The organism is Streptomyces sp. 3-6, assembly GCF_056323165.1.
The window spans coordinates 1-56,010 of sequence record NZ_JBWHZP010000007.1; the positions used below are offsets into that span (position 1 = coordinate 1).

At 73.0% G+C, this 56,010-nt stretch carries 51 protein-coding genes (1 of these 51 only partly in view); 29 read left to right on the forward strand and 22 right to left on the reverse strand.

What is annotated here, in order from left to right; all coding sequences use genetic code 11:
* Positions 1–1,438: 1,438 nt before the first annotated feature.
* A complete protein-coding gene (locus tag AC02VZ_RS11585; protein WP_476475302.1) occupies positions 1,439–2,434 on the forward strand; it encodes a hypothetical protein in 996 nt (331 codons plus the stop codon).
* Between the two features lie 153 nt (positions 2,435–2,587).
* Here the strand turns inward: AC02VZ_RS11585 and AC02VZ_RS11590 are convergent, their stop codons facing one another.
* The 3 genes from AC02VZ_RS11590 to AC02VZ_RS11600 all read right to left on the reverse strand — a co-directional run bounded on the left by AC02VZ_RS11590 (position 2,588) and on the right by AC02VZ_RS11600 (position 4,832).
* Complete coding sequence (locus AC02VZ_RS11590; RefSeq protein ID WP_432054231.1) at positions 2,588–3,058, reverse strand: hypothetical protein; 471 nt, start codon at positions 3,056–3,058, stop codon at positions 2,588–2,590.
* Positions 3,059–3,387: 329 nt separating this feature from the next.
* Positions 3,388–4,044 (reverse strand): response regulator, encoded by a 657-nt coding sequence (locus tag AC02VZ_RS11595; RefSeq protein WP_476475303.1) that lies wholly within the window; start codon positions 4,042–4,044, stop codon positions 3,388–3,390.
* Positions 4,041–4,832: a hypothetical protein gene (locus AC02VZ_RS11600; RefSeq protein ID WP_476475304.1), complete on the reverse strand. Its 792-nt coding sequence runs from the start codon at positions 4,830–4,832 to the stop codon at positions 4,041–4,043. The genes AC02VZ_RS11595 and AC02VZ_RS11600 overlap by 4 nt, the downstream gene beginning before the upstream one ends.
* A 161-nt stretch (positions 4,833–4,993) precedes the next feature.
* Between AC02VZ_RS11600 and AC02VZ_RS11605 the strand changes: the two genes are divergently transcribed.
* Entirely contained in the window at positions 4,994–5,563 is a 570-nt protein-coding gene (locus AC02VZ_RS11605) for an RICIN domain-containing protein (protein WP_432054228.1), read from the forward strand.
* A 344-nt stretch (positions 5,564–5,907) separates the two neighbouring features.
* Here AC02VZ_RS11605 and AC02VZ_RS11610 read toward each other — a convergent pair whose 3' ends face one another.
* From AC02VZ_RS11610 to ku, 3 genes are all read right to left on the reverse strand, one after another.
* The gene (locus AC02VZ_RS11610) at positions 5,908–6,585 is read right to left on the reverse strand and encodes a hypothetical protein (protein ID WP_476475305.1); all 678 of its coding nucleotides are present in this window, start codon (positions 6,583–6,585) and stop codon (positions 5,908–5,910) included.
* Positions 6,575–7,090 (reverse strand): SigE family RNA polymerase sigma factor, encoded by a 516-nt coding sequence (locus AC02VZ_RS11615; RefSeq protein ID WP_362091721.1) that lies wholly within the window; start codon positions 7,088–7,090, stop codon positions 6,575–6,577. The genes AC02VZ_RS11610 and AC02VZ_RS11615 overlap by 11 nt, the downstream gene beginning before the upstream one ends.
* A 514-nt stretch (positions 7,091–7,604) precedes the next feature.
* Complete coding sequence (ku, locus tag AC02VZ_RS11620; RefSeq protein WP_476475306.1) at positions 7,605–8,678, reverse strand: non-homologous end joining protein Ku; 1,074 nt, start codon at positions 8,676–8,678, stop codon at positions 7,605–7,607.
* Between the two features lie 71 nt (positions 8,679–8,749).
* Here ku and ligD point away from each other — a divergent pair, with 71 nt between their 5' ends.
* From ligD to AC02VZ_RS11665, 9 genes are all read left to right on the forward strand, one after another.
* Positions 8,750–9,637 (forward strand): non-homologous end-joining DNA ligase, encoded by an 888-nt coding sequence (ligD, locus tag AC02VZ_RS11625; RefSeq protein WP_476475307.1) that lies wholly within the window; start codon positions 8,750–8,752, stop codon positions 9,635–9,637.
* A 531-nt stretch (positions 9,638–10,168) separates the two neighbouring features.
* Positions 10,169–10,675, forward strand: coding sequence for a protein-tyrosine phosphatase family protein (locus tag AC02VZ_RS11630; protein WP_476475308.1), 507 nt, complete (start codon positions 10,169–10,171; stop codon positions 10,673–10,675).
* A 248-nt stretch (positions 10,676–10,923) separates the two neighbouring features.
* Entirely contained in the window at positions 10,924–11,811 is an 888-nt protein-coding gene (locus tag AC02VZ_RS11635) for a hypothetical protein (protein WP_476475406.1), read from the forward strand.
* Entirely contained in the window at positions 11,808–13,076 is a 1,269-nt protein-coding gene (locus AC02VZ_RS11640; RefSeq protein WP_432054223.1) for an ATP-binding protein, read from the forward strand. The genes AC02VZ_RS11635 and AC02VZ_RS11640 overlap by 4 nt, the downstream gene beginning before the upstream one ends.
* Positions 13,077–13,181: 105 nt before the next feature.
* Positions 13,182–13,745 carry an SH3 domain-containing protein gene (locus AC02VZ_RS11645; RefSeq protein ID WP_476475309.1) on the forward strand — a complete coding sequence of 188 codons (564 nt, stop codon included), beginning with the start codon at positions 13,182–13,184 and terminating at the stop codon, positions 13,743–13,745.
* Positions 13,746–13,785: 40 nt separating this feature from the next.
* The gene (locus tag AC02VZ_RS11650) at positions 13,786–15,147 is read left to right on the forward strand and encodes an FtsW/RodA/SpoVE family cell cycle protein (RefSeq protein WP_476475310.1); all 1,362 of its coding nucleotides are present in this window, start codon (positions 13,786–13,788) and stop codon (positions 15,145–15,147) included.
* Positions 15,144–16,610: a penicillin-binding transpeptidase domain-containing protein gene (locus AC02VZ_RS11655; protein ID WP_476475311.1), complete on the forward strand. Its 1,467-nt coding sequence runs from the start codon at positions 15,144–15,146 to the stop codon at positions 16,608–16,610. The genes AC02VZ_RS11650 and AC02VZ_RS11655 overlap by 4 nt, the downstream gene beginning before the upstream one ends.
* A 70-nt stretch (positions 16,611–16,680) precedes the next feature.
* Positions 16,681–17,190, forward strand: a complete 510-nt coding sequence (locus AC02VZ_RS11660; RefSeq protein WP_476475312.1) for a DUF3291 domain-containing protein — start codon at positions 16,681–16,683, stop codon at positions 17,188–17,190.
* Positions 17,191–17,471: 281 nt separating this feature from the next.
* Positions 17,472–18,410 (forward strand): AurF N-oxygenase family protein, encoded by a 939-nt coding sequence (locus tag AC02VZ_RS11665; RefSeq protein ID WP_476475313.1) that lies wholly within the window; start codon positions 17,472–17,474, stop codon positions 18,408–18,410.
* 3 nt (positions 18,411–18,413) lie between these two features.
* On the opposite strand, the gene AC02VZ_RS11670 is transcribed toward AC02VZ_RS11665, so the two are convergent.
* A complete protein-coding gene (locus tag AC02VZ_RS11670) occupies positions 18,414–20,150 on the reverse strand; it encodes an Imm49 family immunity protein (protein ID WP_476475314.1) in 1,737 nt (578 codons plus the stop codon).
* A 499-nt stretch (positions 20,151–20,649) separates the two neighbouring features.
* On the opposite strand from AC02VZ_RS11670, the gene AC02VZ_RS11675 reads away from it, so the two are divergent.
* The 3 genes from AC02VZ_RS11675 to AC02VZ_RS11685 all read left to right on the forward strand — a co-directional run bounded on the left by AC02VZ_RS11675 (position 20,650) and on the right by AC02VZ_RS11685 (position 23,179).
* Positions 20,650–21,303, forward strand: coding sequence for a TetR/AcrR family transcriptional regulator (locus AC02VZ_RS11675; RefSeq protein ID WP_476475315.1), 654 nt, complete (start codon positions 20,650–20,652; stop codon positions 21,301–21,303).
* Between the two features lie 192 nt (positions 21,304–21,495).
* The gene (locus AC02VZ_RS11680; RefSeq protein WP_432054216.1) at positions 21,496–21,813 is read left to right on the forward strand and encodes a hypothetical protein; all 318 of its coding nucleotides are present in this window, start codon (positions 21,496–21,498) and stop codon (positions 21,811–21,813) included.
* A 103-nt stretch (positions 21,814–21,916) separates the two neighbouring features.
* A complete protein-coding gene (locus tag AC02VZ_RS11685; RefSeq protein ID WP_476475316.1) occupies positions 21,917–23,179 on the forward strand; it encodes a C40 family peptidase in 1,263 nt (420 codons plus the stop codon).
* Here the strand turns inward: AC02VZ_RS11685 and AC02VZ_RS11690 are convergent.
* From AC02VZ_RS11690 to AC02VZ_RS11710, 5 genes are read right to left on the reverse strand one after another with little or no spacing between them, the layout of a single operon-like run.
* Positions 23,119–24,405, reverse strand: coding sequence for a styrene monooxygenase/indole monooxygenase family protein (locus AC02VZ_RS11690; RefSeq protein ID WP_432054214.1), 1,287 nt, complete (start codon positions 24,403–24,405; stop codon positions 23,119–23,121). The genes AC02VZ_RS11685 and AC02VZ_RS11690 overlap by 61 nt on opposite strands.
* Positions 24,406–24,418: 13 nt before the next feature.
* Positions 24,419–25,057: a GTP-binding protein gene (locus AC02VZ_RS11695; protein WP_432054213.1), complete on the reverse strand. Its 639-nt coding sequence runs from the start codon at positions 25,055–25,057 to the stop codon at positions 24,419–24,421.
* Positions 25,038–25,457, reverse strand: a complete 420-nt coding sequence (locus AC02VZ_RS11700) for a DUF742 domain-containing protein (RefSeq protein WP_432054212.1) — start codon at positions 25,455–25,457, stop codon at positions 25,038–25,040. Before AC02VZ_RS11700 ends, AC02VZ_RS11695 begins: the two co-directional genes overlap by 20 nt.
* Positions 25,454–25,957 (reverse strand): roadblock/LC7 domain-containing protein, encoded by a 504-nt coding sequence (locus AC02VZ_RS11705; RefSeq protein WP_432054211.1) that lies wholly within the window; start codon positions 25,955–25,957, stop codon positions 25,454–25,456. The genes AC02VZ_RS11700 and AC02VZ_RS11705 overlap by 4 nt, the downstream gene beginning before the upstream one ends.
* Positions 25,954–29,340, reverse strand: coding sequence for a sensor histidine kinase (locus AC02VZ_RS11710; protein WP_476475317.1), 3,387 nt, complete (start codon positions 29,338–29,340; stop codon positions 25,954–25,956). The genes AC02VZ_RS11705 and AC02VZ_RS11710 overlap by 4 nt, the downstream gene beginning before the upstream one ends.
* Before the next feature lie 403 nt (positions 29,341–29,743).
* Between AC02VZ_RS11710 and AC02VZ_RS11715 the strand changes: the two genes are divergently transcribed.
* A complete protein-coding gene (locus AC02VZ_RS11715) occupies positions 29,744–30,529 on the forward strand; it encodes a protein phosphatase 2C domain-containing protein (RefSeq protein WP_476475318.1) in 786 nt (261 codons plus the stop codon).
* A gap of 233 nt (positions 30,530–30,762) precedes the next feature.
* On the opposite strand, the gene AC02VZ_RS11720 is transcribed toward AC02VZ_RS11715, so the two are convergent.
* The gene (locus tag AC02VZ_RS11720; protein ID WP_476475319.1) at positions 30,763–31,257 is read right to left on the reverse strand and encodes a MarR family winged helix-turn-helix transcriptional regulator; all 495 of its coding nucleotides are present in this window, start codon (positions 31,255–31,257) and stop codon (positions 30,763–30,765) included.
* Positions 31,258–31,499: 242 nt separating this feature from the next.
* Between AC02VZ_RS11720 and AC02VZ_RS11725 the strand changes: the two genes are divergently transcribed.
* Positions 31,500–32,354, forward strand: a complete 855-nt coding sequence (locus AC02VZ_RS11725; protein WP_476475320.1) for a lysozyme — start codon at positions 31,500–31,502, stop codon at positions 32,352–32,354.
* Between the two features lie 121 nt (positions 32,355–32,475).
* Here AC02VZ_RS11725 and lon read toward each other — a convergent pair whose 3' ends face one another.
* Complete coding sequence (lon, locus tag AC02VZ_RS11730; protein WP_476475321.1) at positions 32,476–34,890, reverse strand: endopeptidase La; 2,415 nt, start codon at positions 34,888–34,890, stop codon at positions 32,476–32,478.
* A gap of 123 nt (positions 34,891–35,013) precedes the next feature.
* Between lon and AC02VZ_RS11735 the strand changes: the two genes are divergently transcribed.
* From AC02VZ_RS11735 to AC02VZ_RS11765, 7 genes are all read left to right on the forward strand, one after another.
* Complete coding sequence (locus AC02VZ_RS11735) at positions 35,014–35,718, forward strand: spermine/spermidine synthase domain-containing protein (RefSeq protein ID WP_476475322.1); 705 nt, start codon at positions 35,014–35,016, stop codon at positions 35,716–35,718.
* A 123-nt stretch (positions 35,719–35,841) separates the two neighbouring features.
* Complete coding sequence (locus AC02VZ_RS11740) at positions 35,842–36,576, forward strand: response regulator transcription factor (protein ID WP_432054204.1); 735 nt, start codon at positions 35,842–35,844, stop codon at positions 36,574–36,576.
* Positions 36,573–37,685 (forward strand): HAMP domain-containing sensor histidine kinase, encoded by a 1,113-nt coding sequence (locus AC02VZ_RS11745; protein ID WP_432054203.1) that lies wholly within the window; start codon positions 36,573–36,575, stop codon positions 37,683–37,685. Before AC02VZ_RS11740 ends, AC02VZ_RS11745 begins: the two co-directional genes overlap by 4 nt.
* A gap of 291 nt (positions 37,686–37,976) precedes the next feature.
* Positions 37,977–41,819 (forward strand): multifunctional oxoglutarate decarboxylase/oxoglutarate dehydrogenase thiamine pyrophosphate-binding subunit/dihydrolipoyllysine-residue succinyltransferase subunit, encoded by a 3,843-nt coding sequence (locus tag AC02VZ_RS11750; protein WP_476475323.1) that lies wholly within the window; start codon positions 37,977–37,979, stop codon positions 41,817–41,819.
* Positions 41,820–41,920: 101 nt separating this feature from the next.
* Positions 41,921–42,100 carry a DUF6104 family protein gene (locus AC02VZ_RS11755; RefSeq protein ID WP_018544467.1) on the forward strand — a complete coding sequence of 60 codons (180 nt, stop codon included), beginning with the start codon at positions 41,921–41,923 and terminating at the stop codon, positions 42,098–42,100.
* Between the two features lie 659 nt (positions 42,101–42,759).
* Entirely contained in the window at positions 42,760–43,689 is a 930-nt protein-coding gene (locus AC02VZ_RS11760; RefSeq protein ID WP_476475324.1) for a DUF4097 family beta strand repeat-containing protein, read from the forward strand.
* Position 43,690: 1 nt separating this feature from the next.
* Positions 43,691–44,776, forward strand: a complete 1,086-nt coding sequence (locus AC02VZ_RS11765; protein WP_476475325.1) for a helix-turn-helix transcriptional regulator — start codon at positions 43,691–43,693, stop codon at positions 44,774–44,776.
* Positions 44,777–44,882: 106 nt separating this feature from the next.
* Here AC02VZ_RS11765 and AC02VZ_RS11770 read toward each other — a convergent pair whose 3' ends face one another.
* The 4 genes from AC02VZ_RS11770 to AC02VZ_RS11785 all read right to left on the reverse strand — a co-directional run bounded on the left by AC02VZ_RS11770 (position 44,883) and on the right by AC02VZ_RS11785 (position 48,388).
* A complete protein-coding gene (locus AC02VZ_RS11770) occupies positions 44,883–45,446 on the reverse strand; it encodes a Clp protease N-terminal domain-containing protein (protein WP_476475326.1) in 564 nt (187 codons plus the stop codon).
* Positions 45,446–45,655: a helix-turn-helix domain-containing protein gene (locus AC02VZ_RS11775; protein WP_164336527.1), complete on the reverse strand. Its 210-nt coding sequence runs from the start codon at positions 45,653–45,655 to the stop codon at positions 45,446–45,448. Before AC02VZ_RS11775 ends, AC02VZ_RS11770 begins: the two co-directional genes overlap by 1 nt.
* Before the next feature lie 159 nt (positions 45,656–45,814).
* A complete protein-coding gene (locus tag AC02VZ_RS11780) occupies positions 45,815–46,780 on the reverse strand; it encodes a zinc-binding dehydrogenase (RefSeq protein ID WP_476475327.1) in 966 nt (321 codons plus the stop codon).
* Between the two features lie 369 nt (positions 46,781–47,149).
* Positions 47,150–48,388, reverse strand: coding sequence for an NAD(P)-dependent malic enzyme (locus AC02VZ_RS11785; RefSeq protein ID WP_432054197.1), 1,239 nt, complete (start codon positions 48,386–48,388; stop codon positions 47,150–47,152).
* A 586-nt stretch (positions 48,389–48,974) separates the two neighbouring features.
* Between AC02VZ_RS11785 and AC02VZ_RS11790 the strand changes: the two genes are divergently transcribed.
* The 3 genes from AC02VZ_RS11790 to AC02VZ_RS11800 are packed head-to-tail and all read left to right on the forward strand — an operon-like array spanning position 48,975 to position 51,711.
* Positions 48,975–49,934, forward strand: coding sequence for an ABC transporter substrate-binding protein (locus AC02VZ_RS11790; protein ID WP_432054196.1), 960 nt, complete (start codon positions 48,975–48,977; stop codon positions 49,932–49,934).
* A gap of 32 nt (positions 49,935–49,966) precedes the next feature.
* Positions 49,967–50,905, forward strand: a complete 939-nt coding sequence (locus AC02VZ_RS11795; RefSeq protein WP_362091623.1) for an amino acid ABC transporter permease — start codon at positions 49,967–49,969, stop codon at positions 50,903–50,905.
* A gap of 53 nt (positions 50,906–50,958) precedes the next feature.
* Positions 50,959–51,711, forward strand: a complete 753-nt coding sequence (locus AC02VZ_RS11800; RefSeq protein WP_432054279.1) for an amino acid ABC transporter ATP-binding protein — start codon at positions 50,959–50,961, stop codon at positions 51,709–51,711.
* 126 nt (positions 51,712–51,837) lie between these two features.
* Here the strand turns inward: AC02VZ_RS11800 and AC02VZ_RS11805 are convergent, their stop codons facing one another.
* A complete protein-coding gene (locus tag AC02VZ_RS11805) occupies positions 51,838–52,602 on the reverse strand; it encodes a class I SAM-dependent methyltransferase (RefSeq protein ID WP_432054194.1) in 765 nt (254 codons plus the stop codon).
* A gap of 99 nt (positions 52,603–52,701) precedes the next feature.
* Here AC02VZ_RS11805 and AC02VZ_RS11810 point away from each other — a divergent pair, with 99 nt between their 5' ends.
* On the forward strand, positions 52,702–53,331 hold the full coding sequence (locus AC02VZ_RS11810; RefSeq protein ID WP_432054193.1) for a CGNR zinc finger domain-containing protein: 630 nt from the start codon (positions 52,702–52,704) through the stop codon (positions 53,329–53,331).
* Here AC02VZ_RS11810 and sodX read toward each other — a convergent pair.
* Positions 53,235–53,669, reverse strand: coding sequence for a nickel-type superoxide dismutase maturation protease (gene sodX, locus AC02VZ_RS11815; RefSeq protein WP_432054192.1), 435 nt, complete (start codon positions 53,667–53,669; stop codon positions 53,235–53,237). The genes AC02VZ_RS11810 and sodX overlap by 97 nt on opposite strands.
* Before the next feature lie 146 nt (positions 53,670–53,815).
* Between sodX and sodN the strand changes: the two genes are divergently transcribed.
* Both sodN and AC02VZ_RS11825 read left to right on the forward strand, forming a co-directional pair.
* Positions 53,816–54,211, forward strand: coding sequence for a superoxide dismutase, Ni (gene sodN, locus AC02VZ_RS11820; protein WP_359310205.1), 396 nt, complete (start codon positions 53,816–53,818; stop codon positions 54,209–54,211).
* 285 nt (positions 54,212–54,496) lie between these two features.
* Complete coding sequence (locus AC02VZ_RS11825) at positions 54,497–55,024, forward strand: hypothetical protein (RefSeq protein WP_476475328.1); 528 nt, start codon at positions 54,497–54,499, stop codon at positions 55,022–55,024.
* 379 nt (positions 55,025–55,403) lie between these two features.
* On the opposite strand, the gene AC02VZ_RS11830 is transcribed toward AC02VZ_RS11825, so the two are convergent.
* Together AC02VZ_RS11830 and ctaD are read right to left on the reverse strand one after the other, a co-directional pair.
* A complete protein-coding gene (locus AC02VZ_RS11830) occupies positions 55,404–55,976 on the reverse strand; it encodes a hypothetical protein (protein WP_476475329.1) in 573 nt (190 codons plus the stop codon).
* Between the two features lie 3 nt (positions 55,977–55,979).
* A protein-coding gene (gene ctaD / locus AC02VZ_RS11835) for an aa3-type cytochrome oxidase subunit I (RefSeq protein ID WP_432054189.1) crosses the window boundary here: on the reverse strand, positions 55,980–56,010 show its final stretch. Its footprint extends 1,679 nt past the window's final position; the window shows 31 of its 1,710 coding nt (coding positions 1,680–1,710); its start codon lies beyond the right edge, outside the window — the gene reads right to left on this strand; the stop codon is at positions 55,980–55,982.

The following is a 56,010-nucleotide window of genomic DNA, read 5'->3' on the forward strand; positions in this document are numbered from 1 at the left end:
ACCCGATCGAGTCAGAAACCGACGACACCACCCTGCCCACCGAACTCACCGCATAGCCTCAAAACGAGATCACCGAGTGGCCGTCGATACACCACTCCCGCGGACGTGACCCCCGCGATTCCCGAAGTTCCCGCGGTCGGCCCCGTCCTGGCGCCCGTCGACGGTCCGTGCACCGGCCCCGGCTCAGCTGCACCCCTACCTGCGTGAAATGGCCAAGATCCGTCACCAGCGGAGGCGCTGGGGCCGGGGCTTCGCGTAAGTGCGGGTGTGCCGTTCGGAGCGGGCGCGGGCAGGGCCGCGGCGAGGACGGGATGGTGGCGGAAGGGCTGCCGCCCGTGGGGCGCGGGCGGAGAGCATGTGGACTGTGCCGCCCCGTACAAACGGTCGACGCCTCGGGGCTGGGCGCTTCCTGCCGGATCACCACGCCGGCTTCCGCGCTCGCCGGTGGTGTGATGACCGCATGCGGCCTGAGCACTGTGCGACGAGACATCACATGACGTGTGGCAGGGAGCCGTACTGCCTCCGGCGCCGGCACGGATTACGTTCCGGCTGGTGTCGCGCGGCTCCCTGCTGCCAGTCCTGATCTGGACCGGCATCGCGTGCTTCGTGTATGTCGTGTACAGCCCAGTCCTGGCGGCTGTGCTCGGTGGCTGCTTCCTGCTGTCGTGTGCCGAGGGGTTCGGCCTCCGCCGCAGGGCGGGGCATACCGTCCGGTGCAGCTTTCACGGTGCACTGAGCGGGGTGCTCGACAAGTCCATGGCCGGGTGGTGAAAGGGCCCGCTCGGCGATCGGCGTTGGTGAAGGTTGTGGTGCTCGCTCCCGAAGGCTCCGTCGCCCGTGCGCATCTCGATCAGGTCGCGGCCGCTGTGGCTTGACGGGCCGGGGCTCCGCTCAGGTGGGGGGCGCGGCGGCGCTTCGGCGTCGTCTCGCGGGCGCGGACGGCCCTGGTCCGGCACTACTGTGGCGCGCCGTCGGTCCGACGAGGACCATCCCGCGCGGGTGCTTCCCGAAAGCGCGTGGGCCGGGGCGGCGGAGCTGCCGGGTGGGAGGGCTGCTCCCCCGGGCGCGAGGGTGGCTGTCCGCTCGGGGAGCTGTGACAGTCCGTTTCCGCCGGGTGGTTGTCACTGGGCGGCGACGCCTCGTACCGACGGGGGAGGTGGACGGGGCCTGGAGGAAAACGCGGGCCCCGTTCCCCCGCCTCGGCCATACTCCAAGCGTGATCGAGAGTCCTGTGCCGATACCGTCGGCTTCGGTTCCCGCGGGTGTGGTCGGTTGGTCGTCCGGGGACGCGTGGGCGTGGGAGCGTGCTCGGCCCGCTGCGTGGGCGCGGCCGGTGTGGGCGGTGTCGGCGTTGCTGGCCTCCCTGGTGTGGGCCTTCGCTGTGGAGCCGGGGCCGGTCTGCAGTGAGGCGGTGCCGTGCGGGCCGGACTGGGGTGGCATGGCGCAACTGGGGCTGGCCGTGGGGCTCGTGTACTGGGCGGCCCGGGGGTCGGATCTGGTTCTGGTCGCCGCGCCCCTGCTGGCCGTCTCGGTGGGGCTGACGGAAGTGCCGGGCGCGGATGCCGCGTCGGCGGTGGCGAACCTCGGGGTGATCGCGGCCGTCGGGCTGTGCTGGGCCGGTGCCCGGGAGCGGGTGGCGGCCCGGCACCGGCAGCGGGAGCTCGCCCTGCGGGCGGCAGGGGAGGCACGGCATCGCCTGCCGGGATCCGTGATGCCGTTGCAGCGGGGCACGGTCCTGATCGCGGTCGGGGCCACGCTGTGCGGTCTGGCCGCCTGGGCGGTGGGGATGGGGCTCGGCGGTATCCGGGCGGACGAGCGGCGCGCCGACGCGGCCGTCGCCGTGGAGGCCGAGGTGGTCGCGCGGCACGACCTGTCGCTGCGGGTGCGTCTCGACGGTACGAGGACGGTGACCGTCGACGCGCTCTTCCCGGAGCACTACCCCGTCGGGGGCACGGTGACGGTGCTGGAGGACGGGACGTGGCGGCGGCTGGTGGCCGAGCCCTACGACGCCTTCGACTGGCAGTTGCTGGTCCTGGTCGCCGGGCTGCCCGGGCTCTCGCTGCTGGGCTCGGGACTGCTGGCGCGTCGGCGGGCGGTGGCCCTGCGGCGGGCGCCGGTACCGGCGTTGCGGGTGCTCGAACGGCTCGGGGAGGACGGCCTCGTCCGGGTGTACGCCGCGGACGACGTGGCGGGCAGTGACCCGGTGCTGGTCTGCGACCGGGTGTTCGCCGTGCGGGTGGCCGGTCCCGGGGAGCCGGTGGTCGCCGACCCGCGTGCCGTCGAGCCCCGGCTGCGTGAGGCCGTGCTGTTCGGGGCGCCCCACGACGGGGGCGAACTGGTACTGGTCACCACGGGGGCGCCGCCGCACCCGGTGCGGGTGCGCGGCCACGCGCGGGCGAGGGCCGGGGCACCGGCACCGTGGGGTGCCCGGTAGGGGAACACCTACCGCGAGTGGACTGGTGAGTCGGTGGGACGGGGAGTCACGGCGGGGCCCCGCCGACCCCTGTCTCGTGCGGCCCGTCCCGGCCCGTCCGAGCCCGTCCCGACCCAGCGCGGGCCAGGACGGGCCCGGAGCCGGCGGTGCGGGTCAGGCCTTGGCGGAGTACCAGCTGGTGCAGCCGTGGCTCGTGGTGCCCTTCTTGATGCAGGCCCGCAACTGGATCTTGGTGCCTTCCTTGAGGTTCTTGGTCTTCTTGACCTTGGAAGGGGCGGGCTTGCCCTGGGTGCTGATGTTGATGATCATCTTTCCGTCCGAGACCCGCTTGACCTGCCCGACGACGTAATAGCCGTCGCTCTCCTTGTCGTTGACGTAGAGGGTGTCACCGGTCCAGGACCCCAGGAGCGGGTCGGCCGCCCACGTGATGGCACCGATGTTGTTCGGGTGGTGGAACAGCTGGAAGCCGCGGGTGCCGTCCTTCTTCAGCTCCTTCTTGTAACCGATCTCCTCCCAGGTGAGCTTGGGAGCTGCCTGCGCGGCGGGCGAGGTCAGGACGGAGCCGAATACGGCCAGACCGAGGGCAGCGGCGACGGTGGCCGTGCGACGGGCGTACGAACGCAATGTGCTTCTCCTTGGACGGTGCTTCTACCGGGTGGGCCTTCCCACTGCGCCGGTGGTGCGATGGAGGACGCTAATGGCCGATCTGCGTCCCAGCGCCCGGCTGGGGACATCTTGGGACGGGGAAACGTCTGACCTGCGGGAACGCGCCGACGGATGGGACGAGCCGGGACGGGGGGACGACGCCCCCGCCGGGTCCGCCCGGCGGGGGGTGCGGACGGCCGTGGACGGCTGTGGACGGCTGTGGACGGCTGCCTGCGGACACGGTCACGCGGTCGGCTCCGGCCGGCGGTTCGCGTCCCGTGACGGGGCCGTCCCGTGAAGGAACGGGCTCAGTCGACGCCCCAGCCGTCCTCGCGCACCCGGACGGCCAGGTCTGTCTTGGTGTACGTGGGGCGGCCGGCCTGCTGGTACTTGTCCTTCACCCGGTCCAGGTAGTACTTGGCGGTGTGCGGGCTGATGCCGAGGCGGCGGGCCGTGGCCTTGAGGGTGAGTCCGGAGGCGTACTCCACCAGGACCTGGCGTTCCTTGGGGGACAGGGCGGGGCGGGCGGGTGTGTCGTCGTGGGCCCAGGCGAAGGCGAGTTCGGGGCAGTGGGCGGTGCCGCCGGCGGCGATGTCGGTGAGGGCGCCGACGAGCGTGGGCAGGTCGTGGTCCTTGGTCAGGTAGCCGTCCGCCCCGGCGGCGATCGCCGCGACGATCCTGCCTCGGTCGGCCACGGTGCTGATGACCAGGACGCGCGGCCCGGCGGCCCGCAGACGGCGGATGTTGTCGGCGGGGCTGGAGCCGTCGCGCAGGAGCAGGTCCAGGAGGACGACGTCCATGGGCGGTGGCTCCGGGGCGGCGGGTGCGGCGGGGGTGAGGAGGTCGTCGACGGTGGGGGCCGTGGCCGCCAGGTGGACGCCGGGCACGTCGGCCAGCCAGAGCCGCAGGCCGTCGAGCAGCATCCGGTCGTCGTCCACGGCGCCCACGCTGATGGTGCCCGTCATGCCGGCCACCGCAGTGCGACGCGGGTGTCCTCGCCGGGGGCGCTGTCGACGGACGCGGCACCGCCCGCCTCGTTCATCCGGGCGGTGACCGAGTGGCGCAGGCCCAGGCCCAGGCCCAGGCTCTGGGGGACCTTCTCGGGGCCGAAGCCCACGCCGCAGTCGACCGCCGTCACGGTGACACCGCCACCACCGTCCTCAGTGCCGGTGGCGGTACCGATGGCAGTACCGATGGCAGTGCCGGTGGCAGTGGCCGCGTCCGGCCTGTTGCCCTGGCGGCGCAGGTACCACCAGAAGACGCGGGCCATGACGGCGGAGGCCACGACGGCGTGGAGAGGCGCGACGGCCACCGCCACGTCCGCGTCGGTCAGCCGGTTGCCGGCCGCGTGCGTCGCGAGGAGCGCGGCGACCGCTCCGGCCACGGCGGGCAGCCGGGGCAGGGGCAGGGCGACCGCCGACGCGGCGCTCGCCGAGCCGCCGAGGAGCATCGCCCGAGCGACCTCCGCCGGACGCCGCGCGCCGCCGGCGCACACGACGAACGAGAGGAAGCAGCCGACGAGGAGCAGGTCCGCGAGGACCCGCCCGACGGTGACCGAGCCGTGGGAGCGGGCGGTGGCGAAGAGCAGGACGCTCACCGCCAGGGCGACGGTGACGCCCGCCCGGGACAGCAGGCTGTGCCGCTGGTGCTGGGCGGGCGCCAGGACGCCGAGCACCAGGTGGCCGGCCCGGTGGAGGCCGGTCGCCGGGATCATGAACGACTGGGACCGCTGGAGCCCGGAACCCTCGCTCACCGCACTCTCTCCCCGCCCACACAACCCCCCTGAACAGGCGGTACAGCCGGACGACCGGACGCACTAGCTTTCAGGGCGTTCCGGTGCTGAACACGACAAGCCATCAGATCACGGCACCGGCGCACCTCACCGCTCGGAATTCAGGCAAAGGAGGAAGCGCAGTGGCTCGATGTGTGCGCCGTGGGGGGATCCTCGCGGTTCTGGCGTCCTTGCTGGTCATGCTGTTCCCGGGCATGGCCACGGCAGCCGATCCGCCGATCCGCTACACGGGCTGGATCGACAACGCCGCCATCTACGAGATGCGGGCCTCGTACTCCTGGCAGTGCATGGACGTGCGCGGCGCGTCGCAGAACCCGGGGGCGGTCGTCCAGCGCTTCGACTGCAAGGGCAAGCTCCACCAGCGGTTCTACTTCATGCAGTCGCCCACGCCCGGCCTGTTCTTCATCGGTGTGTACGGCAAGTACTGTCTGGGCGCCCAGAACGCCTCGCAGGCGGACGGCACCCCGATCGTGATCGGTCACTGCCAGGGGCCGGGGCAGTACTTCCGCTGGGTGGACCAGGGCAACGACCACTGGGAGATCGTCGAGGCGTCCAGCGGCAAGTGCCTGATGGACACCGGGCGGCGCGGCGCGATCCAGCTGGGCAGGTGCGGGAACATCAGCGAGCCGTACCCGAGCCTGTGGACCCCGCGGTACCACCGTCAGTACAACTACACGAGCGTCTGGGGCTGACCGGACCGGCTCCGGGAGGGGTTCGGGGCGGCACCGCCGGGCGACCGGCGGCCCGCCGTCCCGAGTACGGGGGAAGGGGCGGCCCGTCGGGAGAGACGGGCCGCCTCGTCGTGTCCCCGGGCAGCCTGTCGTGTGTCCCCGGTCCCCCGCACGGCCCGACGCCAGCAAGGAACGTTGCCCGCACGGAACGTGGCCCGCGCGGGGGACCGCTCCACTCCCGCCGCGAGCCACCGGCCGCGAGCTGCGGGCTGCGGGCTGTGCGGGCTGCGGGCTGTGCGGGCTGCGAGAACCGCGAGCAACGGGTGACGAGCAACGAGCCGTTCGCCGTCGCGCCGCTCCGTCGGTCAGCTGGACGCGGATGCCGTCGCCGCTCCGTCGGTCACCTCGATGCGGTCGCCGACTCTGATGTGGGCGTAGAACCACTTCGCGTCGGTGGGGTTCAGGGCCGTCCAGCCGAGCTTCCCGCGGAGGGTGTCGCCGGTGCGGGCGCCGACGTAGACGACGGCCGTCCGGTCGGCGGCCCGGAGTTCGACCACGTACAGCACCTTGATGCCGAGGCCCTCCTTGATGACGGCCTCGGCCGGGAGTTCCTTGACGGCGTGCTTGGCGGCCACGGTGAGTTCGCTGCCGGCGGGGAGGGTGGCGGCGTCCTCCGACGGGGCGTCGAGGCGCATGGTGCGGTGGTCGACGGTGAGGGTGTGCCGGCGCAGGTCGAGGACGTCGTCGTCGGTGGTGGTCGGGGCGGGGGTCGCCGGGCTCGCGGGGGCGGTGGCGACGGGGGCGGGAGCCGGGGAGCCCGCGGCGGGGGTGCGGTGGGCGGCAGCGGTGTCGCCGGGGTGGAGGGTGAAGGCGAGCGCGGTGACGGCGCAGGCCGCCGCGGCGGTCATGCCGACGGCGGCGGTGGTACGGCGGCGGCGGGCGCGGCGCACCGCGCGGAGGCGGATGCGGGCCGGGGGGACGGGGGGCGGGAGTTCGTGGTCGGCTGCCAGCCTCCGCAGGGCCGAGGCGAGTTCATCCGACACGGCCGCCCTCCCTCCAGGCCGGTTCCTCGGCCTCGTCCACCGTCAGGTGCCTCGCCAGCGCTGCCCTCCCGCGGGACAGCCTGACCTTGATCGTCCCCACCGGAGCGCCGGTTTCGGAGGCTACCTGCTCGACACTGAAGTCGCACAGATGATGGAGGACGATGGCCCGGCGCTGCGGTTCGGGGAGTAGGCGGAGGGCGGCGACCAGGGCGGTGCGCTCGGGACCGGGGCCCGGGGCGGGTTCGGGGGGCGGGGTTCCGCGCATCAGCTCCAGCCAGCGCCTGGCCCGCCGCCATCGGCTGACCGCCAGGCGCATGGCGACCGTGCGCACCCACGCCTCGGGGGCTTCGTCGGCCACCAGTTTCCGGCGCCGGTCCCACGCCCGTACGAACGCCTCCTGGACCACGTCCTGGGCCTCGCCCAGGTCCCCGGTGAAGGCGTAGAGCTGCCCGGTCAGACGGGGGAACGCGGCCGCGTAGAAAGCGTCGAACTCGTCCTCGGTCATGCCCTCCACCGGACCTCGTCCTCCCGTGCGATCCGGGTGTCCCCGTCCCGCGGACGAGTCCCACGGATCGCGTTCATCGAAGCACACCCGCCTGAGAGGACGCCGAACTCGCGTTCCAGGATCCCTTGTTCCGACGGGCGGACAGCGACGGCCGGGACCGGTGCGCCAAGCCCGTTGCGACGCAGGTGAGTTCGCGCGGAACGGCAGGCCACGCGGGTGGCGCCGACCCGTCGGTCCGAGGGGCACCACCCCACGGACCGACGGTCCGGGCGTCCGGCCGGGCGTGACCCGTTCCACACGAGAGGGGCGGCCGGAGGACACGGAGGGCGAGTGGAGCCCGGGCGTGGGCGGCTGCCCCGTGGATCACCACGCCCGCCCGGCGCCCCGGTCATACGTCCTCAGCCGCCCAGCACCCCGTTCGGCCCACCCGGCGCCCCGACCACCCGATCCTCAGCCCACCCGGCACCCCGCTCGGCCGGCGCCCGGCCCGCCCGGCACCGGCCCGCCCCGTGCCTCAGGCCGAGCGCTTGCGGGACGCCGTCTTCTTGGCCGGAGTCTTCTTCGCGGCCGTCTTCTTCGCCGACGACGTCTTCTTGGTCGTGGACCTGCGCGTCTGCGAGCCCGACTTCCCGCCACTGCCACTGCCGCTCCCGCTCCCGCTTCCGGCGGACCTCGACGAGGACGACGACGAGGCCGTCTTCTTCGCGGGGGCCTTCTTCGCCGTGGACGCGGACTTCTTCCCGCCGGTCTCCTTGGGCGACGAGCGGGACGTCTTGCGCTGCGGGAGCTGCTTGACCTCGGCGTCCTCCTCCCCGCGGGACTCGCGGGCGGCGCGGACGCTGCTCTCCAGCGCCGCCATCAGGTCGAGCACCTTGCCGCCGCCTTCCGGCTGGGGCAGTTCCGGCGGGGCCTCGCCGGCCACCTTCGCGGCGATGACCTCCTCCACGGCCTCGCGGTACTCGTCGTGCAGGTCCTCCAGGTCCACCTCGCCGAGGGTGTCCATCAGGGCGTCCGCCAGGTCCAGCTCCTTGTCGCGGACGGTGACGTCGCTGTCGGGGGCCACGCCCTCGGGCGCACGCACCTCGTCGGGCCAGAGCAGGCCGTGCATGGCGATGGCGTCCTCGACCACCCGGAGCATGCCCAGCCGCTCCCGCCCCCGCAGCGCGAACTTGGCGATGGCGACCTTGTTGCTGCGTTTCAGCGCCTCGCGCAGCAGGGTGTACGGCTTGGCCGCCGGGGCGCCGCTCGCCTGCAGGTAGTACGCGGAACTCATCTGCAGCGGGTCGATCCGGTCGGCGGGGACGAAGGCGACGATCTCGATCGTGCGGGCGGTGGGGAGCGGCAGCTGGGCCAGGTCCTCGTCGGTGATCGGGATGATCGAGCCGTCCGCGTCCTCGTACCCCTTGCCGATCTCCTGCGAGCTGACCTCGCGGTCCTCCAGCTCGCAGAACTTGCGGTAGCGGATCCGCCCGCCGTCCTCGGTGTGGATCTGGCGGAAGGAGATCGCGTGGCTCTCGGTGGCGTTCACCAGCTTGATCGGGATGCTGACCAGGCCGAACGAGATCGCGCCGTTCCATATGGATCTCACGTGAGCACCCTTCCGGTCGTTGCCGATCACACCTGGGGTTCTTGCCCCGGTTTGCGTGGGATTCTCATCGTATGGCGCCCATCACCGAGGTGGAGGGGCGACGGCTCGCGCTCAGCAATCTGGAGAAGGTGCTGTATCCCGCCACGGGCTTCACCAAGGCGGAGGTCCTGCACTACTACGCGACCGTCGCCGACGTACTGCTGCCCCATCTGCGGGACCGGCCGGTGTCGTTCCTGCGGTACCCGGACGGCCCCGACGGCCAGGTGTTCTTCACCAAGAACGTGCCGCCCGGTACGCCCGAGTGGGTCACCACCGCCGAAGTGCCCCGGTCGGAGGGCCCGGCCCGGATGGTGCTGCTCCAGGATCTGCCGAGCCTGATGTGGGCGGCGAACCTGGTCGCCGAGCTGCACACGCACCAGTGGCTCATCGGTGACCCGGCCGAGGCGGACCGGATCGTGTTCGACCTGGACCCGGGTGCTCCGGCGACGATCGTGGACTGCTGCGAGGTCGCGCTCTGGCTCCGGGAGCGGCTCGCGGCCGACGGGATCGAGACGTACGCGAAGACGTCGGGCTCGAAGGGCCTGCACCTGCTCGCGGCGGTCCGGGACGCCTCGTCCGAGCGGGTGTCGGAGTACGCGAAGCAGCTCGCCGTGGAGGCGGAGGAGGCCATGCCCCGACTGGCGCTGCACCGGATGACGCGGAGCCTGCGGCCGGGGAAGGTCTTCGTCGACTGGAGCCAGAACGCCGCCCGCAAGACCACGGCCACCCCGTACACGCTGCGCGCGCGGGCCGAGCCGCTGGTGTCGGCGCCGGTGACCTGGGAGGAGGTCGAGGAGTGCCGGTCACCCGAGTTGCTGGCGTTCCGCGCCCCGGACCTGCCGCCCCGCCTCCAGGACCACGGCGACCTGCTGGCCCCCCTGCTGGACCCGGCCGAGGCGGCGCCGCTGCCGGGGCCGTGACGGCGGGGCGGCGCCGCTGGCCGGCCGTGACGGCGGGGCGGGAGGCCGTCGCCGGGCCGTGATGCCGGGGTGGGAGGCCGTCGCTGGTGGGCCACAGCGGTCGGCCGGCCGCCGGCGTCTGCTACCTGAACCGGCCTCGGGGAGCCTCCGGCGCGGCGAGGCCACCGCACGGCGGGCGTCCCCGCGTGACGCGGAGGCGCCCGGACACCCGGACGCCCGTTCGCGCCTCCTCCTGGTCGGCGCCCCCAGGTCGACCCGGCCCGCCCGCCTCCGGGTCGTACGAGGCGAGGTGGCCGCCGTCCGGGCTGCGGACGTGCAGCCGCTGCCGGCCGTGCTGCCGGATCGGCGGGACACGCAGCCGCTCCGTGCACCATCACCCCCGACCCGTGGGACCAGGCGGGGTGCTCCATGCGCCATCACCCCATCACCGTGGGACCCGGGCGGGGTGCTCCGGGGGCGAGAACCCGGCTACCGTGGGGACCGGTTGGCCCGCCGGGCGGTCCGCTCGCGGGCGGGTGACGGGAGGTGCCGTTGCGTACCCGCGGGAAGCAGACCGACGTACCGGCACCGGGCCGTCCGTGGGACGAGATCGTGCCGGGCCTGTGGATGGGCGGGCACCAGTTCCGGGGCGGTTCCGGGCGGCTGGAGTTCGCCGTGGTGCGGCAGGAGTTCGATCTGGTGCAGTCGCTGCTGCGGCTCCCCGGGCACGGCCCCGACGCGGGGGTCGAGCACCAGGTGTGGCCGATCCCGGACGGGCCGCTCGACGGCGGGCAGCTCGCCGGCGTCGTCCGCCTGGCCGAGGCGGCGGGCGAGGCGCTGGACGCGGGACGACGGGTCCTGGTCCGCTGCTTCCACGGGTACAACCGCTCGGGACTGGTCGTCGCGCACGCACTGGTGCGCCGGGGCAGGACCGCGGAGGAGGCGATCCGGCTGATCCGGGACCGGCGCTCGTCCTGGGCGCTGCACAACGACGTCTTCGTGGACTACCTCCGCACGGGACTCGCCACGGCCCGGCCGCCGGAGGAGCCGGCCGGCTGACCGGGCGCGGGTGGCCTGCCGGGCGGGGGGCGGTGTCCTACCCGGTGCCGGGCGCCCCCGGCACAGGGCGCGGGTGCCTCCCGGGCCGGGCCGCCCCGGCACGCGGCGCACCCGCCCCCGCACGGGCCTCCCCCGGCTCCCCCGGGCGTCGCGCGGGCCACCCGGTGCCCAAATAGGGACGTCCGCGCGAATAAGGTGTGTGCGCACCGGCCCACGAACCCAGGAGTGCAGTGCCCGCCAGCCGCCGTATGCGCGCCGTCCGCCGTGCCGCCTGTCTCCTGCTGGTGACGGCGGCCCTCGCGGGCTGCGGGGACGACGGGAGGCTGCGCGGGGCGGGGGCGACGCCCACCGCGATCAGTCCGGCCCGGCTCTGGCCGGAGCTGACGCCCGCGTCGAGCCCGGCGTTCGACCTCGGCGAAGTGGACACCGAGGTGATCGAGGGCGTCACCGTGCCCGGCGGCGACATCCGCGCGGTGGACCCGGTCGCGGTGGTGCGCGCCGAGATCGCCGCTCACCCGGAGGACTACGCGGGCGACGCGGCGCCCTTCCGGGAGACGGCCCGCCGGATGAGTGACTGCGCCGACGGACCGGGGTCCGCGAAGCCCGGTGGGCGGCAGGGCGAGGACGGCTGTCCGGTGCTGGAGCCGTACTACCGCGACCTCACCGGTGACGGCCGCGCCGAGCTGACGCTGGGGTTCCGGCTGCTCCCGGAGAAGCTGACCGCCGTGCGCGTCTACACCGCCGGGCGGAACCGGCTCACGCGGATCATGTCCTACGACGACGCCCTGAGCGGGGTCGAGCTGGCCCGGCGGTCGGTGATCATCCGTTCCCCCTCCGAGGTCGCCGGGTACGAGTACCGGCTCCAGTGGACCTGGGACCCGGAGCAGCGGGCGATGCTGCTGACACACGACGAGATGCTGCGCACGGGCGCGTCGGCCCGCCCGAGGCCCTCGCGGTCCGGCCGGCCCTCGGACCCGGCGTCGGCGTCGGCGTCTCCCACGTCCCCGGCGCCCCGGCAGTCCCCGGACGCCCGAGAGCCCCGGGAACCCCGGCAGTCCCCCGAGCCCTCGCACCCCCCGGCGGCCGGGGGCGTCCCGTCGGCCCGTTCCCCGCAGTCCCCGGCGGGCGCGCGGTGAGACGCGCGCTCCCCCGCTGGGCCGGGCCCCTGGCCCTGAAGACGGCCGTCTTCATCACCGTGATGTGCTGCGCGCTGGCGGCGCTGCTCGGTGTCCTGGTGCACGTGCAGGTGACCGACCAGACCGTCGGGCAGGCGCGTGAGCTGGCGCTGCGGCGGCTGGCGGAGGCGACCGAGGCGTACGAGGCCGGGGAGTCGCCGCGCCGCGACGCCGGGGTGGACCCGGCTCAGCTGCCGGACGAGCTGCGCCGGCTGGCGGTGTCCGGGGAGCGCGGCACCATGGTCGCCGAGCACGACGGGCTGCCCGCGATGTGGGCGGCCGGGCCGCTGGACGGCGGACGGGCGCTGGCGGTGTGGGTCGACTACTCGCAGGGCGAGCGCACGATCGACGGGCTGGACAGCGCCATCGTGTGGTCCTCGGGCCTGGCGATCGGCACCACGCTGCTCCTGGGCGCCTTCGCGGTGACCCGGGTGACGCGGCGGCTGCACACCACCGCGCGGGTGGCGCGGCGGATCAGCGCCGGCGATCTCGACGCACGCGTGGAGGATCCGCGGGCCAGGGACCGCACCCGGCCGCAGGACGAGGTGGCGGCGGTGGCCGCCGCGCTGGACACCATGGCGGCGTCGCTGCAGGGCAAGCTGCTCGCCGAGCAGCGGTTCACGGCGGACGTGGCGCACGAGCTGCGCACCCCGCTGACCGGCCTGCACGCGGCGGCCGAGCTGCTGCCGCCGGGCCGGCCGACGGAGCTGGTGCGGGACAGGGTGGCGGCGTTGCGCACGCTCACCGAGGACCTGCTGGAGATCTCCCGGCTGGACGCCGGGCGGGAGCGGCTGGAGCTGGACACCGAGTGGCTCGGGGAGCTGGCCCGGCGGGTGGTGCGGGGGTCGGGGACGGACACGGAGGTCGCCGTGGTGCGGGACACCGCCGTGGAGACGGACCGGCGGCGGCTGGAACGGGTGCTGGGCAATCTGGTCGCCAACGCGCACCGGCACGGGCGGGCGCCGGTGACGCTGACCGTCGACGGGCCGGTGGTGACGGTGCGCGACCACGGCGACGGCTTCCCTGACTACCTGGTCGCGCACGGGCCGCAGCGGTTCCGTACGGAGAGCGGGTCGAAGGGGCACGGGCTGGGCCTGACCATCGCGCTGGGGCAGGCCGAGGTGCTCGGTGCCCGGCTGGAGCTGTCGAACGCTCCGGAGGGCGGTGCCGTGGCCAGGCTGACCCTGCCTCAGGAGGCGTCCGCGACCGCCGGTGGAGTGACCTGACGGCTTCTCCGATGGCGCAGCAGGGCGGGCGGGGCCCCGTGGGTGGCTCCTACTGTGGCGACAAGTCAGCTTTCCCTGCTTTCGACCTCGTATGGAGGTATCGCCATGTCCCTGCGCTCCCCCTCGATCCGCCGGCTGCCCATAGCGCTCGCGGCCGGTGCGCTCGCACTGGCGACCGCCGTCACGCCGGCCGTCGCGAGCACCGGCACCGCCCCCGCCGACGAGACGCCGTGGAGCCAGCAGAACGGCACCGGCGGCACCGGCGACGGCGGCTCCGGCCAGCAGAGCGGCGGCACCCACCAGCAGGGCGGGAACAGCGCCTGGGGCCAGCAGAACGGCACCGGAACCAGCGGGCAGGGCCACCAGCAGGGCGGCAACGGCACCGGCGGCCAGGCCGACTGGGGCCAGATGAGCGGCGGCCACCACGGCGACCAGGGCGAGTACCGGGGTGTCGTGACGGCGGACCGGCTGGCCCTGCGCAGCGCGCCGACCCGTGGCTCCCAGGTCATCCGGTACGCGCACCGCGGTGAGGTCGTCTCGATCTTCTGCAAGGTCCCCGGCGACAACGTGAACGGCAACCCGCTCTGGTACCTCCTCACGGACGGCACCTGGGCCTGGGGAGCCGCACGCTACATCGACAACATCGGGCCCGCGCCACGCTGGTGCTGATGAGCCGGACGCACACACCCCCCATGGGTAGGTTCCGGGCATGAGCAAGGCCGGAACCACCCCGGCGACGGCCGGCCCGTCCCCGCCCGCCGTCCGCCCGTCCGGGCGTCGCGGGATCGAACTCGCCCTGCTCGTCCTGGCGGTCCTGCTGTCGGTGTACGGGTACTGCGCGGTCGGCCTCGCCCGGCACGGCTCCGTCCCGCCCGGCGCCGCCGGTTACGGCGCCGGGCTCGGCGTGCTGGCGCTGGTCGCCCATCTGGCGGTGCGGTTCCGGGCGCCGCTCGCCGATCCGCTGCTGCTGCCGATCGGCGTCCTGCTCAACGGGCTCGGCCTGGTGCTGATCTACCGGCTCGACCTGGAGACGCCGGGCGACCGGGCGGCCCCGACCCAGCTGGTCTGGTCGACGCTCGGGGTGGCCCTGTTCATCGGGGTCGTGCTGGTGCTGCGCGACCACCGGGTGCTGCAGCGCTACACCTACCTGTGCGTCACCGCCGCGCTGGTGCTGCTGACGGTGCCGATCCTGTTCCCGGCGGTGAACGGCGCCCGCATCTGGATCCGGGTGGCCGGTTTCTCCATCCAGCCCGGCGAGTTCGCCAAGGTGCTGCTGGCGGTGTTCTTCGCCGCGTACCTCGCCGCGAACCGTGCCGCCCTCACCTACGCCGGACGCCGGGTGGGCGGGCTGCGGCTGCCCACGGGACGGGTGCTGGGCCCGATCGTCGCCGTCTGGCTGGTGAGCGTGGGCGTCCTGGTGCTGGAACGGGACCTCGGGACCTCACTGCTGTTCTTCGGCCTGTTCGTGGTCCTGCTGTACGTCGCCACCGGCTGCACCGGCTGGATCGCTGTCGGGCTGCTGCTGGCGTCGCTGGGCGCGCTGGCGGTGGGCCGGCTGGAGCCGCACGTGCACCGCAGGATCGAGACCTGGCGCAGCCCGTTCGCGTCGATCGAGGCGGGCGAGGGCGCCAACCAGATCGCGCAGTCGCTGTTCGCGTTCGCCGAGGGCGGGCTGCTCGGCACCGGTCTGGGCCAGGGACACTCGGTGCTCATCGGCTTCGCGGTGAAGTCCGACTTCATCCTCGCGACGGCCGGTGAGGAGCTGGGCCTGGCGGGACTGTCGGCGATCTTCCTGCTCTACGGCCTGCTGGTGGAGCGCGGCTACCGGGCGGGGCTCGCGCTGCGCGAACCCTTCGGCCGGCTGCTCGCCGTGGGGCTCGCCTCGATCGTGGCGCTCCAGGTGTTCGTGATCGCGGGCGGGGTGACGGGGCTGATCCCGCTGACGGGCATGGCGATGCCGTTCCTCGCCCAGGGCGGTTCGTCGGTGGTGACCAACTGGGCGATCGTGGCGCTGCTGGTCCGGCTGAGCGACTCCGCGCGCCGCCAGGACGAGGGAGGTGCGCACGGGTGACGCCGTACATCCGGCGCGCGGCGCTGTTCTGCGCGCTGCTGCTGGTGGCCCTGCTGGTGAACGCGGCCCGCGTGCAGCTGCTGCGGGCGGACGCCTACGACGGCAATCCGGCCAACCGCAGGGAGACCATCGCCCGGTACGGACAGCCGCGCGGCGACCTCCTCGTCGGCGGCCGGCCGGTCACCGGCTCGCGGGACACCGGGGAGCACCTGCGGTACGAACGGACGTACACCGACGGGCCGTTGTACGCGCCGGTGACCGGCTTCGCCTCCCAGGAGTACGGGACGACCCTGCTGGAGCACACCGAGGACGGGGTGCTGTCCGGCACCGACCCGGCGCTCGCGCCGCTGCCGCTGTGGAACGACTTCACGCGGTCCCGCAGCCCGGGCGGTCACGTCGAGACGACGATCCACCCGGCGGCGCAGCGGGCCGCGTTCGAGGGGCTGCGCTCGCGCAAGGGCGCGGTGGCGGCGGTGGAGCCGTCGACCGGGCGGATCCTGGCGCTGGTGTCCGTGCCGTCGTACGACCCGCAGCCGTTGTCGGGGAACGGGGCCGAGGCGAGGAGGGCCTGGGCCCGGCTGAACGCCGATCCGGACAAGCCGATGCTGAACCGGGCGGTGCGGCAGACGTATCCGCCGGGTTCCACGTTCAAGGTGGTGACGGCGGCGGCGGCGCTGGACGCGGGCGTGGTCACGGACCTCGACGCGCCGACGGACTCGCCGGAGCCGTACCGGCTGCCGGGGACGACGACGACCCTGACGAACTCCTCCCGCGGCTGCGCGGACGCCTCGGTGCGGGAGGCGTTCGTCTGGTCCTGCAACACGGTGTTCGCCAAGCTGGGGGTGAGGACCGGGCTGGAGGACATGACGGCCACCGCGCACGGCTTCGGGTTCAACCACGCCGGCCTGCGGATCCCGTTCTCCGTGGCGCGCAGCACCTTCGACACCACGATGGACCGGGCGCAGCTCGCCCTGTCGTCGATCGGCCAGTACAACACCCGGGCCACCCCGTTGCAGATGGCGATGGTGGCGGCGGCCGTCGCGAACAACGGGCAGGTGCGGGAGCCGTACCTGGTGGAGCGGTCCACGCGGGCGGGCGGCAGCACGGTGGCGACGACCGGGTCGCGGCCGGCGCGGCGGGCGATGCACCCGGCCACGGCACGGCGGATGCAGGAGCTGATGCGCGAGGTGGTCGAGAAGGGCACCGGCACCAACGCCGCGATCCCCGGCGCGGTGGTGGGCGGCAAGACCGGCACCGCCCAGCACGGACTGGGCAACTCCGGCACTCCGTACGCCTGGTTCGTCGCCTGGGCGCAGGGCGAGCGGGACGCGCAGGCGCGGGTGGCCGTGGCGGTGGTGGTGGAGGACGCGGCGGCGAACCGGCGGGAGATCAGCGGCGGCGGGACGGCGGCGCCCGTCGCCCGGGCGGTGATGGAGGCGGTCCTCAACTCGCCGTCTCGATAGCGCACTTGCCGTGACCGGTGGGCGAGACGGGGGTACCGGACGGACGCTGGGCCGACCTACCGTCCCACGCATGACCGAAACCGCCGCGTACGAACTCGCCCAGGTCAACATCGCCCGTCTGCTGGCCCCGTTGGACTCCCCGCGCCTCAAGGACTTCGTCGACGCGCTCGACCCGGTGAACGCCGACGCGGAGGCCGCCGACGGCTTCGTGTGGCGCCTGGTCGGGGACGCGGGGAACGCGACGGACGTGCCGGTCTTCGGGGACCGGTGGCTGATCGTCAACCTGTCGGTGTGGCGGGACACGGACGCGCTCACCGCGTTCATGTACCGGGGCCGCCACCGCGAGATGCTCGCCCGGCGCCGCGAGTGGTTCGAGCGCGTCGAGGAGGCGATGGTCGCCCTGTGGTGGGTCCCGGCGGGACACCGCCCGACGGTGGCGGAGGCCGAGGCCCGCGTCCTCCACCTGCGCGCCCACGGCCCCACGCCGTACGCCTTCACCCTGCGGACGGCCTTCCCGGCGGGCGCGTCGGAACCGGTGACGGGCGAGGTGCCGGAGGGGCTGGGCTGCTCGGCGGTCTAGGGCGGAACACACCCCGGGACCCCGACAGGCCCACGGACGGCGGTGGACGGCGGTGAGATCGGTGTTCACGGGAAACGGCACGGCCGGCCCACCCGGGGCGCGTCTGCGTTCCGGGTGCCCGACGAGGGGGAGCAGGGGCACGGGCGAGCCGTTGACGCACTCCGCCCGCTAGACCGTTCGTCAACAAGTCGCGCCGAAGGGATTGACGGTCTTGCTGACAGGCAGTCTCATAAGTGGGGTGAACCACCGGTAACCCGAGACGCCCACGAGGTGGAACCGCCATGACGACCCTGACGGAAGCCGACGCGCTGGACGGCCTGCGCGACGCGCTCGGCCTGCTCAAGGACCGCGAGCAGGTCGCCCAGCGGCTGCTCGACTCTTCCGCCAAGCACTCCTTCGACCCGGACAAGGAGCTGGACTGGGAGGCACCCTTCGAGGAGGGCAAGTGGTTCTGGCCTCCCGAGCTGGTGTCCCTGTACGACACCCCGATGTGGAAGCGGATGAGCGAGGAGCAGCGCATCCTGCTGTCCCAGCACGAGGCCGCGGCCCTCGCCTCGCTCGGCATCTGGTTCGAGATCATCCTCATGCAGCTGCTGGTGCGGCACATCTACGACAAGGCCGCGACGAGCGCCCACGTGCGGTACGCGCTCACCGAGATCGAGGACGAGTGCCGGCACTCCAAGATGTTCGCCCGGCTGATCACCCACGGCGGCACCCCCTGGTACCCCGTCAGCCGCGTCCACCAGCAGCTCGGCCGGCTGTTCAAGACCATCTCCACCACCCCGGGTTCCTTCACGGCCACCCTGCTCGGCGAGGAGGTCCTGGACTGGATGCAGCGGCTCACCTTCCCCGACGAGCGCGTGCAGCCGTTGATCCGGGGCGTCACGCGCATCCACGTCGTCGAGGAGGCCCGTCACGTGCGGTACGCGCGTGAGGAGCTGCGGCGGCAGATGGTGACCGCGCCGAAGTGGTCCCAGGAGTTCACCCGCATCACCTCCGGCGAGTTCGCCCGGGTCTTCTCGGTCGCCTTCGTGAACCCGGGCGTCTACACCAACGTCGGCCTCGACAAGCGCGAGGCCCTCGCCCAGGTCAAGGCGAGCGGGCACCGGCGGGACGTGATGCAGCAGGGGTCCAAGCGGCTCACGGACTTCCTGGACGACATCGGCGTGCTGCGCGGGGTGGGCCGGCGCCTGTGGAAGTCGTCGGGGCTGCTGGCCTAGGCCCTAGAAGGGCTGGGCGGTCTGCAGGATGCCCTGCGGGAGGTAAGGGCTCTCGACGCGGATGGTCCATCCTCGGCGGCGGGCGTGGCAGGCCAGGGCGAGGATGTCGAGGTCCACCGAGGCGTCCGGGGCGTCGGCGCGGTCGGCGACCTGGTAGTACGCGCGGTGGGCCTCGAGCGCGTCGGCCAGGGCCAGGTTGAAGCTCTCCTCGTCGCCGTCCACGAGTTGCGACAGCAGCACGGCCGGCGGCATGACGAAGCCCCGGCCATCGGCCCTCTCGGCCTGCTGCACGGCCCGTTGCGCGGCCGGTTCGGGATCGGTGACCGCCAGATAGGCGTGGAGGGCCTCGCGGTACGCACGGAACGGGGAGCGGTCCGGGCGGGCGAAGGCGGGGCCGGTGAGGACCAGCGGGGCGAGATCCTCGCGCGCGCCCGTGATGAGCGCGAGGGCGGTGGCCTTCTGCCATGTGCCGGCGTCGGCGTGCTCGCCCCGCTCAGCCGTACAGCGCAGTCGGTGGCCGTCGACCGACACCTCGACCTCGGTGCCCGGCTCCGCCAGCGCGATCCGGAAGAGGGCCGCCCCCGTTCCGGAGGCCAGCCGGAGGGCCGTGAGCTGGGCCTGTGCGGCCTCTTCCGGGCTCCTCGCGTACCACTTGAAGAGGCGCTCCTGATCGTTCACGGCACGGGCGAGCCGCCGGACGGCGAGGGGTTCCCCGGCGGTGGGGGTGAACGCCTCCCGGAGGCGTTCCTCGTACTTGGCCTCCAACCGCGGGCTGACCGTCCGGTCGAGAGCCGGCCGCTCCACCGTCAGCGGACCCGCGGCGAGCTCGGCGACCGCGGCGGGCCGCCGGTCCCGGCCGAACCCGGCGACCCGTGGGCCCGGGGTCTCGAAGCCGGTGACCAGGGCGTGCGGGAGGTAGTCGGTGTGGACGGCGGGCGCCCAGCCCAGGGTCCGGTGAGCGAGCGCGGCGAGCGCGAGGGGAACGAGGGGCAGCAGGCTGCTCGGGGAGGACGCGGGGCCGTGCTGAGCGGCGTGCCCGGCGAGGACGTCGGTCAACGCGGCGTCGAAGGGCTTTCGGTCCTCGGCGGCCAGCGCGCGCAGCGCCCGCAGTGCCACGCTCTCCGGGCGGTCCAGCAGCGGCTTTCCGGTCTCCTCGGACCGGATCCGGATCCGGTCGAGGGCGGCGTCGACGGCGGTGAGCCTGGCCTGCGCGCTCGGCGGGTGGTCCTCGTCGTCGCCGGTGTCGTCCAGGACCACGGCCATCAGACCTGTGGCGAGTTCGCCGACGGGCGTGCCCTTCGTCCGCTCGGCGAACTCCTGCCGGGCGAAGTGGAAGGCCTCACCGTGCCACTTGGCCCTGTCCCCGAGGACGGCCAGACAGAGCGCGTCGATCCATTCCCCGGGCGCGGCCCTCTCCTCGGGGGCGTCGTCATCCGGGTCGTAGCTCATGCCGAAGTTCACGTAGTGCAGGAAGACCTGGAAGCCGCAGTGCGGGTGGTAGGCGGCGTAGGCGACGGCGCCGGCCGCCGCCTCGCAGGCGTCCTCGAGGACGGCCTTGGCCTCCGCCGTGTCGAGACGGGGCGTTTCCACGGAGAGCGCGCCCAGATAGTCGAGGAACTGGTCGGCGATCGACTGCCACGCGTAGGTGGACATCCGGCCGCCCCGCGACATCGACCGGACATAACCTCCGATGCGGTTCGTGAAGTCCTCGCGCGCTGCTCGCACGGCCACTTCGCTCACCTGGTGACGCTGTATTCGCACTGTTCTACCCCCTGGTCACTGCTGGGAAGAGCCTAGTGCCGAACGGTGAGGCGGTGATCAGCCGTCCGGTCCCGGGGCGAGGTGAGGTGGAGGAGCCGAAGGGTCCGTTTCCGCTTTCCCCGTGTCCGGCCTGCGGGCACGCAGGCTGGTCGGGCAGGCGTGGGCAGGCATGGCGGCTGCCCTGGGGCGGTGCCGGCCCGGGGAGCGGCGGACCCGGTCGTCATCCGGGCGGCACGCCTTCTCGGCACGGGTCGCGTGGCGGGGGCGCGTCGTGGCGTCCCCGCCCCCACCCTGCGCTTGGGGCGGGTGCTCGGACGACGGGCCCGGAGGCAGCCCCGACGGCTCGCAGGCCGACGGAGGTGTCGGCGTGGGTTCGGGAGGTCGTTCTGCCCAGTGGTCGATCAGGTTCTGCCGGTGCGGGGCCGCGGTCCCGGCCGCCCCCGACCGGTCCGGGGTCCGGGCGGTTACGCTGCGGGGCATGACCTCGCAGGCCCCCACCCCCGCCTACCGGCGGCTCAGCGTCGAGGAGCGCCGCCGTCAGCTCCTCGACGCGGCCCTGTCCCTCTTCGCCGACAGCGCGCCCGAGGACGTCTCCCTGGACGACGTGGCGGAGGCGGCCGGGGTGTCGCGGCCCCTGGTCTACCGGTACTTCCCCGGCGGCAAGCAGCAGCTGTACGAGGCGGCCCTGGGGTCCGCCGCCGACGAGTTGCGGCACTGCTTCGACGAGCCGCACGAGGGCCCGCGGCTGCCCCGGCTGTCCCGTGCCCTGGACCGCTACCTGGCCTTCGTGGACCAGCACGGCGCCGGGTTCAGCGCGCTGCTCCAGGGCGGCAGCGTGGTGGAGACGTCCCGGACCACCGCGATCGTGGACGGCGTGCGCCGGGCCGCCGCCGAGCACATCCTGAGCCACCTCGGGGTCACCGGTGCCGGGCCCCGGCTGCGGATGACCATCCGGATGTGGATCACGGCCGTGGAGGCCGCCTCGCTGATCTGGCTGGACGAGGACCGGCAGATCCCGGCGGGGGAACTGCGGGACTGGCTGGTAGAGCAGTTCGTGGCGGGCCTGGAGGTCACCGGGCGGCGCGACGCGCAGACCGAGGAACTGGTCCGGGCGCTGGCGGCCGACGGCTGACGTCGGCCGCCCTCGGGTGGCGGCCGACGCGGGCCGGGCGGATGACGGACGTGGACCCGCCCCAGCGGATGGCGGACGCGGTCCGGCCCTGCGGATGACGCACACGGGCCCGGCGGATGGCGGACACGGGCCCGGCCGGTGGCGCACGCGGTCCGGCCGCCCGGCGGATGGCGGATGGCGGACACTGGTCCGGTGAAGAGCCAAGACACCCCCTTCGAGGGCGGCCCCATGGACGGCCGCGTGCTGCCGGTGCTGCTGGGCATGACCGGGCACCCGCCCAAGACGTACCGGATCCCCGTCCCGGCGCCCGACGGCGGTCCGGAGACCGTCCTGGTCTACCGGCGCACGCCCCGCGGGCACAGCGGGCGGACGGGTCTGACGCGGGGGTGGAAGTACGTGTACGACCCCGACCCCGACCCGTCGGCGGGCCGGCCGCGCTGGCCGTGGTCCCGGCCGGCCGCCCGTCCGGACGCCACGCCGCCGGGCAAGCCGGACGACGCGCACGGGTGACCCCGTTGCGCCGAACCGCGCACACCCGGCGCGCGGACCGCGCGGGACCGTCTGATGCTCGCGATGCGGAGCGGAGAAGCCGCCCCGGATCGGAGGTGATGACGTGTCAGGAAAGGTGCTGCGCCTGGTGTGCACGGTGGCGCTGGCCGCCGGAGCGGTGCTCGTTCCGCTGTCCGCGACGGCCGCGCCCGAGCCGTCGCCCGGCGGTGCGAGCACCGGGCCGGAACGGAGCGGGACCGGGGCGGACACGGGGGCGGACACCGGGGCCGGGGCGGGTGCGCCGGGCGCCGAAGGCCGGTCGGTGGCTGCGTTGCTGACGGACCTTCAGCAGCTGTACCGGGAGGTCGGGAAGGCCACCGAGACCTTCAACGCGACGGAGGAGCGGCTGCGGAAGCAGCGCGCCGAGACCGCGCGGCTGGACCGCGCCCTCGCCCGGGCCCGGCTGACCCTCCACGACAGCCGGGGCGCGGCCGGGCGGCTGGCCCGGCAGCAGTACCGCAACCGCTCCGACCTCTCGCCGTACCTGCGGCTGCTGCTCGCGCGGGACCCGCAGCGGGCGTTGGAGCAGCCGCACGTGATCGGCCGGGTGGCGCGGGAACGCTCGGCGACGGTGGGGCGGCTGACCGGCGACGCGAAGCGGGCCGCCGCCCTCGCCCGCCGCGCCCGCAAGGCCCTCGACGACCAGCTCGTCCTCGCCGAACGGCACCGCGTGCAGCGCGACGCGGTACGGGCGCGGCTCGGGGAGGTGGAGCGGCTGCTCGCCTCGCTCGGCACCGAGGAGCTGGCCGCCCTCGCCGAGCTGGAGCGGACGCGGACGGCCGAGCGGCAGGAGGAGTTCCTCGCCTCCGGAGCGCTGGGGGCCGCCGGGCCCGAACGCACCCCGACCGCGGCGGGTGAGCGGGCCGTGCGGTACGCCGTCGAGCAGGTCGGCAAGCCGTACGCGTGGGGGGCGGAGGGCCCGGAGGCGTTCGACTGCTCGGGGCTGACCTCCGAGGCGTGGGGCGCGGCCGGGGCGCCCGTGCCGCGGACCAGCCAGGAGCAGTGGGCGCGGCTGGAGCGCGTCCCGCTGGACCGGCTGCGGCCCGGGGACCTGGTGGTGTACTTCCCGGAGGCCACCCATGTCGCCGTGTACCTCGGTGACGGGATGGTGGTGCAGGCGCCGCGTCCGGGGGCGCGGGTGAAGGTCTCCCCCATCGCCGCCAACCCGGTGCTGGGCGCGGTGCGCCCCGACCCGGACGGGGAGCCCCTGCGGCACTACGAGCCGCCGGAGCTCCCCGAGGGGGCGACGGAGGGGTCCGACGCGGGTTACGCGGACGCGGGCGCGCCGGCGGACCCGGCCGCGGCGCCGGCGACCTCGGCCAGGTAGGCGTCCGCCTTGGCCGGGTCGAAGAAGAAGTTCTCCAGGTCGGACGGGTCGTCGAAGCAGTTGACGAAACGGTCCGCCACCGTCTGGAACTGTCCGCCCGCGCCGAACAGGTTCAGCACGTGCTCGGGCGGCGGTGCCAGCATCGCGTTCGTCCACTTGGTGACGTGCCGGGCGGTCTCCCAGTAGCGGTCGAAGGTCTGCTGCATCCAGGTCTCGTCGAACGGCTTGTCGCCGTGCTCGAGGATGGAGGCGAGGTAGGAGGCGGCGCACTTGGAGGCCGAGTTGGAGCCCTGGCCGGTGATCGGGTCGTTGGCGACCACCACGTCGGCGACCCCGAGGACCGCCCCGCCGCTGGGCAGGCGTCCGATGGGGTTGCGGACGGTGGGGGCGTAGCGGCCGGCGAGGGTGCCGCCCGCGTCGGTGAGTTCGACGCCGGGGGTGCGCTCGTACTCCCAGGGGAGGAACGTCTTCATCAGGTCCAGGGTGAGGGCGAGGTGCTCGCCCGGGTCCTTGACGTCCTTGAAGGCGTCCAGCGGGCCGCCGGGGATGCCCTCCCAGAACAGGATGTCGGCGCGGCCCGTGGTGGTGAGGGTGGGCATGATGAACATCTCGCCGACGCCGGGGACCACGTTGCAGCGGACGGCCTCGGTGTCCGCGTGCTCCGGGCGGGGCGCGAGTCCGTGCACGTAGGCCACCGCGAGGGCGCGCTGCGGCTCGCTGTACGGGGAGCGTCCGGCGTCGCGGCCGAACATCTGCACCAGCTCGCCCTTGCCGGCCGAGACCAGGACGAGGTCGTAGGCGCGGGAGAAGTAGTCGAGGTCGCCGACGGCCACGCCGTGGATGACGAGCTGGCCGCCGCGCTGCGCGAAGGTCTCCATCCAGCCGGCCATCTTCACCCGCTGGTCCACGGACTGCGCGTAACCGTCGAGCATGCCGAGCCAGTTGATGGCGCGCTGGGTGGGGCCCGGGTCGTGGGAGCCGGGGGCGGCGACCGAGACACCCAGTCCGCGGATCTTCGGCGCCTGGGACTCCCAGAAGTTCAGCTGGAGGTCGCGCTCGTGCTGGAGCGCGGTGTGGAACATGCACTGCGTCGACATCACCCGGCCGGTGCGTATCTCGTCCGCGGTCCGGTTCGACATCAGGGTGACGTCGTACCCGTGCGACTGGAGGCCGAGGGCGAGCTGGAGACCGGACTGGCCGGCTCCGACGACGAGTATCTTCCGCATACGGGGGTGACTCCTACTCGGGGGTTTCGTCGAGCGCGTGGCCCACGAGGGACAACAGGGTCTCGATGGCCGAGATCCGGCTGCGCGCGTCCATGATCATGACGGGTATGTGCGCGGGGATCGTCAACGCCTCGCGCACGTCCTCCGGTTCGAAGCGCTCACTGCCGTCGAAGTGGTTGACCGCGACGACGTACGGCAGCCCGCAGCTCTCGAAGTAGTCGAGTGCCGGCCAGCAGTCCTTCAGCCGCCGGGTGTCGGCGAGGACGACCGCGCCGATCGCGCCGCGCACCAGGTCGTCCCACATGAACCAGAAGCGCTGCTGGCCGGGGGTGCCGAAGAGGTAGAGCACCAGGTCGTCGTCGAGCGTGATACGGCCGAAGTCCATGGCCACCGTGGTGGTGAGCTTCTCCGGCGTGGCGGTGAGGTCGTCGGTGCCCTCGCTCGCCTCGGTCATCAGCGCCTCGGTCTGCAGCGGAGTGATCTCCGAGACCGCGGTGACGAGGGTGGTCTTGCCGACGCCGAAGCCGCCGGCCACGACTATCTTCGTGGCGATCGGCGCCCGGGTGCGGTCCGTCTGCCAGGGCAGCAGGGGCTCGTCGCCTTCGACGAGCGGGGAGACACCGGGAGCGGCGTCAGAGACGGCGGAGTCCACTCAGCACCCTTTCCAGCAACGCGCGGTCGGGGCGGCCCGTGCCGTGGCCGGTCCCGGTTCCGTGGACACGGATCTTTCCCTGGTCCGCCAGGTCGCTGAGCAGGACGCGGACCACGCCGAGCGGCATCCTCAGCAGCGCGGCGATCTCGGCCACCGTCCGCATCCGGCGGCAGAGTTCGACGATGGCCCTGCTCTCCGGCATGACCGCCGAGAGCCCGCCGCTCGTCAGTTCCCTGCGCTCCTCCGGGGCCTCCAGGGCGGCCGTGCTCGCCACGAAGGTCTCCACCAGCAGGACGTGGCCGAAGCGGGTCCGGCCGCCGGTCAGCGAGTAGGGGCGGACGCGGGCGGGTTTGCGGTCGCCGCCGCGGACCGGTAGCTGTTTCCTGGACGTACTGCTCATCGGGTGCTCCCGGTGGACTCGGTCTCCAGGGACTGGCGCAGTTCGTGCCGCAGTTCGGGGGTCAGGACGTGGCCGGCCCGCCCCACGAACAGGGCCATGTGGTAGGCGACCACGCTCATGTCGCAGTCCGCGGAGCCGTGCACGCCGAGCAGCGAGCCGTCGCTGATCGACATGATGAAGAGGCTGCCCTCGTCCATCGCGACCATGGTGTGCTTGACCGGCCCGGAGTCCATCAGCTTGGCGGCGCCGACGGTGAGGCTGCCGATGCCGGAGACGATGGTCGCGAGGTCGGCGGCGGAGCCGCGGGGGCCGGTGCGCTTCTCGGCCCGCGCGGCGCGGGCGGCGGTGACGCGTTCGGCGTCAGAGGAGAGCAGCAGCAGTCCGTCGGAGGAGACCACCGCGACGGAGAGGATGCCGGGCACCTCCTCGACGAGGTTGGTCAGCAGCCAGTGCAGGTTGCGGGCCTCACTGCTCAGTCCGAAGGTACTGGGCGCGGTCAACTGCTTGCCTCCTCGACGGTGCCCCCCGTGGCTTCTTCGGTCGCCGCCGCGCCGCCGGTGGTGTCCTCGGCGTCCCGGGCGCGTGCCGCCCGCGGTGCGGTGGCGGCGGACGGTGCCCGGTGGGGCCCCGTCTGCTCGCTGATCTCCGCCTCGACGTCCCGGTAGCCGGCCTCCGCCCCCCGGCGGAAGCCGCCGAGGCGGCGGCGCAGGGCCTCCGCGTCCACGGCGCCGGTGCGCGGCCGTGGGGTCTCGGCGGGTGCGGTGATCCTGGGTGTGCGCTTGGGCAGGCCCTTGGCCGTGACCGGTTCGGGGGCCTCGGACCCGGGCTCCTCGGCCGCTGCCGGGCCGTCGGGGACCCGGGCGTGCTCGGTGTCCTCCCCGGCGTCGGGGCGGGTCGCTGCGTCGGCGCCCGCGCCGGTCTGCTGGGCGGGGACGGCCGGGGTGGCGGCGGGAGCGTCGCCGGGCGCGTCCGGCGTGCGGCCCCGGTGGTCCTCCGGTCCGGCGGCGCGGTCGTCGCCCGGCTGCGACGGGGCCGGGATCAGCAGCTCCATCGTGGTCTCGGCGGGCCGCTGCGGCGGTACGGGGCGGGCGTGGCCGTCCCGTCCGGCCTCTTCGGCGGGCGCGTCGGCGTCGGCGGGGGCGCCCGGGGCGGGTACGTCGACGTCCGCGTCGGCGGGGGTGCCGGTGCTCGTCGGGTCGGCGGGCGCGCCGGCGTTCGCCGTGTCGGCCTTCGCCGTGTCGGCGGCCGGGGAGGCGGCGCCGGGGGCGTCCGGCTCCTCGGTGTCCGCGCCGGGGAGGGCGTCGGAGGCAGCGGCGGCGGAGGCAGGGGCGGGGGTGTCCGCCAGTGCGTTCGCGGCACGGGGCTCGCCGGGGGCGTCCGCGTCGTGGCCCGCGGCCCGCTGCTCGCCGGGCTCCTGCCCCGCTGAGCCGGCCGGGTCGGTCCCGGCCTCGGCCGTCGCGTGGTCCACGCGCTCGGAGGCGTCCGGGCCGGGGCGGCCGTCGTCCCGCGCCACGTCATCGGTGAGGTCGTCCGCCGCGTCGTCCGCCGAAGGCTCCTCGGCTCTGTCGGCCCGGTCCTCCCGGCCCTCCGGGTCCGGCCGTCCCGGCTGCTCCGGCTCCTCGGCCGGGGCCGCGGCTTCCTCCCGGCGCAGGGACCGCTCCGCGAGGTCGACCAGCGGGTCGTCGCTCTCGGTGCGGCCGTGCAGGACGTTGGAGTTGGCCTCCGCGTCGGCGCCCGGGAGCGAGTAGGACGCCGCGCCGCCCGGTACGGGACCGGTGGCGGGGACGGCGGACGGGGTGGGCGCGGCGAGCAGCGACTGGGGGACGACGACGACCGCGGCGATCCCGCCCTGCTTCTGCTCCCGCAGCTTCACCCGCAGCCCGTGCCGCTGGGCCAGCCGGGCGACGACGTACAGGCCGAGGCCGAGGCCGTCCTCGCCCTCGTGCTCGTAGGGGGCCTCCGGATCGAACGCGGTCAGGCGCTCGTTGAGCCGCTCCAGCCGGTCGGCGGCCATGCCGATGCCCTCGTCCTGCACGGAGAGCATGACCTCGCCGTTCTCCATCAGCCAGCCGGAGATCTCGACGGGCAGGTCGGGCGGCGAGAAGGAGGTGGCGTTCTCCATCAGCTCGGCCAGCAGGTGGGACAGGTCGTCGGCGGCGAACCCGGCGACGTGCGCGTGCGGCGGCAGCGCGGCGATGCGGACGCGTTCGTACCGCTCGATCTCGCTGACGGCGGCGCGCACCACGTCGACCAGGGGCACCGGCCCGGCGGTGCGCTGGACGTGCTCGGTGCCGGCGAGGACGAGCAGGTTCTCGCTGTGCCGGCGCATCACCGTGGCGAAGTGGTCCAGCTTGAACAGGGTGGCGAGCCGGTCCGGGTCGTCCTCGCGCTCCTCCAGCGACTCGATGACGCCCAGTTGCCGTTCCACCAGCCCGAGGGTGCGCAGCGCGAGGCTGACGAAGGTGCCGCCGATGCTGGTGCGCAGGCGCTCCAGGTGGGCGGCCGACTCGGCGAGTTCGGCGCGCAGTTCCTCGCGGGCGTCGGCCATCTTCTGGCGCTGGCCGACGAGGTGCTTGCGGTCGGCCTCCAGGGTGGCCACGCGCTCGGCGAGCCCGGCGGCGTGCGCGTGCAGGGCGTTGACGGAGCGGACCACCTGGGCGAACTCGTCGTTGCGGCCGGTGAAGGTGATCGGGTCCTCGCCGACCGGGTTCTCGGCCTCCGCGAGCCGTGCGCTGCCGCGCCGCAGCACGGACAGGGGACGGGTGAGGGTGCGTGCCATCGCGGTGGCGACGGCGACGGCGACCAGCATCAGCGCGCCGAGGACGGCGACCCGGATCTCCAGGGCGGTGACGTCGTCGTCCCGGAGCTGGGCGAGTTCCTTGCTGCGCTTGTCGTAGAGGGAGGACTCCACGCCGCGCATGGTCTCGACGCGGGCGGTGAGCGCGGCCTGGAGCTTCTTGGCGTCGGTGGAGAGGTCGCCGTCGGAGAGGGCGGGCGCGTCGGTGAGCCTGGCGAGGTACTTCTCGGCGGAGTTGACCTCGTGGCCGGTGACGGTGGCGTCGTAGGAGGAGCGGGCGGCCTTGGGGGCGGTGTCGCGGAAGGCGGCGAGGGCGGCGTCGGAGCGCACCCGGGCTTCCATGGCGGCGGCGGTCAGTGCGTCGCGCCGCTTGGTGTCGGCCTCCGAGGAGACGGCGGTGGTGGTCGCCGCGCCGGTGAGGGGGTCGACGACGGTCTGGGTGGTGCTCGGCACGCTGAAGGCGGCGAGCAGCAGTCCCCGGGCGGCGGCGGCCTGCTGGACGGCGGTGTCGAGGTCGGCGAGGGAGTGCGCGCCGGAGCCCGCGCGCGGCGGGGTCCGGTCGGCCAGCCGCTCGGCGAGCCGGTGCAGTTCGGTGATCGCGACGGAGTACGCGCCGTGCGCTTCGAGAGCACTGCTCTTGCCGGTGAGCGCCGCTCTGCGGACGGCGGCGACGGCGTCGAGGCCGTCGCGCAGCGCGTCGGAGGTGTCGGAGTCGGCGCGCACCTCCTCGACGAGGCGGTCGACGCGGGCGCTGTGCTGCTCGGAGGGCGCCTTGGACCGGGGGCGGCCGGCCGCGATGTAGGAGGTGACCTCGTCGCGCTCGTCGGCCAGGGAGTGGGCGAGGCTGAGCGCGTCCCGGGTCTGCTCGGCGAGGGTCACCAGGTCCTGGGCGTCGCTGAGTTCGGCCGAGGCGGCGAGCACGGAGGGCGCGCCGGCTCCGGCGATCGCGGCGGCCACGACGGCGACGGCCACGATGAGCCGGTTGCGTACGTGGGTGGGGCGGCCCTTGCCGACGGTGGGCGTCCGTTCGGCGTCCCCCGTCGGGGTCGGCTGCTTGCCTGGGCGACGAGGCCGCGTCTTCTGCACCGGTGCTCGCATTCCTGACTCGTGTACCCGTGGGTCGGGTGACGCTCCGTCAACGGGCGGGTCCGCGCCTCACCGAGCCGTCCACGCCACCCGGGCGGCAGGACCGCCAACGCCCGACCCTCCCAGCGGGGGAGGACAGGGAAAGCGCATCACCTGACCCGCCACTCGAAGGAGTGAACATCGGACGGGAGTTGGTGGGCAAGTTCCGCGGCGCGGCGCAGGGGCCTTGAACGGCACGCCGGTTGGACGTGCGGGGCGGGCGGTGGCAATATTCGCCGCCACGCGTTCGGGGAGGTCTGCATTACGCCCCAAACCCGGCACCTGACCTGCGTCGCCGCGGGGATCCGGGGCAGGAGGGGCGGCCTTTCGCGGTCGTCGTGAAGGGGTCGTGCAGACTGGCCGGATGCGTACTGAGCTCGTTTCGGAACCCGGGGACGCGGGCCGCCCCAACGAGGACTTCGCGAGTGTGGCCCTCCCCGCGTCGGGGGAGGGCGGCACCCTCGTGGTGCTGGACGGGGTGACGCCGCCGCCGGACGGCACCGGCTGTCTCCATTCCGTCCCCTGGTTCACCACGCACCTGGGCGGGGCCCTGTCCGAACTGACCGTTTCGCTGCCCGGTGTGCCGCTGGCCGATCTGCTGGCCCGGGCGATCTCCCGTACCGCCGCCGCCCACGCGGACACCTGTGACCTTTCTCACCCTCGCACCCCGCAGGCCACCGTGGTGCTGGCCCGCTGGTCCCCCGGTGAGGTCGAGTACCTGGTGCTGTCGGACTCGGCGTTGCTGGTGGAGGCGCCCGGGGGTGCGGTGACGGCCCTGCTGGACGACCGGCTCGCCCTGCTCCCCCGTTCGGCCCTGGCAACGGACGCCCTGGTGGACGCCACGGTGCGCAACCGGGAGGGCGGCTTCTTCACGGCGGCCGCGGACCCGTCGGTGTCCGCCCGCGCGGTGACCGGATCGCTGCCGCGCGCGGAGGTGCGGGCGCTGGCCGCGCTGACGGACGGGGCCACCCGCTGGGTGGAGCGGTTCGGCGAGGGCGACTGGGCGGACTGCCTGGCCCTGGTGCGCAAGGAGGGGGCGCGGGCACTGGTGGACCGGGTGCGGGAGCTGGAGCGGGCCGACACGGAGCGGGTGCTGCTGGGGCGGAGCAAGACGCACGACGACGCGACGGTGGTGTTCGTGGAACTGTGAGCAGGGCGGCTCCGACTGTCCGGGACGCGCTCAGGTGTCGCCCTGTCCGGGACGCGGTCACCTGTCGCCCCGCCCCGGACGCGGTCGCCTGGCGCCCCGCCCGGGACGCGCTCGGGTGTCGTCGCGGGCGGCGTGCGGGACCACCCCGGCGGGCCGCCCGGACACCGCCCGGACACCCGTCCGGACACCGCCCGGAGGGCAGCCCGGGAGGCGGCCCGCGGAAGCCGTGGCGGCTACTTCTCCATCTCCTGGTTGAGCCGGTTCAGCAGGCGGGCGAGTTCCGTGACCTCGGTGGAGTCCCAGTGGGCCAGGCGTCCGGCGTACCGGGCGCGGCGGGCCTCGCGGACCCGGGTCACCCGTTCGCGGCCCTCCCCGGTGAGGGCGACCAGCCAGGCCCGGCCGTCGGCGGGGTCGGGTTCGCGGGTGACGAGGCCGAGGTCCTCGAGCGCGTGGACCTGACGGGACATCGTGGCCTTGCCGACGCCGATGTAGGCAGCGAGTGCGGTGGCCCGCTGCCGGCCGCATTCATCCAGTCGGACGAGCAGCCCGTAGGCGGAGGGTTCCAGGTCCGGGTGGACCTCCCGGGCCAGCTCCCCCTGGTTGGCCCGGGCGCGCCGCAGCAGCACCGTCAACTCCCGTTCCAGGGCGAGGAATGCGGGCTGTTCCAGCCGGTCCCCGGCTGCCGGGGCGGCGGCCCGGTCGCCGCCGCCGTTTCCGTTGTCGTGCACGTCGGCCCCTGCCTCGGTGGTGCGGGTGGTGAGTGTCGCGCCAAGTGGCGACGTGGTCGCGGCTTGGCCAGTATTTCGCAGGCGTAGACCAACGGCAGCTTCCGGACTTCTCCCCCGCTCCGCGCTGCGGCGTGCGCGGCTTCTCCCTCGGGCGCCCGAGTGGCATGTCCGCGCCAGCGAGGCGGGTCGCAGTCCGGGGCCCGGCCGACCCCCACCGGCCCACGACCCACGGAGACACGTCCATGCCCCTCCGCAGAACCCGCGCGTCGCGCGCCGCCGGCCCGTCCGGCGCCTCCCGCATATCCCGCACGACCGTCGCGGCGGCGACCCTGCTCGCCCTCCTCTCCGTCCCCCACACCGCCCTGGCCGACGAGCCCGGCCCCGTCGCTCCCCCGCGCGGCTCCGCCCACATGGGCATGGGCGTCGTCGCCCACGACGGCCGCTCGGGCACCCCGCCCGCCGACCGCGCCACCCAGACGGAGGGCGTCGACGTCTCCAGCCACCAGGGCGACGTCGCCTGGCAGACACTGTGGGACAGCGGCGTGAAGTGGGCCTTCGTGAAGGCCACCGAGGGGACGTACTACCGCAACCCCTACTTCGCGCAGCAGTACAACGGCTCCTACGACGTGGGCATGATCCGCGGCACCTACCACTTCGCGACCCCCGACACGGCGAGCGGGGCCGCCCAGGCGGACTACTTCGTGGACCGCGGCGGCGGCTGGAGCCCGGACGGCCGGACCCTGCCGGGCGCGCTCGACATCGAGTGGAACCCCTACGGCGACGCCTGCTACGGCAAGTCGCCCAGCGGGATGGTGAGCTGGATCCGCGACTTCCTGGACCGCTACCGGGCGCGCACCGGCCGCCATGCCGTGATCTACACGGCGACGAGTTGGTGGAAGCAGTGCACCGGCAACTACGCCGGCTTCGCCTCGACGACCCCGCTGTGGATCGCCCGGTACGCGTCCACGGTCGGTGAACTGCCCGCGGGCTGGGGCGCCTACACGATGTGGCAGTACACCTCGACCGGCCCGACCGTCGGCGACCACAACCGCTTCAACGGCACCGTCGACCGGGTCCGCGCCCTCGCCCTGGGCTGAGCCGCCCCGCCCGGAGGTCCGGGCACGCCGAGAAGCCCGGGCACGCGGAGTGGCCCGGGCTCACGGAGAGGCCCGGGCCTCCCTCACGAAAACCCGGGCCTCCCGTATCCGGCCACCGCCGTCACACGGCGACCGGAACCTCCGGCGCGGCGCCCTCGGTGGCCGGGGCCAGCGCCAGTTCGAGGACCTGGCGGACGTCGGTGACGGCGTGGACGTCCAGCTTGTCCAGCACCTCCTCGGGCACGTCGTCCAGGTCGGGCTCGTTGCGCTTGGGGATGATCACCGTGGTGATCCCCGCCCGGTGCGCGGCGAGCAGCTTCTGCTTCACCCCGCCGATCGGCAGCACCCGCCCGGTCAGCGAGACCTCCCCGGTCATCGCCACGTCGGTGCGGACCAGCCGTCCGGACAGCAGCGAGGCCAGCGCGGTGGTCATGGTGATGCCGGCGCTCGGACCGTCCTTGGGCACCGCGCCCGCCGGGAAGTGGATGTGCGCGCCCCGGTCCTTCAGGTCGCCCACCGGCAGCTCCAGCTCGGCGCCGTGGCTGCGCAGGAAGCTGAGGGCGATCTGGGCGGACTCCTTCATCACGTCGCCCAGCTGGCCGGTCAGGGTCAGCCCGGCGGCGCCCGTCTCCGGGTCGGCCAGGGACGCCTCGACGTAGAGCACGTCGCCGCCCGCCCCGGTGACCGCGAGTCCGGTCGCCACGCCCGGCACGGAGGTGCGGCGCTCGGCCGGGTCCTGGGCCGACTCGGGCACGTGGTGCGGGCGTCCGATCAGACCGCGCAGGTCGTCGGCGGTGACGGTGAAGGGCAGCTCGCGCTCGCCCAGTTCGTGCTGGGCGGCCACCTTGCGCAGCAGCCGGGCGACGGACCGCTCCAGGTTCCGCACGCCCGCCTCGCGGGTGTACTCGCCGGCCAGCCTGCGCAGCGCGTCCTCCTCCAGCGTCACCTCGTCGGGCGCCAGTCCGGCGCGCTCCAGCTGTCGCGGGAGCAGGTGGTCGCGGGCGATGACGATCTTCTCGTCCTCGGTGTAGCCGTCCAGCCGGACGATCTCCATGCGGTCCGCCAGGGCCTCCGGAATGGCCTCCAGGACGTTGGCGGTGGCGAGGAAGACGACGTCGGACAGGTCCAGCTCGACCTCCAGGTAGTGGTCCCGGAAGGTGTGGTTCTGCGCCGGGTCGAGGACCTCCAGCAGAGCGGCCGAGGGGTCGCCCCGGAAGTCGGAGCCCACCTTGTCGATCTCGTCGAGCAGCACCACCGGGTTCATCGACCCGGCCTCCTTGATGGCCCGCACGATGCGGCCGGGCAGGGCGCCGACGTAGGTGCGCCGGTGGCCGCGGATCTCCGCCTCGTCGCGGACACCGCCGAGGGCGACCCGGACGAACCGGCGGCCCATCGCGTGGGCGACGGACTCGCCGAGGCTGGTCTTGCCGACGCCGGGCGGGCCCACCAGGGCCAGCACGGCGCCGCCGCGACGGCCCCCGACCACGCCGAGTCCGCGCTCGGCGCGCCGCTTGCGGACCGCCAGGTACTCGGTGATGCGTTCCTTCACGTCCTGCAGGCCGGCGTGCTCGGCGTCGAGGACCTCCCGGGCGCCCCGGATGTCGTAGGCGTCCTCGGTGTGCTCGTTCCACGGCATCTCCAGGACCGTGTCGAGCCAGGTGCGGATCCAGGAGCCCTCGGGCGACTGGTCGGAGGCGCGCTCCAGCTTGTCGACCTCCTTGAGGGCGGCCTCGCGGACCTTCTCGGGCAGGTCGGCGGCCTCCACGCGGGCGCGGTAGTCGTCGGACCCCTCGCCCTCCTGCTCGCCGTTCAGCTCGCGCAGTTCCTTGCGGACGGCCTCCAGCTGGCGGCGGAGCAGGAACTCGCGCTGCTGCTTGTCGACGCCCTCCTGGACGTCCTTGGCGATGGACTCGGCGACATCCTGCTCGGCGAGGTGGTCGCGCAGCTGCTGGGTGGCCAGCTTCAGCCGGGCCACCGGGTCGGCGGTCTCCAGCAGGGCCACCTTCTGCTCGGTGGAGAGGAAGGGGGAGTAGCCGGAGTTGTCGGCGAGCGCGGAGACGTCGTCGATGGCCTGGACCCGGTCCACGACCTGCCAGGCGCCGCGCTTGCGCAGCCACGCGGTGGCGAGCGCCTTGTACTCCTTGACCAGTTCGGCCACCTGGCCCGGCAGGGGGTCGGGCACGTTCTCCTCGACGCGGGTGCCCTCCACCCACAGCGCCGCGCCCGGTCCGGTGGTGCCGGCGCCGATGCGGACGCGGTCGCGGCCCCGGATCAGGGCGCCGGGGTCGCCGTCGGCCAGTCGTCCGACCTGCTCGACCGTGCCCAGCACGCCGGTGCCGGCGTAGGTGCCGTCCAGGCGCGGGACCAGCAGGACCCGGGGCTTGCCGGGCGTCGAGCGGGCGGCGGCCTGGGCCGCTTCGACGGCGGCGCGCACCTCGGAGTCGCTCAGGTCCAGCGGGACCACCATCCCGGGCAGCACGACCTCGTCGTCGAGCGGCAGCACGGGCAGGGCGAGCGATACGGACTCAGTAGCCATGATCTCCCCTTCGGCAGTCAAGTTGAGTTCTACCGACTCAATGCAGGGGGGTCACCGAATGTTCCCGGGGCCGTGTTCGCCGACAGCGATCATCACCGTGCGGGCTCCTGCCAAGATGAACGCATGTCCACCCCGTACGTCATCCCCGAAGTCCTGGACCGCCGCGAGGGCCCGTACGGCGAGGTCGTCCTGCGCCGTCACGGGGACCTGCTCCAGATCATCGCGAACGGCTGCTTCCTGATGGACACCTCCGACGGCCGTTCGGAGCGGCTGCTGGTCGACGCGGCACTGGAGGCGCTGGACACGGCCGACGCGCGGGCCGGCCGTCCACCCCGGCCGGGGCCGCGCGTCCTGATCGGCGGGCTCGGCGTCGGCTTCTCGCTCGCGCACGCCGCCGGCGGGCCGCGGTGGGGAGGCATCACGGTGGTGGAGCGGGAGCCCGCCGTCATCGACTGGCACCGCGACGGCCCGCTGGCCCGCCTGTCGTCCGAGGCACTCGCCGACCCGCGCACCGAGATCGTGCAGACGGACCTGGTGGCGTACGTCCGTGAGACGTCCGCCACGTTCGACGCGCTCTGCCTCGACATCGACAACGGGCCCGACTGGACCGTCACCGAGGACAACGAGGGTCTCTACACGCCCGCCGGACTGGCGGCGTGCGCACGGGTGTTGAGGCCGCACGGGGTGCTCGCGGTGTGGTCCGCCAAGCCCTCTCCGGAATTCGAGGGAACCTTGCGGAATGCCGGGTTCCATCAGGTGCGTACCGAAGAGATCCCCGTTGCCCGGGGCGTTCCCGACGTCGTGCACCTCGCCGTCCGCCCTGGATAGCAAAGCCGCCGTGACTCCCCGTACGCTGCTGCACTGACGCGGGCCCTTCCGCGTCGATCGCACTCATGGGCAGAGCACGGATTCACCCCACGGTTTCCGAGAAGCACACTTCAGGGGCGGGCGATGGAGCAGACACAGACCACCCACAACGGCACGGCGGCCCCCGGCGCGCAGCGCCGGATCCTGGTGGTCGAGGACGACGCGACGATCGTGGACGCCATCGCGACCCGCCTGCGCGCCGAGGGATTCCTGGTGCAAACGGCCGGGGACGGCCCGTCCGCCGTCGACACGGCCGAGGCGTGGCAGCCCGACCTGCTGATCCTCGACGTCATGCTGCCGGGCTTCGACGGCCTGGAGGTCTGTCGCCGGGTGCAGGCCCAGCGGCCGGTGCCGGTGCTGATGCTGACCGCGCGCGACGACGAGACGGACATGCTGGTCGGCCTCGGCGTGGGCGCCGACGACTACATGACCAAGCCGTTCTCCATGCGGGAGCTGGCGGCCCGCGTGCACGTCCTGCTGCGCCGCATGGAGCGGGCGGCCCTGGCGGCCACCACCCCGCGCAGCGGCATCCTGCGGATGGGCGAGCTGGAGATCGACCACGCCCAGCGCAGGGTGCGGGTGCGCAGCGAGGACGTCCACCTGACGCCCACCGAGTTCGACCTGCTGGTGTGCCTGGCGAACACCCCGCGCGCGGTGCTCTCCCGGGAGCAGCTGCTCGCGGAGGTCTGGGACTGGGCTGACGCCTCCGGCACCCGGACCGTCGACAGTCACATCAAGGCGCTGCGCCGGAAGATCGGCGCCGAGCGCATCCGTACCGTGCACGGCGTGGGCTACGCCCTGGAGACGCCGACGCCATGAGCGACGGGCCGGCCGGACGCGGAGGAGCGCGGGGCCCGGAGCCCTGGGGCGGTGTGCGCCCGTTCTCGATCAAGACCAAGCTGGGCGCGCTGGTCGTCGTCTCGGTGCTGATCACCACCGGCCTGTCGGTGATCGCCGTGCACACCAAGACCGAGCTGCGCTTCATCACGGTGTTCTCGATGATCGCGACGCTGCTCATCACCCAGTTCGTGGCCCACTCGCTCACCGCGCCGCTGGACGACATGAACGCCGTCGCCCGGTCCATCTCGCACGGCGACTACACCCGCAGGGTGCGCGAGAACCGCCGGGACGAGCTGGGCGACCTGGCCCAGACGATCAACGCCATGGCCGACGAGCTGGAGGCCCAGGACCTCCAGCGCAAGGAGCTGGTGGCCAACGTCTCGCACGAGCTGCGCACCCCCATCGCGGGGCTGCGCGCGGTGCTGGAGAACATCGTCGACGGCCTCACCGAGGCCGACCCCGAGACCATGCGGACCGCGCTGAAGCAGACGGAGCGGCTGGGCCGGCTGGTGGAGACGCTGCTGGACCTGTCCCGGCTGGACAACGGCGTCGTCCCGCTGAAGAGGCGCCGCTTCGAGGTGTGGCCGTACCTGTCGGGCGTACTGAAGGAGGCCAACATGGTCGCCTCGGCGCGGGCGGGCATGGCGACCGGCTCCGGCAGCCACACGCGGACGGACGTGCACCTGAGCCTGGACGTCTCCCCGCCGGAGCTGACCGCGCACGCCGATCCCGAGCGCATCCACCAGGTGGTCGCCAACCTGATCGACAACGCGGTCAAGCACAGCCCGCCGCACGGCCGGGTGACGGTGCGGGCCCGTGACGGGGGGCAGCCCGGGTCCCTGGAGCTCGAAGTGCTGGACGAGGGGCCCGGCATCCCGCGCACCGAGTGGCACCGGGTCTTCGAGCGGTTCAACCGGGGCAGCGTCAACCGGCCGCACGGTCCGGGCAGCGACGGCGGCACGGGCCTCGGCCTGGCGATCGCCCGCTGGGCCGTGGAACTCCACGGGGGCCGCATCCGGGTGGCCGAATCCGAGCGGGGTTGCCGGATTCTTGTCACTCTTCCAGGAGCCCCCGCCACCCGAGGTTGACGTAGGGTTCGAATCGGAGCCCGATGATCCAGTCGCGTTCGCGCTGACGGACACGTGTGAGCAGGGAGAAACCCGCGGAGGGGGTGCGCCGGGTCGATGCCGCCCTGCCCCCGACCAGGGCCGATAAAGCGGAACCACGCTTGTTTCCCGCCATTTCCCGCGGTGAAACACCCTTCACAATGTGACTTCCACGACGTTGCACGGGCCCGACCTGACCTTCTCGCGTTCAGGGGCGTAGCCTTGATTCCCGCTGTCCATCATCTTGTGAAGCGGAAGAGGGCGGTTGACGCCGTGTCGCCACAGTCCCCCAGTAACTCGAGCTCCCCCAGCCTCCGGCCGGGCGGAAACCCCACGTCCGACACCGACCAATCCGGGAAGAACCCCGCGGCGGCCTTCGGTGCCAACGAGTGGCTCGTCGACGAGATCTATCAGCAGTACCTCCAGGATCCGAACTCGGTGGACCGAGCCTGGTGGGACTTCTTCGCGGACTACAAGCCGGGCGCGCCCGCGACCTCGGCCCCGGTGAGCAGCACGGCCGCGGCGCCCCAGGGCGCGAACGCGACCGCCCCGGCCCAGCCGGCCGCGCAGGCCCCCGCCGCGAAGCCCGCCGCCGCCCAGGCCCCGGCCCAGGCGTCCGCCCCGGCGAAGCCCGCCCCCGCCGCGAAGCCCGCGCCCGCCCCGGCCAAGCCGGCGCCCGCCGCCGGCGGAGCCAAGGACGGCAAGAACGGCAGGGCCGCCAAGGCCGCCGGGGACGCCGAGGCGAAGCAGGGGCCCGAGCAGGTCACCCTGCGCGGTCCGTCCGCCGCCGTGGCCAAGAACATGGACGCCTCGCTGGAGCTGCCGACGGCCACGTCCGTGCGCGCGCTGCCGGTGAAGCTGCTGTTCGACAACCGCATCGTCATCAACAACCACCTCAAGCGCGCCCGCGGCGGGAAGATCTCCTTCACGCACCTCATCGGCTACGCCATGGTGCAGGCGATCAAGGCCATGCCGTCGATGAACCACTCGTTCGCGCGGGTGGACGGCAAGCCGACCCTGGTGAAGCCGGAGCACATCAACCTCGGTCTCGCCATCGACCTGGTGAAGCCCAACGGCGACCGCCAGCTCGTCGTCGCGGCGATCAAGAAGGCCGAGACCATGAACTTCTTCGAGTTCTGGCAGGCCTACGAGGACATCGTCCGACGCGCCCGTGACAACAAGCTCACGATGGACGACTTCACCGGCGTCACGGTCTCGCTGACCAACCCCGGCGGCCTCGGCACCGTGCACTCGGTGCCCCGCCTGATGCCCGGCCAGTCGGTGATCCTCGGCGTCGGCTCGATGGACTACCCGGCGGAGTTCCAGGGCACCAGCCAGGACACCCTGAACAAGCTCGGCATCTCCAAGGTCATGACGCTCACGTCGACCTACGACCACCGGGTGATCCAGGGCGCCGCCTCCGGCGAGTTCCTGCGCAACGTGGCGAACCTGCTGCTCGGCGAGAACGGCTTCTACGACGAGATCTTCGAGGCGCTGCGCATCCCCTACGAGCCGGTCCGCTGGCTCAAGGACATCGACGCCTCGCACGACGACGACGTCACCAAGGCCGCCCGGGTCTTCGAGCTGATCCACTCCTACCGGGTCCGCGGCCACGTCATGGCCGACACCGACCCGCTGGAGTACCGCCAGCGCAAGCACCCCGACCTGGACATCACCGAGCACGGGCTCACCCTGTGGGACCTGGAGCGCGAGTTCGCGGTCGGCGGCTTCGCCGGCAAGACCCTGATGAAGCTGCGCGACATCCTCGGCGTGCTGCGCGACTCGTACTGCCGCACCACCGGTGTCGAGTTCATGCACATCCAGGACCCCAAGCAGCGCAAGTGGATCCAGGACCGCATCGAGCGCTCGCACACCAAGCCCGAGCGCGAGGAGCAGCTGCGCATCCTGCGCCGCCTCAACGCCGCCGAGGCGTTCGAGACGTTCCTGCAGACCAAGTACGTCGGCCAGAAGCGTTTCAGCCTGGAGGGCGGCGAGTCCGTCATCCCGCTGCTGGACGCGGTGCTGGACTCGGCCGCCGAGTCCCGGCTGGACGAGGTCGTCATCGGCATGGCCCACCGCGGCCGGCTGAACGTGCTGGCCAACGTGGTCGGCAAGTCCTACGCGCAGATCTTCCGCGAGTTCGAGGGCAACCTCGACCCGAAGTCGATGCACGGCTCCGGCGACGTCAAGTACCACCTGGGCGCCGAGGGGACCTTCACCGGCCTCGACGGCGAGCAGATCAAGGTCTCGCTGGTCGCCAACCCCTCCCACCTGGAGGCGGTGGACCCGGTCCTGGAGGGCGTCGCACGCGCCAAGCAGGACATCATCAACAAGGGCGGCACGGACTTCACCGTCCTGCCGGTGGCACTGCACGGCGACGCGGCCTTCGCGGGCCAGGGCGTCGTGGCCGAGACCCTGAACATGTCGCAGCTGCGCGGCTACCGCACCGGCGGCACGGTCCACATCGTCATCAACAACCAGGTCGGCTTCACCGCGGCCCCCGAGTCCTCGCGCTCCTCCATGTACGCGACGGACGTGGCCCGCATGATCGAGGCCCCGATCTTCCACGTCAACGGCGACGACCCCGAGGCCGTCGTGCGCGTGGCGCGGCTCGCCTTCGAGTTCCGCCAGGCGTTCAACAAGGACGTGGTGATCGACCTCATCTGCTACCGCCGCCGCGGTCACAACGAGTCCGACAACCCGGCCTTCACCCAGCCGCTGATGTACGACCTGATCGACAAGAAGCGCTCGGTGCGCAAGCTCTACACCGAGTCCCTCATCGGTCGCGGCGACATCACCCTGGAGGAGGCCGAGCAGGCCCTGCAGGACTACCAGGGCCAGCTGGAGAAGGTCTTCACGGAGGTCCGCGAGGCCACCGCGCAGCCCTCCTCCGAGATCGCCTCCGACCCGCAGGCCGAGTTCCCGGTCGCCGTGAACACCGCGGTGTCCGCGGAGGTCGTCAAGCGGATCGCCGCCTCCCAGGTCGACATCCCCGAGCACATCACCGTGCACCCGCGCCTGCTGCCGCAGCTGCAGCGCCGGGCCACGATGGTCGAGGACGGCACGATCGACTGGGGCATGGGCGAGACCCTCGCCTTCGGTTCGCTGCTCCTGGAGGGCGTGCCGGTCCGCCTGGCGGGCCAGGACTCCCAGCGCGGCACCTTCGGCCAGCGCCACGCGGTCATCATCGACCGCAGCACCGGCGAGGAGTACACGCCGCTGCAGTACCTCTCCGAGGACCAGGCACGGCTCAACGTCTACAACTCCCTGCTCTCCGAGTACGCGGCGATGGGCTTCGAGTACGGCTACTCGCTCGCCCGTCCCGACGCACTGGTGATGTGGGAGGCGCAGTTCGGCGACTTCGTCAACGGCGCGCAGACGGTCGTGGACGAGTTCATCTCCTCGGCCGAGCAGAAGTGGGCGCAGACCTCCGGCGTGGTCCTGCTCCTGCCGCACGGCTACGAGGGCCAGGGCCCGGACCACTCCTCGGCCCGCCCCGAGCGGTTCCTGCAGCTGTGCGCGCAGAACAACATGACGGTCGCCATGCCGACGTCCCCGTCGAACTACTTCCACCTCCTGCGGTGGCAGGTGCACAACCCGCACCACAAGCCGCTGGTCGTCTTCACCCCGAAGTCGATGCTGCGCCTCAAGGCCGCGGCCTCGAAGGCGGAGGAGTTCACCTCGGGCCAGTTCCGCCCGGTCATCGGCGACGACACCGTCGACCCGGCCACGGTCAAGAAGGTCGTCTTCTGCTCCGGCAAGGTCTACTACGACCTCGACGCCGAGCGGAAGAAGCGCGGCGCCACGGACACGGCGATCATCCGCATCGAGCGCCTGTACCCGCTGCCGGGTGCCGAGCTCCAGGCGGAGATCAAGAAGTACCCCAACGCCGAGAAGTACCTGTGGGCCCAGGAGGAGCCGGCGAACCAGGGTGCCTGGCCGTTCATCGCGCTCAACCTGATCGACCACCTCGACCTGGCCGTCGGCGCCGACGTGCCGCACGACGAGCGCCTGCGCCGCATCTCGCGCCCGCACAGCTCGTCGCCCGCGGTCGGCTCCGCCAAGCGCCACCAGGCCGAGCAGGAGCAGCTGGTGCGCGAGGTGTTCGAGGCCTGATCCCTCGCCCTCACGGGCCGCTTCACGGCCGGGCCGCACCCTCCTTCCGGGGGTGCGGCCCGGCCGTTTTTCCTGGTCGTCCTCGTCCTATCCTTGTCCTCATGTACTTCACGGACCGTGGCATCGAGGAGCTGGAGAAGCGGCGCGGCGAGGAGGAGGTCTCCTTCGAGTGGCTCGCGGAGCAGCTGCGGACCTTCGTCGACCTGAACCCCGACTTCGAGGTCCCGGTCGAGCGCCTGGCCACCTGGCTGGCCCGGCTGGACGACGAGGACGACGAGTAGGCGGCGGGGCCCGGCCCCGCCCGGTACCACGGTGCCCGACGCGCGGAGCGCGCCCTCGGGCACCGGTCGATGCGGTGCCGCGCCGGGGGATGGCGCTGCGCTGGTTGATGGCGCTGCGCCGGTCTTGCGCCGCGCCGGTTGATGGCGCTGCGGCTCGACGTTGTCCTGCACCGGTTGACGGCGCTGCGCGGAATGACGTGGCGCGAATCGACGCTGTGCTGCACCGGTTGACGGTGCTGCGCGGATCGACGCCGCGCCGGATCCGCCCTGTGCCACACCGGTTGAGGGCGCGCCGCCCGGCGCTGTCCCGTTGACCGGCCCGCGGGCGCCCTGATTGAGCCGGCCGCCCTGCCCGGTCGGTTGCCCACGCCCGGCTGCGCCCCACGCCCGCCTGCGCTCACGCGAGTTCGGCCGTGCCCCGCGCGCCGAACCCCGTGGCTCGCCCCGCCCCTGCCTCTTCCACGCTCCGCGGTCGGAGCGATCGAGTGGTCGAGAGGGCGCGTGCCTGAGTATCGAGTGCCTGAGTGCCCGCGTGGTCGAGTGCCCGCGTGGTCGAGCGATCAAGGATCACCCGAACGAGTGTCTTGGCATTCACCCGGGGCGCGATATATCGTGAATCACGTAAGACGCGATATGGCGCGTATACAGGAGGCCCCACCATGTCCGAGTGGTCCGTCGCGGAGCCCGCGAAACTCACCTTCGACGAGCCCGTGAGAGAGCTCCACGTCCGCATCGTCAACGGAACGGTGAACGTCGTGGGCACCGAGGAAGGTTCCGCTCGGCTCCAGGTCTCGGAGATCGAGGGACCGCCCCTGGTGGTCACCCAGCAGGGCGGCACCCTGACCGTGGCGTACGAGGACCTGCCCTGGAAGGGCTTCCTGAAGCTGCTGGACCGCAAGGGCCGGCGTCGGCACGCGGTGGTCTCCCTGGCGGTCCCGGCGCAGACCCGGGTCGAGGTCGGTGTGGTCGGCGCCTCCGCCGTCGTCTCGGGCATCCGGGGCCCGGCCGCGGTGAAGGGCGTCACGGGCGACACGACCCTGGTCTCGCTCTCCGGCCCGGTCCGCGCGGACACTGTCTCCGGCAACCTGGAGGCCCAGGCCGTCACCGGCGACCTGCGGTTCAACTCCGTCTCCGGCGACCTCACCGTCGTCGAGGGCTCGGGCCCCTCCGTCCGGGCCGACTCGGTCAGTGGCTCGATGATCGTGGACCTCGATCCCCACGGTCCCACCGATATCGGCCTGACCAGTGTCTCGGGCGAGATCGCGATCCGCCTCCCCGACCCGGCGGACACCGAGGTCGAGGCGAACACGGCGAGCGGCGCCGTCTCCAACGCCTTCGACGACCTGCGGGTACAGGGCCAGTGCGGCGCCCACAAGATCACCGGTCGGCTCGGCGCGGGCACGGGCAAACTGCGGGCGACCACCGTCTCCGGGTCCATCGCCCTGCTGCGGCGTCCCGGCGCGGACGAGGAGGCCGCGCCGGGCGATACCACCGCCCCTCCGGACGGTGGGGACGCTCCGGCTCCCGGCCCCAGCGACGCCCCGACCGACGGCCCGACCGACGGCCCCACCGAGAAGAAGGTGCTCTGACATGCCCCCCGTCTTCGCCCACGGACGCCTCCGCCTCTACCTGCTGAAGCTGCTGGACGAGGCACCGCGCCACGGCTACGAGGTGATCCGCCTCCTCGAGGAACGCTTCCAGGGGCTCTACGCGCCCTCGGCGGGCACCGTCTACCCGCGCCTGGCCAAACTGGAGGCGGAGGGCCTGGTCACCCACACCACCGAGGGCGGCCGCAAGGTCTACTCCATCACCGATGCCGGCCGCGCCGAACTGGCCGACCGCAGCGGCGAACTGGCCGACCTGGAGCTGGAGATCCGCGAGTCGGTCGCCGAACTGGCCGCCGAGATCCAGGCGGACGTCCGGGGCGCGGCGGGCGCTCTGCGGCGCGAGGTGCGGGCAGCGGCGAACAAGGCCCGCAAGGGCGCGTCCCCGGGCGGCCAGGAGGACGCCCCGTTCGCGGACGTCCCGGGCCTGGGCGACACAGAGGCGTGGCGCGCCGCCAAGGAGGAGATGCGCCGCGCCAAGCAGGAGTGGCGGGAACAGGCCCGCCGGGCCAAGGACGAGAGCCGCCGCGCCCGGGAGGAGGCCCAGCGGGCCCGGCGCCAGGCGAAGGAGGCGCAGGAGCGTGCCAGAGAGCAGGCCCAGGAAGAGGTGCAGCGCATCGCGCGCCGCGTCCAGGAGCAGGTGCAGGGCCACTTCTCCCGGGGTGACTGGCCGACGGGGCTGCGTGAGGGCCTGACCGAGCTGGCCAAGGAGATGGGCGAGCTCGGCAAGGACCTGGGCAAGGACCTCGGCAGGGATCTGGGCAGGGATCTGGGCAGGGACTTCGGGTTCGGCCGGGAGAGCGGCACTCCGGCCGCGGACCGGCCGGCGTACTCCGACACCCCGGAGGACTTCCCCGCCGTCTACACCCCGCCGTGGGCCCACGAGGGGGCCACGGACACCACCGGCGATCCCGGCCGGGACCTGGACCGCCTGCTGGACCGCTTCCGGGACGACATCCGCGACGCGGCCCGCGACCACGGCATCACCGAGGAGCAGCTCCGGGACACCCGCCGCCACCTCTCGACGGCGGCGGCCCACATCGGGGCCCTGCTGCGCAGCCCCAGGAGCTGACAGGACGGAGCTGACAGGACGGCAGCGGCCCGGCCCGCCGGGGCCGGGCGCCCGCCTCAGCGCGCCTCAGTCCGCCTCAGCGCGCCTGAGTCCGCCCTGGCCCGCCTCAGCCCGCCTTGGCCTCGCCACCCCCGTACAGCACCCGGGTCAGGGACGCGTAGGTCACCCCGTGATCGGCGAGCACCTCGGCGGGCACGCCGGGGCGCGCGGTCAGGGCGAGGAGCAGGTGCTCGTCGCCGATCGCCCGGTCGCGGTGGGCGGTGGCGGCCCGCAGCGCTCCCGTGAGGGTCTCCTTGGCGTCCCGGGCGAAGGGCCGGTGCCCCGACCGCCGTCCGCGGCCCCGCCGGTCGCCGGACATCGCCCCGACGCCGTGCACGTCCTCCACCCGGGCCACGATCTCCGACACGTCGATCCCCAGCCCGGCGAGGGCTTCCGTCTCGGCCTGGGTGAGCCCCGCCCGGCGTCGCGCCTCCTCCAGCGCCGCCCGCACCGACTCCCTGCGCTCACCCAGCCCGAGGGCGCTCAGGGCGAAGGAACCCCGGCTGCCCTCCCGCTCCAGCAGGGCGAGCAGAAGGTGCTCGGCGGTGACGGACGGCGCCCCCGCCTCCTCGCTCTCCCGGACCGCCTCCTTGACCACGGCGCGGGCATCCTTCGTGAACCGCTCGAACATCAATGCCTCCCGTATTTCTTGTGCACGGCCTGCCTGCTGACGCCGAGCTCACCGGCGATCTCCTGCCACGACCAGCCCTGGTTGCGGGCGTTGCGCACCTGGACGGCCTCCAGCTGCTCCAGCAGACGACGCAGCGCGGCGACGGCCCGCAGTCCCACCCGCGGATCGCGGTCACCGGCCCGCGCGGCCAGATCGGTTGCCTCACTCATGCTGTCAACCTACGTTGACAGTCCTGCCCTGTCAACCAGCGTTGACAACCCGGGGGCATCTCCACCGCACCGATGCCGAGAACGCCGACGGCCGGCCCGGAGGACCCGGACCGGCCGTGACGAGAGGAAGCGCGGCACCGGGGCGGCGCCGTGCGCGGATCAGGGGGCGGTGAGCACGATCTTCCCGAACTGCTCGCCGGACGCCATGCGTTCGAAGCCCTCACGGGCCCGGTCCATGGGCAGGACCTCGTCGATCACCGGACGCACACCCGTGGCGGCGCAGAACGCGAGCAGGTCCTCCAGTTCGTCCTTGGTGCCCATGGTGGACCCGACGACCTTGAGCTCCAGGAAGAAGATCCGGGTCAGTTCGGCGTGGGAGGGCCGGTCACCGCTGGTGGCGCCGGAGATCACCAGCGTGCCGCCGGGCCGCAGCGACTTCACCGAGTGGGACCAGGTCGCCGCGCCCACGGTCTCGATGACGGCGTCCACCCGCTGCGGCAGCCGCGCACCGGACTCCAGCGCCTCCACGGCACCCAGTTCCACCGCACGCTTGCGCTTGGTCTCGTCGCGGCTGGTGGCGAAGACCCGCAGGCCGGCGGCCTTGCCGAGCACGATGGCCGCCGTCGCGACACCGCCGCCCGCGCCCTGCACCAGCACCGAGTCACCGGGCCGGACCCCGGCGTTGGTGAACAGCATCCGGTACGCGGTCAGCCAGGCCGTGGGCAGACAGGCGGCCTCCTCGAAGGAGAGCTCCCGGGGCTTGGGCAGCACGTTCCAGGTGGGCACGGCGACCTGCTCGGCGAAGGTTCCCTGGTAACGCTCGGTCAGGATCGACCGGGGCTCCGCGGGGCCCACCCCGTGACCGGTCTGCCCGATCACCGAGTGCAGGACGACCTCATTGCCGTCCTCGTCGATCCCGGCGGCGTCGCAGCCGAGGATCATCGGCAGCTTGTCGTCGGTGAGGCCGACGCCGCGCAGGGACCACAGGTCGTGATGGTTGAGGGAGGCGGCCTTGACCGTGACGGTACTCCAGCCGGGACGGGCCTCGGGAGCCGGGCGCTCCCCCAACTCCAGACCGGAGAGCGGCTGGTCGCGGTCGATTCGGGCGGCGTAGACAGCGAACATGACCTTGACCCTAGGGTCCCGGGGGCACTGAAGGAACAGCCCCGCGCTGTGACACACGCCCTGTTGCGCCGACGGAGACAGCCGGGCGTGCGGTCCGCGCGCCCAGGGGGCGGTGCGCTCGGCGCCCGCTCCGGCCGCCGTCCGGGCCGGCACCCCGGTTGACCCCGGCCGGCACCCCGGCCGGCGCCACAGCCGCGTCCCGGGCCCGCCGCGCGCCCCGGGACCACCCGGTCGCGGGACCACCCGGTCGGCCCAACCGCCGGGAAGAGATCCGGCACCCGCCCGGAGCACCCGCCGGAGACGGCGATCGGCCCCGTCCACCAGGGACGGGGCCGATCCCGGTCTCTCGACCGTGCACGCCGGGGCGCATCAGCGGCGGGCCACTCCCTCGGCCCGCGCGGCCGCCGCCACCGCCGCCGTCACGGCGGGCGCGACCCGCTCGTCGAACGGCGACGGGATGACGTAGTCCGCGGCGAGGTCGTCACCGACCACCGACGCCAGCGCCTCGGCGGCCGCGAGCTTCATGCCCTCGGTGATGCGCGAGGCGCGCACCTGCAGGGCCCCGGCGAAGATGCCCGGGAACGCCAGCACGTTGTTGATCTGGTTCGGGAAGTCCGAACGCCCGGTGGCCACCACGGCCGCGTACTTGTGCGCGACCTCCGGGTGCACCTCCGGGTTGGGGTTGGCCATGGCGAAGACGAACGCGCCCTTGGCCATCGACGCCACCGCGGGCTCCGCCACCGTGCCACCGGACACGCCGATGAACACGTCGGCGCCCTCCAGGGCGTCCTCCAGCGTCCCGGAGATCCCGGCCTTGTTGGTGAACGACGCCACCTCCGCCTTGATCGGCGTGAGGTCGTCCCGGTCCCGGGAGACGACGCCCTTGCGGTCGGCGACCGCGACGTCCCCGATGCCGGCCTCGATCAGCATCTTGGCGATCGCGACACCCGCCGCGCCGGCGCCCGAGATGACGGCCCGCAGGTCACCGAGGGGGCGCCCGCTGAGCCGTGCGGCGTTCCGCAGGGCGGCCAGCGTCACGACGGCCGTGCCGTGCTGGTCGTCGTGAAAGATCGGGATGTCCAGCCGCTCCTGCAGCCGGCGCTCGATCTCGAAGCACCGGGGCGCCGAGATGTCCTCCAGGTTGACCCCGCCGAAGGAGGGGGCCATCCGGACCACGGTCTCGACGATCTCGTCGACGTCCGTGCAGTTCAGGGCGATGGGAACGGCGTCCACACCGCCGAACTGCTTGAACAGGATCGCTTTGCCCTCCATCACCGGGAGGGACGCCTCGGCACCGATGTCGCCGAGTCCGAGCACGGCCGTCCCGTCGGTCACGACGGCGACGACGGACGACTTCCAGGTGTAGTCGTGGACGAGGTCCGGCTGCTCGGCGATCGCGCTGCACACCTTCGCGACGCCGGGCGTGTACGCCAGGGACAGGTCGTCCTTGTCGCGGATCGGCACGGTGGCCTGCACAGCCATCTTGCCGCCGCGGTGCAGCGCGAACGCCGGGTCGAAGGACTCCAGGGGCTCCGCCCCTGAACCGTCCTCGTTCTGCCCGTTCCGGCTTTCGCTGTCGCTGCGAGGATTGACAATCTCCGCTGCCACTAGGTTTTACCCCTTAATTGTTCACGGTTTGAGGGTTTGCCACTCCTGGTGAGGGGTGGGCGGGACCGCGCTCGGCCCGGTGGTGGATACGTACGGGCCTGACGCGACGGGCGCGCCGCACACGCGCCCTGAGCCCCGGATGAGGGGTGTAAAGAACCTTCTTACCGGACGGACGCCACCGAGGACGAGTCCATAACGCGAAGGTCACAGACCGGCGCCGGGATTCATCGACTGATTTCAGGACAAGACCTGGACAAACAAGCGGCAACCGCTCGCGGCACGCCAAACGAGGCGGGGCCCGCCTCCCGATCTCCCGTTGAACCGAAGATCTTCCGGCCGGAATGAAAGATTCCCGCAGACTGTCCGGCCGTGTTGTACCGGAGTGGTGCGGTTCGAGTGTGACCCGTTATCCGATTTTGACATGGCTGGCCCCCTGAATGACCCAGTCCGAATGGCAAGATGCCGTAATCACACGGGGTCGCGACACTCGAAGACGTGTGTTGTTGTCGACCTGCGGCGTTGTCGATGCCCATCGGCGACGGCCCCGACCCCATCGGCACTCCACCCATCCGCCGGAGGAACCACCATGACCGCAAGCACCACCCGTCGTACCACCGCCGCGCGCTCCCGGACTGCCGCGGTCGGCGCGATCGCGGTCGCAGGCGCACTGCTTCTCACCGGCTGCGGTGACCAGACCAAGGACAACGGCTCGAGCAGCGGCGACACCAAGACCAGCGCCGCCCCGCTGGCCGACGAGCTGCCCAAGTCCATCCGCGACAAGGGCGTCATCAAGGTCGGATCGGACATCGCCTACGCTCCGGTCGAGTTCAAGGACGACTCCGGCAAGGTCGTCGGCATCGACCCCGACATCGCCGCGGCCATGGGCAAGCAGCTCGGTGTGACGTTCGAGTTCGAGAACGGCACCTTCGACACCCTGATCACCGGTCTGCGCTCCAAGCGCTACGACATCGCCATGTCCGCGATGACGGACAACGCGGACCGTCAGAACGGTGTCGACCCCGCGACCGGCAAGAAGGTCGGTGAGGGCGTCGACTTCGTCGACTACTTCACGGCCGGCGTGTCGATCTACACCAAGAAGGGCGACGACCAGGGCATCAAGAACTGGTCCGACCTGTGCGGCAAGAAGATCGTGCTGCAGCGCGGCACCGTCTCCGAGGACCTCGCCAAGGCCGAGGCGAAGAAGTGCCCCGCCGACAAGAAGCTCACCATCGAGCGCTTCGACAACGACCAGCAGGCCCAGACCCGCCTGCGCGCGGGCGGCGCGGACGCCGGCTCCTCCGACTTCCCGGTGGCGGCCTACGCCGTGAAGACCTCCGGCGGCGGCAACGACTTCCAGATCGTCGGCGAGCAGGTCGAGGCCGCGCCGTACGGCATCGCGGTCGCCAAGAACAACACCGAACTGCGGGACGCCCTCAAGGCCGCCCTGGACGCCATCATCGAGAACGGCGAGTACCAGAAGATCCTGGAGAAGTGGGGCGTCACGGACGGCGCCATCGAGGAAGCCACCATCAACGGTGGCAAGTGACCGCGAGCGGGCGGCACTGAAAGGCATCACCCGTGACTGTTGACATCGACAAGACGACGGGACCGGACGGCAAGCCCCCGGCCGGACCGGAGGCCATCAAGGCCATTCCGGTCCGGCACTACGGGCGGTACGTCACCGCCGTCATCGCCCTGGTCCTGCTGGGCAGCATCGTCTACGCGTTCTCCCAGGGCAAGATCAACTGGGGCGCCATCCCGGACTACTTCTTCAACGACCGCATCATCGCCGGTGTCGGCAACACCCTGCTGCTGACCGTGCTGGCCATGGCGATCGGCATCGTCGGCGGCGTGATCCTGGCCGTGATGCGGCTGTCGAGGAACCCGGTGACGTCGGCGATCGCCTGGTTCTACATCTGGTTCTTCCGCGGCACGCCGGTCCTGGTGCAGCTGATCGTCTGGTTCAACCTGGGCCTGGTGTTCGAGTACATCAACCTCGGGCCGTTCTACCGGGACGAGTGGTCGGACTTCATGACCCCGCTCCTGACGGCGCTGCTGGGCCTCGGCCTCAACGAGGCCGCGTACATGGCGGAGATCTGCCGGGCCGGTCTGCTCTCGGTGGACGAGGGCCAGACCGAGGCGTCGCACGCGCTGGGCATGAGCCACGCGAAGACCCTGCGCCGGATCGTCATCCCGCAGGCCATGCGCGTGATCGTGCCGCCCACCGGCAACGAGGTCATCAACATGCTGAAGACGACCTCGCTGGTGTCCGTGGTGCAGTTCTCCGAACTGCTCCGCGTGGCGCAGGACATCGGCCAGACCTCCGGTTCCCCGGCCGAGATGCTGTTCCTGGCGGCTGCCTGGTACCTCCTGCTGACGTCGGTCTTCAGCGTCGGCCAGTACTACCTGGAGCGCCACTACGCCCGCGGTTCCACCCGACAGCTGCCGCCCACGCCGTTGCAGAAGGTCAAGGCGAACCTGCTGTCCCTCGGCCGCCCGAACGGAGGCCAGGCATGACCCAGAAGAAGCAGTCCTCCGCACCCACGCCCCAGCGGGACCCGAGTGTCCCGATGGTCAAGGCGGAGGGCGTCCACAAGTCCTTCGGTGCCGTCGAGGTCCTCAAGGGCATCGATCTCGAGGTCAAGTGCGGTGAGGTGTTCTGCCTCATCGGACCGTCCGGCTCCGGCAAGTCGACCTTCCTGCGGTGCATCAACCACTTGGAGAAGATCAACGCCGGCCGTCTCTATGTCGACGGCGAGCTGGTGGGCTACCGCCAGAAGGGCGACAAGCTCTACGAGCTCAAGGACAGCGAGGTCGCGCTCAACCGCCGGGACATCGGCATGGTGTTCCAGCGCTTCAACCTGTTCCCGCACATGACCGCGCTGGAGAACGTCATCGAGGCGCCGGTGCAGGTCAGGGGCACCAACAAGGCGGAGGCCAAGGAGCGCGCGATGCAGCTCCTGGAGCGCGTGGGGCTCGGCGACAAGGCCAGGAACTACCCCTCGCAGCTGTCCGGCGGTCAGCAGCAGCGGGTGGCCATCGCCCGGGCGCTGGCCATGGAGCCCAAGCTGATGCTCTTCGACGAGCCGACGTCGGCGCTCGACCCGGAGCTGGTGGGTGACGTCCTCGACGTCATGCGCGACCTCGCCGAGTCGGGCATGACCATGGTGGTGGTCACCCACGAGATGGGCTTCGCCCGCGAGGTGGGCGACAGCCTGGTCTTCATGGACGGCGGCGTGGTCGTCGAGTCCGGCAACCCGCGGGACGTGCTGACCGACCCGCAGCACGAGCGCACGAAGTCGTTCCTGTCCAAGGTCTTCTGAGACCGCGGACGACGCGGACGGCGAGCGCGGACCCGCACGGCGCAGGCGGGCCGGACGCGCACGGCGGAAGGGGCGGTACGGATCTCCGTACCGCCCCTTCCGCCGTTCACCGGCCGGCCCGGCCGCTCACTTCAGCGCGAGCAGCAGGGTGTCCGAGGGCGAGCACCACACCGGGCGGGTCTCGGTGAAGCCCTTGTCCCGCAGGGTGCGGGCGTGCCAGTCGGCCGAGGGGGTGTCCCCCTCGGCGTGCTCCCCGTAGATCTCGAAGCGGCGGGCGGTCGGGCCGGCGAGGACCGGGTCCTTCGCCGCGAGCTGCCACCACTCGGCCCAGTCCAGGGCGCCGTCCCGTCTGGCCTGATCCATGCGCGCGTGCCGCAGGGCGCGTTCGGCCGCGTTGATCCGGGGCGTCGTCTCGTCGATCATGTGGTCGGCGTTCATGAAGACGCCGCCGTCGCGCACCAGGTCCGCGAGGTGTCCGTAGAGGTCGGCGAGGGGTTCCCGGTGCAGCCAGTGGAGGGCGGTCGCGGTGAGGACGGCGTCGTAGGTGTCGTGCGGCAGTCCGGCCGGCCAGTCGGGGTCCTTGAGGTCGGCCGTGACGAAGGTGACCCGCCCGTCGCCGGCGAAGGTGCCCTCGGCGATCGCCAGCAGCGCGGGGTCGAGGTCGACGCCGGTGCTGGTGGCGCCGGGGAACCGGGCGAGCAGCCGGGCGGTGATGCTGCCGGTGCCGCACGCCAGGTCGAGGACGCGCGGCGAGGTGCCGACGAGGGCCTCCACCATGTCGAGCATGACCCGGAACCGCTCCTCGCGGTCGGGCATGTACCACTCCTGCTGCCGGTCCCAGCTCTCCTGCCAGGCCCGCCAGTCGGTGGTGGCGGTGGGTGTGTCCGTCATCGAGCCCCTCCTCGCATCCGTCACGTAATACCCTGAAGGCACGATCGTCCGTTACCTGACCGCAGGCACGACCCTAGAGCCCCGTCGTAAGGACTACAAGTGGAACTGGCCTATTACTCGGATTTCGCCGTCCGGCTCGTCAACACCGAGGAGCCGGCCCGGGGGAAGGACGCGCTGACCACCGTCGACGCGATCCGGGGCCTGTTCGGGACCAACCAGTCCGCGGCCCGCCGCGCGACCGAGGCCGACCTGACCCGCTTCCGCTCCGTCCGGGGGCGGCTCCGCGCGGTCTTCGAGGCGGCGGACGGCGGCGACGAGACCCTCGCCGTGGACCTGCTGAACTCGCTGCTGCTGGAGTTCCCGGTCAGCCCGCAGATCTCCGGGCACGACGTGCGGGACGACGACGGACGCCCGCTGTGGCACATGCACCTGGCCGACCACCCCTCCAACGCGACCGCCGGGTACGCCGCCATCGCCGCGATGGGCCTGGCCTTCCACCTCACGGAGTACGGCGTGGACCGGCTCGGTCTGTGCGAGGCGCCGCCGTGCCGCAACGCCTACCTGGACACCTCCACCAACCGCTCCCGCCGCTACTGCTCCGACCGCTGCGCGACACGCGCCAACGTGGCCGCCTACCGCGCCCGCAAGCGCCTGGAGGGCACGCGGGCGGACAGCACGGGCCGGGCCGCCGAGAGCGCCCAGCCCGCCAGCGCCAGCGGCGAGCGCTGACCGGTCCTGCGCGGCCGGTACCGGAAGCGCACCCTGCCGAGCACCAGGTCGTCGGGCACCGTCCCGTAGTCGGTGCTGTCGCCGCCCGCGTAGGTGTTGTCCCCGCGCACCCACCAGCCCCCGTCGCGCCGTTCGACGGCCCGCTTGACGACCAGCAGGTCCTGCTGGAACGGATGGCGCAGCACCACCACGTCACCCGGCCGGACCCGTGCCCCGTAGTGGACCAGGAGCCGGTCCCCGTGGTGCAGCGTGGGGACCATGGACGGCCCCGTAACCTCGGCCACCCCGAAGGGCAGCGGCGCCCCCGACCGCTCGGCGTCCTGCAACGGCTCCGGCATCCTCCGGCACCTCCCCGGTTTCTTCCTCCGACAATCTCAGTCTCACCCCGGACTTTTGCCCTAAGCCCGCGGGGGCACCCGCCAAAAGCCCCGGGCCACGGAGTAATGTCCAGTGTGAGAAGACGATCACGAGGAAGGATTGCTCCATGCTTTCCCGCCTGTTTGCCCCCAAGGTGAAGGTCAGCGCCCACTGCGACCTGCCCTGTGGCGTGTACGACCCTGCCCAGGCCCGCATCGAGGCGGAGTCGGTGAAGGCCGTCCAGGAAAAGATGGCCGGCAACGACGACCCGCACTTCAAGGCGCGCGCCACCGTCATCAAGGAGCAGCGCGCCGAGCTGGCCAAGCACCACGTCTCCGTGCTGTGGAGCGACTACTTCAAGCCTCCGCACTTCGAGAAGTACCCGGAGCTGCACCAGCTCGTCAACGACACCCTGAAGGCGCTGTCCGCCGCCAAGGCGTCCACCGACCCGGCGACCGGCCAGAAGGCCCTCGACTACATCGCCCAGATCGACAAGATCTTCTGGGAGACCAAGAAGGCCTGATCTTAGGTCACATCCTCTGACCTGCGGTTTCTCTGATCGCCTGGTCCTCCTTTCCGCACCCGGTCCGCAGGCCGCCGAGCACGGCGTCCACGACGGTCCGGGTGCGGTCTTCTGTGCCCGGCCACGGGTGGACCGAGGTCCGCGGCGTGACGACGGCGGACGCCTGGCCGCGGACGACCATGCGACCAGCGGTCACGGGCTCGACCAGGCGCACACCTGCACCCCCTTGCCGGACGACGAGGCCTCCCCCACGAAGATCACCCACCGGAGGAAAGGGCAGCGGCCATGGCGCTCCTGGCTGAATACCGTTGCAAGGCCACACCGGCCCGCCGCGTCGTCGAGGTCCACGACGCCGACGGCTACCTCAGCGATGACGAAGCCATGGCCGCTGCCCGCACCCAGGTGGTCGCCGGCAACGGCTACCACCTCTACCTGCTCAGCCTGCAACCCGACATCGACGTCGAGGTGGCCATCCGTGTCTGGGACGTCGCACCCGACCCGCCCGCCGAGGCAGAAGGCCATGTCCCCGTCCGTATCGAGTCGGACACCGGCGTCCTCGTCGTCAACCGACTGGAATACGGCCCCGCGGGGGAGATGACCCTGCCCCGTCCCGGCGTCTACGCAGGTCACGCCTGGTGGGAGAACCGGCAGGCGACCGCCGACTACTACGCGACGACGCTCGGCCACCCCACCGACGACACCTTCGAGGACCACCTCACCCAGGCGTGGAACAGCCCCCCGGTCACCGAACGCTACGTCCTGGACCTCGCCCACCTCCGCGAACCCGAACCCGTCGACGACGAAGACCTGTGAGCCGGTGCGGTCCGCACCCTGTCCGCAGGACACCCGGTCGGGACCGCCGTACGCCGTCGCCGGCCATCGGGAGAAGGCCGGGTCAGCGGCCTGCGGTCATCATCACCGCAGGTCACCGAACCGGTCGGCCACCAGGAGACCAAGAAGGCCTGATCCCCGCCATCAGGAGACGAAGAAGACCTGATCCGGCCCTCGGTCGTGCTCCCACCCGGCCGGGTGGGGCCTCGTGGGTCTCGGGTTCACGAAGGGGTCCGTCCGCCGATGCGGGCGGGCCCCTTCGGGCCGTGCGGGGGCCGGTGCGCCGTGACGGTGCCGCGACGGACGTCGGTCCCCGCGCGCCTGTCGGGTCGGCGGGCCGTACCCGGGGGGCACCGCGCCGTCAGCCGTTGCCGCCGGGGTTCTCCCGGCTGCCGCCGGCCCGGACGTGACGGACGGCGGCCGTCAGGAGGAGGGCGACGATCAGCGCCGGGACCGCGGTCGCCGTCACCGGCCACCACGTGCCGCCGTCCGGTGCCGGCCGGAGGGTGGCCGACAGGCCGACGGCCACCGCCGTGCCCGCGGTGAGCAGGACGGTCGCGACGAGGAGGGCGACGGCCGCGCGGGGCGTCCGCCGGCGCGCGGGCGGAAGGGGCCCCTGCCCCAGCCGCGCCCACTGGCCCGCCGCCTCCCGCGCCTCACCCGCCCGGCGCACGGCCGCGCACAGCCGCAGCAGGCCGGTGGTCACGGCCCCGGCGGCGGCCAGCGCGGTGGCGGGCCACCAGGCGGTGGCCGCCAGGAGCAGCAGGCCGGCACCGCCGAGCGTGGCCCACCCGGTCAGGGTGGCGAGGGCGGCGGTCCGACGGGAGGACGGCCGGTCGGGGCCGGCGCGCAGGTCGGCGAGGGCCGGCAGGTACCAGACGCAGCCGGAGGCGGTCACCACGGCGCAGCCCAGGGCGAGAACGGAGTGCGCCACGGCTCACCTCGCCGTCGCCGCCGCGGTGACCTCC

What these genes read in the sequence shown, in the direction of transcription:
- sodX (WP_432054192.1), bottom strand. Translation starts at nt 53,669, where the DNA reads ATGCCGGAGCCGTTGCAGGACGCCGAGCGGTCGGGGGCGCCGCTGCCC.
- AC02VZ_RS11635 (WP_476475406.1), top strand. Translation starts at nt 10,924, where the DNA reads ATGCGCGCCGTCCGCCGTGCCGCCTGTCTCCTGCTGGTGACGGCGGCC.
- AC02VZ_RS11770 (WP_476475326.1), bottom strand. Translation starts at nt 45,446, where the DNA reads ATGTTCGAGCGGTTCACGAAGGATGCCCGCGCCGTGGTCAAGGAGGCG.
- AC02VZ_RS11775 (WP_164336527.1), bottom strand. Translation starts at nt 45,655, where the DNA reads ATGAGTGAGGCAACCGATCTGGCCGCGCGGGCCGGTGACCGCGATCCG.
- AC02VZ_RS11800 (WP_432054279.1), top strand. Translation starts at nt 50,959, where the DNA reads ATGGTCAAGGCGGAGGGCGTCCACAAGTCCTTCGGTGCCGTCGAGGTC.
- sodN (WP_359310205.1), top strand. Translation starts at nt 53,816, where the DNA reads ATGCTTTCCCGCCTGTTTGCCCCCAAGGTGAAGGTCAGCGCCCACTGC.
- AC02VZ_RS11690 (WP_432054214.1), bottom strand. Translation starts at nt 24,405, where the DNA reads ATGCGGAAGATACTCGTCGTCGGAGCCGGCCAGTCCGGTCTCCAGCTC.
- AC02VZ_RS11825 (WP_476475328.1), top strand. Translation starts at nt 54,497, where the DNA reads ATGGCGCTCCTGGCTGAATACCGTTGCAAGGCCACACCGGCCCGCCGC.
- AC02VZ_RS11585 (WP_476475302.1), top strand. Translation starts at nt 1,439, where the DNA reads ATGGCGCAACTGGGGCTGGCCGTGGGGCTCGTGTACTGGGCGGCCCGG.
- AC02VZ_RS11790 (WP_432054196.1), top strand. Translation starts at nt 48,975, where the DNA reads ATGACCGCAAGCACCACCCGTCGTACCACCGCCGCGCGCTCCCGGACT.
- AC02VZ_RS11725 (WP_476475320.1), top strand. Translation starts at nt 31,500, where the DNA reads ATGCCCCTCCGCAGAACCCGCGCGTCGCGCGCCGCCGGCCCGTCCGGC.
- AC02VZ_RS11740 (WP_432054204.1), top strand. Translation starts at nt 35,842, where the DNA reads ATGGAGCAGACACAGACCACCCACAACGGCACGGCGGCCCCCGGCGCG.
- AC02VZ_RS11755 (WP_018544467.1), top strand. Translation starts at nt 41,921, where the DNA reads ATGTACTTCACGGACCGTGGCATCGAGGAGCTGGAGAAGCGGCGCGGC.
- AC02VZ_RS11780 (WP_476475327.1), bottom strand. Translation starts at nt 46,780, where the DNA reads ATGTTCGCTGTCTACGCCGCCCGAATCGACCGCGACCAGCCGCTCTCC.
- AC02VZ_RS11615 (WP_362091721.1), bottom strand. Translation starts at nt 7,090, where the DNA reads ATGACCGAGGACGAGTTCGACGCTTTCTACGCGGCCGCGTTCCCCCGT.
- AC02VZ_RS11715 (WP_476475318.1), top strand. Translation starts at nt 29,744, where the DNA reads ATGCGTACTGAGCTCGTTTCGGAACCCGGGGACGCGGGCCGCCCCAAC.
- AC02VZ_RS11700 (WP_432054212.1), bottom strand. Translation starts at nt 25,457, where the DNA reads ATGAGCAGTACGTCCAGGAAACAGCTACCGGTCCGCGGCGGCGACCGC.
- AC02VZ_RS11765 (WP_476475325.1), top strand. Translation starts at nt 43,691, where the DNA reads ATGCCCCCCGTCTTCGCCCACGGACGCCTCCGCCTCTACCTGCTGAAG.
- AC02VZ_RS11735 (WP_476475322.1), top strand. Translation starts at nt 35,014, where the DNA reads ATGTCCACCCCGTACGTCATCCCCGAAGTCCTGGACCGCCGCGAGGGC.
- AC02VZ_RS11595 (WP_476475303.1), bottom strand. Translation starts at nt 4,044, where the DNA reads ATGACGGGCACCATCAGCGTGGGCGCCGTGGACGACGACCGGATGCTG.
- AC02VZ_RS11805 (WP_432054194.1), bottom strand. Translation starts at nt 52,602, where the DNA reads ATGACGGACACACCCACCGCCACCACCGACTGGCGGGCCTGGCAGGAG.
- AC02VZ_RS11650 (WP_476475310.1), top strand. Translation starts at nt 13,786, where the DNA reads ATGAGCAAGGCCGGAACCACCCCGGCGACGGCCGGCCCGTCCCCGCCC.
- AC02VZ_RS11665 (WP_476475313.1), top strand. Translation starts at nt 17,472, where the DNA reads ATGACGACCCTGACGGAAGCCGACGCGCTGGACGGCCTGCGCGACGCG.
- AC02VZ_RS11745 (WP_432054203.1), top strand. Translation starts at nt 36,573, where the DNA reads ATGAGCGACGGGCCGGCCGGACGCGGAGGAGCGCGGGGCCCGGAGCCC.
- AC02VZ_RS11645 (WP_476475309.1), top strand. Translation starts at nt 13,182, where the DNA reads ATGTCCCTGCGCTCCCCCTCGATCCGCCGGCTGCCCATAGCGCTCGCG.
- AC02VZ_RS11660 (WP_476475312.1), top strand. Translation starts at nt 16,681, where the DNA reads ATGACCGAAACCGCCGCGTACGAACTCGCCCAGGTCAACATCGCCCGT.
- AC02VZ_RS11760 (WP_476475324.1), top strand. Translation starts at nt 42,760, where the DNA reads ATGTCCGAGTGGTCCGTCGCGGAGCCCGCGAAACTCACCTTCGACGAG.
- ligD (WP_476475307.1), top strand. Translation starts at nt 8,750, where the DNA reads ATGGCGCCCATCACCGAGGTGGAGGGGCGACGGCTCGCGCTCAGCAAT.
- lon (WP_476475321.1), bottom strand. Translation starts at nt 34,890, where the DNA reads ATGGCTACTGAGTCCGTATCGCTCGCCCTGCCCGTGCTGCCGCTCGAC.
- AC02VZ_RS11675 (WP_476475315.1), top strand. Translation starts at nt 20,650, where the DNA reads ATGACCTCGCAGGCCCCCACCCCCGCCTACCGGCGGCTCAGCGTCGAG.